Raw genomic sequence first — 57671 nt, 5'->3', positions numbered from 1 at the left:
CATTGTAGGCCTCCTAATTCAATTTTGCTCACACAGATTTTACAGGTATCCAGACTTGGGGAGGTGTGACTTGACCTCCGTACACTTCAAGTTCCGGAATCCTTCATGCTGACATGAAGTGGGAGGAAACCACTCAAAAAGGTGTGCTCTTCTGCCGCGCATTAAGCATCAATATCTGAAGGACTTGTTCCATATATGATATAATCTCTGTTATGTCCTACAGATACTGTATCAAAAGAGCAAGACGATTGGAAATACAACTCCATCGTCTAATTTTGGTGCAACTTTCTCCTAAGTCATTCGTCTAACTACTGATGATATCTAAAGGAGATGACTATGCGAATAACTTGCAGCCCCGGTTTCCCAGGAAGCATGATTGGATCGATTGATCTTCAACCATCGAAGTATTACACCGCCCCCTCCATAAACAGCAAGATCACAGATCATGTTGATCCTGAACTCGTTACCATTCCCTATGTAGAAGATCCCGAATTCGGATCACACTTTGACGCCATGAAGGTCATGAACGGAACTTATAAAGATGAAATGCATGTGAGCTATGATGTCGAATTTACTATTGATGTGGACAAAAAAGGCTACATTACGCAATTTGAGCATACGTTCCCACTGGAACGTTATCTGGATCTGGTCCGCACACAGTCCTATACAGTAATTAAGACGAACTGGCGTGGACAAGCTTTTCACGTGATGACATACAGTTATCTGGAGGAAGTCATTCATCCGAAGAATGTTCTTTTTAAATGTAATCACGCGGAGGATGTGTTTGTGGTAGCTGAGCTTGTCTCTAGTCACTCCGATGGAAATGTGGCAGAGCACGATATCAGGGATCTTCACTTCCGTGCATTAATCTCGTCCCGAGATGATCTGTACCCCTTAGATTATATGTGTGAGCCTGATTTTGACCTGAGTCTCGACTAAAAGAATAGATACATATGTAGGAAGATCACATGCCCGTCTCTAAGCAAAATCAACTGTAATGTCGATGAATATAGCATGATGCTGTACATGCATATGTTCTTCGTACGTTCAGAAATGAGAGGGGTAGGAAACATGGTTTATCCGAAAAGTAAAATGTATTCGCTGTTCGCTCTGCCCTTGGCAGGTCTGCTGTTTCTATTAGGGGGTGCCCAAGCAGCACATGCAGAACCGATCGACAGTTTGCTGCCTGAGCGAAGTCAGCAGGAGATTGTACAGAAATGGAATCAGTGGATGAATGACAATGAATCATCTCCCCTGTATACAGAAACACCTTCGACAAGTGCTCCCTACTCTACTGGTGTGGTAAGTGACGCCTATCTGGAGCAGGGTCTTAACGCAGCCAATTTTTATCGTTTTATCACAGGTCTACAGGGCGATCTTATCCTTGATCCGACACTGAACCGTCAAGCCCAGCATGGAGCTGTCGTGGTCTCCACCGGAGGATACCTGTCCCATTATCCCGAGCAGCCGGGAGATATGCCGAAGGATTTCTTCGATACAGGTTCAAAGTCTGCCAGCAGCTCCAATCTGTACGTTACCAGCAGTTCCAAAAATAATGTCCTGACGAAAAGCATTCAAGCTTATATGAATGATTCCGATGCCTCCAATATAGATCGACTGGGCCATCGGCGCTGGATTTTGAGTCCACAACTGCAACGAATCGGTTTTGGACTTGCCACTCGTAGTGAAGCAGGCAAGACATATGATCAATACTATAGTGCCATGCAGGTATTTGATAAAAGCAGAGCTGGGGGAACTTCGTTCAACTACAGCCTGTTCCCGAATCAGGGCGCTTTTCCAATCGAAGCATTTGGCAGTACACAGGCCTGGTCTGTTCAACTGAATACAGATGTATTCACGAAACCATCGCTAGCTGAGGTAGAGGTCGAGATGGTTCGTACTTCGGATCAACGGAAGTGGACCTTCAACGCCAAGAATCAGAACAGCGGATTCCCCACCGGATATTACAATGTGGACCCTGCGGATAAAAAATGGTTTAATCAAGCCTATTTCAATGTAGAGACAGGTGGATATGGATATGGCTACGCCATCATCTTCCGTCCTGACGATGTGCAATTGTTAAAGAACGGTGATACGTTCAACATTCGAATTACAGGTCTGCAAAAGAAGAACGGTACACCAGCGGACATATCATACTCCACACGTTTCTTCCATGTTGACGGTGTTCAGGATGCAACGCTTACCCGGATAACACCAGGACAACAGAGCCTGAACGTCAGAGCAGGAGAACAGATTGATCTGCCTTCAATTACTGCTGTGAATGATAACGGAACATCCTATGTTCCACAATCGAACGTTTCCTTTACCACGACGTCAGATCGCATTGCCATCAAGGATGGCAAAATACTTGGACTTCAGGCTGGAAAAGCTGAGATCCGCATACGTTTTGAGGGGAAAGAAGCTGTGGTCTCTGTTATGGTAACAGGAATTCCCCAATTAAGTGATATCCGCACACACTGGGCGAAAGGTGCCATTCAATGGGCCGTGCAACAAGAGATGGTTAGTGGCTACGAGGATGGAACATTCAAACCTAATCATCAGGTGAGTGAAGCCGAATTTCTCTCCATGTTGTTCAAGCTGTATGCGAACTCCCATGTCATTCAGAGCATCGATGCTGCGGAGGGACAATCAGTTAAAGGAAACATCTGGAGTGATCGTTACTATACCTATGCTTCCGCGTTGAATCTGAATCTGGATGCCAGCAGGCAGAATCCGAAGCTTCGCAATCACGCCTTGAACCGTACAGAAGTAGCTGTGATCGTGGCGGGGCTTGGCGGTAAGAACTATACCCAGGATGAAGATGCCATCCGGTATCTGCTGAACATGGGATACTCTTCCGGGAAAACGGCAGCTACGGTACAAGGTTATGCGGGACAAGAATCCTTGACCCGGGCTGAGGCCGTTGTTTTCCTACAGAACCTGAAGGATAAAGGCTTCGAACTATGGAGCAGACCGAAAAATGCTACCGAAGCTAGCGAGAATGAAAAGAACGGCGGACTTCCGGATCAGACCATGAAAGCCGTGTATTCTGCTGATCACACGCTGGTCCTTCAAGGTACGTTCCCGGCGTATGCTAACCAGACGATGCCCATTAAAATCCATGGACCTTCGCCTGCTGTAGAACACATTCAGACCCAGCAGGTTACAACAGATGCCTATGGCAATTTCAAACTAACGGTCAGTAGCCTTGATGTGAAAGAACTCAACCTCTATGTTGACGTGCGCGAAGATTATTCCTACTGGATCAGTGTAGAAGCGGGGCGTACTGCGATAAGTGATTATACCGAGTAACATGTAAAAACCAGCTTAGGAATTCTACATTGAATTCCTAAGCTGGTTTGTTTGTTATGAGGACTGATTCTGGTATGAGTCATGACATACGTTCAATATTAAGTGTTCAAAGTATTGGTGGATATAACTTTTTATGTGTAGACTTTAAATTGGATGATTGAATTGCTCTGCCTTTTCTGTCATCTTCCTCTCCAACCTCGCTCTTAGTCCGCTCATCCACTCCGGTTCATGTGACCACTGCTCTGCAACAGATCGAAGCATACGCAGATATCCGTACAAGTTGGCAAAACGACGACAAGCGGGGAACATATCCTCCAGATCATAACGTTCTCCTGCCTTGGACCAGTACCCGTTCAGAAACAGTTGCTTCTTCACTTCCCATTGCTCAGGCTCGATCTCCTCACGTAAGCTCTCCAGACTCTGCTCCACATCCATCGCGTACCAGTGATACATCGAGTCATCAAAATCAATGGCATAACAAGACATGCTTCCTTCGTCATAGAAGACATTGTCCGGTTCAAAATCGTAGTGGATGAGTCCGAAATTCTGCTGGGTCATCGGCCAAGTCGCAAAATATGTTCGGAGAAACTCCACCTCGTTCAGAGCTGCTGTCTCTGTTGGAAACTCCTTCAGGTTCTCCTGCATCCAATTCAATACATCCGTATAGGTCCAGCGTCGCTTCTCCTCCTGCTCAGGTGTGAAATTTTGCGATAGCTGGTGCAGCTCACCCAATGCCTGACCATAGCTGTACAGGATGGTATCAGTCAACTGTATGCCTCCTAACTGTGATCCGGGTACTCGCTTGAATACAGAAGCATAGTACGTTCCCCAAGGCGTGTGAGCTTCTACGAGTTCTGTTCCTGAAAGAGAAGGCATAGCCTCCATAGCTCCATAATGATTCGTTCGAAGATATCGGAGGAACTCCAGTTCCGCTATAAGATTGATTTGATTCTTTTCCTCTACCGGGGCAAAACGAAGCAATCGAACTTCCCCCTGATCTCTGAACGGATACACGGCATTGGAGGATATGCGATAATACTGAAACATGTCCAGCGACTCGGGATCATAACTCCAATTCTTCAGGATCATCTCGGCAAGGTCGTTATTTTGAAATAAATATTTTAATGTTAACATGGGCATTTCTCCTTTTTGATCGTTCATGTGCATTGCGTGTAGCCTTCGAATACCTATTTTTGCGCGCAAAAAGCCGCAGGCTATGCCTGCGGCTTCAAAAAAATTCTGAGTGTATGGGAAATTTGCACAAGCAAATAAACCTCGCATACGCCAGAAAAAAATGAGCAGTTATATCCCTATTATATCGGCAGATCTCAGATCGACTGGGAAACTGGATGTGTTCCACCCTGCATCTGATGGTCTGCCGGAATTATTTAGTTCGTTCTTACCTTCATTGTAGTAATAGAACATACCAGCTTAGACCGTCGTTTCATGACGCTCACTCCCTTCAAAAACAGCTGTTTCCATAATAACCCATAAACCGAATGTAAGCAATTACAAAATAACGATATTCCCAGCATCTTTTACTGGACAACCGCCATCCGTTCGACCGTCTCGGTGTTGTCCTTATACCACACCATAACGATGTCTTCTTCTTGAAGATCAGATACTTGAATGGATGAATTCGCATTTGGGCTGGAATTACCCGAACGCGGCGTTCCCATGCCTTCAGTGATAGCAACCTCATCAGTTATATTCAATTTCATTTCCATTCCGGTATCCTTCCATTCTATGCTTGGAGATGAGGTATCCTGCACCTCAAGCAACGCCAGAGTGACTGTGTTTCCAGTCACGGAGATGACCCTACCTGTAATATCAGCATTTATCATCCCCTGCATCATGTCCGGACTGCCTGTACGGTCATTCATGCCCACGGCGCCTCTTCCACCTCTCGATGTTCCTCCGTTCATCCCCTGGCCACCGCCATTCGGCATGCCGCCACCGTTCATGCCTTGTGCAGAACCGGTGTTGGTAATATTTTGGTCGGTTATAACATCGCAAGCCGTCAGCATCACCGAGTATCCCAGCAGCAGGAGCAGCGTAACCGATGTGAAATATCTATTTTTGCGCATATGATCACCTTTTTCTCAGGGAATATCTCTCCAAGATGCCTTTACGATGGAATATCAAATCATACGTATCTTTGAATCCCATATAGGACAGCACAACCAACAGTGGATATACAGGGTAGATGTATCTGGACTTCATCTCCCACAGAATATAAAATCCGATGAATCCGAGAATGACCAGAATCAATGAGACTTCATCATACCGTTTATGGCGAATTCCACCGACCAACCGGATGAAAATAAAACAGTACATCAAGAAATTCATCACATATACGATCCAGAGCAAACCTGTCCGATAAGCCGAATCCCCCTGAAACAGTTGTGTTATCGCATTGGTATAGCTGTAGGAGCCTGCGATTCCGCCTCCCCTTCCTCTTCCTGCACCCAAGGAACTTTCATTGCCAATTCCGTATCGGTCCATCTGGTACGTCCCTTCGGTCCAGGTCCATATAATCTTTTTGTAATACATCTGCACCAAGTCACTTGCACTTGCTTCGGACAGTTTATTGCCAATCTCTTGTTTGAACAATTCTGCGCTCTCGGCCTTATTGTAGTTGGCCTGCCTCTGATAGATCTGATAACTCTCCATATTGTCCCAGAAGCCAAAACGCTCCAGATTAATCCCCATGTTCAGCCACATATAGACAGGTGCCGCATTCTCTCCAACGGGTTCGCTCACTACACTGGAGGATTGAAGAACCCCATTCTGAGTCCAGGTTGGTACATTAAACAACATAGCCACCACACCGATGGAAACGATAACTTTCTTCGCTCCGATGCTACGTGTATTCAGCAGGATATAGATGATGGCAGCAATCAGCACGATCACGCCGATGCTTCGGAAGTAGTTGCCCATGGCAAGAAATATGGCGGCAATGATGATGGTTTTCCAAGACTTTTCACGTACAAAACGAATGAAGAAGTATAGGCATGATGTCAGAAATGCTGTGGCAATTACATCGTTATAGATCAGGTTGTTCAGGAACAGGGAAGGCAGGTACGTCGCTGCAAAGATCAACACACCGTAATCACGTTCCGTGGATCTGTCATTCACTTGTTTGTAGATAAGATAAATCATGAATGTCGTTAACGTTGAAAACAAAATATTACATAGTTTGATGACCAGATAATTGTCCGGGAACAGGTACAGCAATGTCTTCAGGTACAACACGATCGAGTAATTGAACGGGAACATGTGCAGATAACCACCCGTTTCAAACGTGGAGTAGTCTTGGTCATACAACATGTTCATGGCGAGTGAGAGAACGGTCTGTGAATCATCGGTGGGCACTCTCGGAAATACGAAAATGATGATGATCTGAATCGCCAGTGAACATAGCAGTACGATCGGGATAATAACCCTCGGACTGTATTGGTTCAGTTTCAAACACAGAGCATACAGACCGATACCTGAACCGAGAAGCAAAAGAATAACCGGGAGAAAAATACTCCACTGCTGCATGCTCAGAATGGGATTGTCCCCATACAAAGCGTAGTTGTACTGTGCCCGAACCAACAAGGACGAAACAATAAACACGGCAACAAACACGAGCAGAATGAAATAAAACGATTTTTGCAGCATCTTAGACATGCCAAAACTCCTTTTCGAATACAGGATTCCGTGAGTATTATAAAGGCTCTGGCTGAAAAATCGCTGAATTCGAACAAACAATTCAATTCATAAATCTAACGAATTATTCCTCTAATGTCGATAATATACATCGAATACATAATATAAATATTTTTAACTAAAAGGAGATCAGAAGATGGTTATTCAAAAAAGGTACATCCGCTCGTTACTCTCTCTTCCTCTGGCAGGCCTGTTATTTATGCTGCTCGGGACCCAGCAGATCACTGCAGCCCCTGTCGACAGTCTGCTGCCTGAGCGAAGTGAGCAGGAAATCAGTCAGAAATGGACGCAATGGATGAGTGGTAAGGACCAGACAGCCACATTCACACAGAACCCCTCGACCAAGGTTCCCTATGTTGCTGGTGTAGTAAGTGATTCCACATTGAAACAGGCTCTAGGTGCAGCGAACTTTTATCGTTATCTCTCCGGGTTAGAGGGCGATCTTGTCCTGGACGCTGCACTCAATCGACAAGCCCAACATGGAGCGGTTGTTGTTTCTACCGGAGAATTGACCCACTTCCCGGCTCGTCCGGCAGATATGCCGAAGGACTTCTTTGATCTGGGAGCCAAGTCGACTTCCAGCTCCAACCTGTACGCTTCCTATGGTGCTCAAGGAAACCTTGCAGTCAAAAGTGTTGAAGCATATATGGATGATTCGGATGCCAGCAACATTGCTGCACTCGGCCATCGCCGCTGGATTTTGAGTCCGCAACTGAAGAAAGTCGGCTTCGGGATTGCATTCCGGGACAACAAAAACTATGCAAGCCATTTCAGCACCATGCAGGTTATGGATACAAGCCGTTCAGGAAAACTCAATTACAATTACAACTTGTATCCGAACAAAGGGGCATTCCCGATTGAGGCATTCCATGTGTCGCAAGCCTGGTCTGCACAGCTGAACCCGGACGTCTTCGCAAAGCCTTCCAATTCCGAGGTACAAGTGGAGATCGTCCGTTCATCGGATCAGAAAACTTGGGTATTGGGATCTAAAACCCCGGTTAGCAGTGATCCTGCAAAGGCCTTTTTCAATGTAAATACCGATGGTTATGGATATAACTACGCTGTCATTTTCCGCCCGGATAACTTGAAATCCCTGAAGGCAGGCGATACGTTCAACGTTCGCATTACCGGTTTGAAAAGGAAAGACGGGGCCAAAGCAGAAATTTCATACCAGACTCGTTTCTTCTCAGTTAGCAATCCTTCACAAGAGCCTGTGACTGATCCACAGAATCCTGGGACAGAACCACAAGACCCTGGAACAGAGCCACAAGAACCGGATACGGGGAACGAAGAGTATCTCGATAATCATCTGATGCAGTTCGAATATACAGCGGCTCGTACGCTGAAAGTACGGGGAACACTCGCGGCTTATGCGAATAAAACGTTCTCTTTCCAAATCCACGGTCCTTCTCCAGAAGAAAAACATATTCGTACGGAAACGGTGAAGCTGGATGCTAACGGTCGATTCAGTCTGACGGTTCCTAATCTGGGCGTGTCTGATCTGACCATCTATTTGCAAGTGGACCCAAGCTTCATGTACTTCATTCCTACAGCAAGTAATTCAAACGTCATCTATTCCTTTGAATAGAAGTGAAGGAAGAGAATAGGAACAGAACGAAGTACAGTGTAGTAACGACCAAAGTAAAACCTAAAATCTAAAAACACAAACAGTCGAATGCATAGGCATCCGACTGTTTTTTGGTTCAGCGCAGATTAAATTCAGGAATTAAGTATACTGTTCCTTGAATTCATTCATGTATAGAACCTCAATACAACCTGACCAATTCAGAATCGAACCGATAAAATCCTGTATGTCTAATCCCTTCATTTCATACGTTTCTGCTGTATTTACTGTACCCGCCGCATCTTCAATCAGGGTTACTTTAAACCCCTCGTGTTCAGCATTAATCGCTGTAAACAGACAACAATACTCCATGTTGAATCCAACAATGAATACATGTTCGATCTGATGATCCAGCAGCCACTTTTTCAGTTCCGTATTACTGAACGCACTCGGTTTACTTTTCTCCAGAATAGGATGTTCCCCAGTATCAACTACAATTTCCAAATTGGCACTTTTCTCATAATAGAGAGAGGATTCTTCATTGTCCTGGTCCACATGTTTGGTAAACACAATAGGCCAGTTCATCTTTTCAAAAATGGTAATAACAGACTGAATCTTTGCAATTGGAACAGATACATCCCTCAGACTTGTAAGCCCATGCTGCACATCAAGTACAATTAACCCTTTATTCACCCGCTATCTCCTTCCATAGACAGGCTTTTCAGCCTCCAGTGCTACCTTTTTTGCGTTTTTTTTCTAGCGCGATCTCCACATTTTCTTTCACCCGATACTCCACAATTCGGCGGATGAGATCCTCGGGTAATGGCTGATCCAGCGGAAACTGGACAGATCCCTTAGCCCCTTTGTACTTGGAGAGTTCCTCCTTAAACGCCAAAATTCCACTCGGAGCAGGGTAAAATCCAATATGATGCTGGTATGCGGCGAAATGAACCAAATTCCCATGCTGCGCATACGTCGGCATCTTGTAACTGATCTTCTCTTCGGCGTGTGGAGCCGACTCCCGAATAATCTGTCTTAACGCCTGCAATCTCACCTGTACATCGGGCGCAAACTCCGAGATATACTCATCTACCAACATAGAATAATGGTTACTCTCAGCCATCTGGGGCTCCTTCCACCACGGGGACTGCTACTGATTCGTGGTACGGGTATATTTGCTTATATTGTACTCTAAATGGACAAGCAGAACAGCTACTTCTCTGTGAATTAAAATGTTGAATTTGATTTTTTAGATGTATAGGCTATATAATACGTTTAAACAATTAAACATTATAACGGAGTGAGCCATGAACGATTCAATGGGTAACCAAAAAGTCATTGATATTTTCGAGAATCTAAGTCCTTATCTTCAAGGTTTGGGAGATCCCGTTCGCCAGCGAATCATATCGCTGCTCATTGATCAAGAGAGCATGAACGTATCACAGATTGCAGAGCATGTACCCATGTCACGCCCTACGGTCTCTCATCATTTGAAAATTTTGCGTCAATCCGGGCTGCTATCGGTTCAGAAAAAAGGTACGGAAATGTATTACAAGCTGGAGTTCAACGATGCGATCGAATTGCTCAAACAGCTCGTTCATCTCGTGGAAGTGGAATGTCAGAGCTAGCGCGTACCGCGCTGGTGAACTGCATTCCTTTTCTTCACTCTATTATGTTTAAAAGTTTAAACATATAAGTACATAAACACATCAACGGAGGTTTATCGAATGATTAGAAAAAGAGTTCTTATCGCTGGAGGCTATGGTGCTGTAGGTGCACAACTTGCCCGCATTTTGCATGACAGGCATCCTGATCTGGAATTGGTATTGGGAGGCCGCTCTCCGGGTAAAGCAGCACCTTTTCCCTCCAACCGTGTCCACACGGTTGTCGTTGATACCCATGCAGACGATCCACTGATTCACGCAGGAGAGAATATATCGTTAATCATTAATGCAGTGAACGATCTGGATGATCGGCTACTGGTATCGGCAGTGCGGAGAAAAATTCCACTCATCGATGTTACACGCTGGACTGAGGTGTTCAATCAAGCGATCCGTACAGTAGAGCAGGAGGAACTTCATGCCCCTGTAGTGCTGTCCTCTGGATGGATGGCAGGAACAGCTTCTTTATTTGCCATGATACTTTCTAACTCGCTGCAACATGTTGAAGTAAACATACATGCGTTGTACTCGCTGCGAGATAAGGCTGGGCCTGACTCAGCCGCCTTTATGGATCGAATGAGTATTCCTTTTCAGGTGACCGAATCCAACACCAACCGGCTTGTCTATCCCATGACAGATCCAATTAAAGTACTTTTCCCGAACGGGTACACAACCCCATGTTACAGATTGGATACACCCGATCACGTCACTTTGCCTCATACCAGCCATATCGATTCCGCCAGCTTCCGTATTTCATTTGATAGTAAAGTATCTACCTATGCACTCGCCGGATTGGTCAAAACCGGTGTATGGAAGATGATCAGTGGAGAACGTTTCCAGCCATTCCGGCGGAAATTGCTCTATAATCCAGGAACCGGGAGCGCGCATCATCTGGTCATTCAACTGAAAGGATTGGATGCAAAAGGAAACGAGGTTAAACGAACGATGACAGTCTCTGACCCACTCGGTCAAACTCATATGACCGCACTCGGCGCTGCGGTACAGGCCGAAAAGATACTGATGATGCCAGCGGATGAGCCTATGGTTCCAGGCGTCTATTATCCTGAGCATCTGTTCGATGATCGAATGGACATGGATGCGGTTACTCATTTTTTCAAACAATACGGCGTTCAAGTAACCCACTCCTGATCCAGACATAACAAAAAATCCGCGAAGCCGCTCACTGCAAACAGTGGGACCTTCGCGGATTTTACGAATAATAATGGAGAATTGTATCGTATCAAGTACAAGCTTGAGTCTGGAATTACAACGTCATGGCTCGACCATTGCGCATTAGATAATCTTCTTTTGTTTTGTAATCCGGCATGATACTGCCGATCCGTCGCCAGAAGGAGCGATCATGATTCATGTGGTGAATATGGCAAAGTTCATGAATGATGACATAATCGATCACTTCCAGTGGCGCCATCGCCAGGCGATAATTGAACGTGAGTTTTTTGTCCCAGCTGCAACTGCCCCATTTGGTGGGAGAATCTACGATTTCTACTGACTTCGGCTTCACCTTCAACTCCTGCTGATAGCGTCCAATGCGCTCCCCAATCATGCGTTTACACTCGGAAAAATAAAACTTCTTCAGATTCGCTCGCAGCTCTTCTTCTGTAAGCCCCTCTACAGGAATCAATTCATGCAATGCGTGCTCTTTGCCAAAAAGCAGAAACTTCCCCTTGCCCTCATCCTCGTATTCCTTGGCTTGTGGACCGTCAAGCGCCCGCTGCATCAGAGCGGATTTCTTCAAAATCACATCCCCATGCTGCTCCACAAGTTGCCGGAGCATGTCTTCACTGGTACCATTGGGTGCTTTGATCGTGACCATGTAAGGCAAATCCATCGTGATGGAAACTTTTTTCCGTTTGCCGTATTCAACATGACAGTTAATACTGTGATTATTTAATTCTATAGTTAACATAACGCGCTCCGCTTCTGAAGTTATTCATTCAAATCAAATTTTATACCATCTCCAACGATAATGCATACTGTTCGGCGATATATATGTTTGCATTGTATTTTTATACATTATTATGTATTATTATTTAATTATGAAATCGGAGGTTTGATATGACTCATACAACGGATACAGAACACAAAACCATTGAAGAACTATCGCTTAACCACTGGCAGCCCTTGTCTACCTTACTATATGACGGCTGGGTACTGCGTTTTGCCAAAGGATATACCAAACGTGCCAACTCCGTTCAACCGATCCACAACTCCACTCTGGATGTGCATGAAAAGATTGAAGAATGTGAGCGCATCTATGCTTCCAATCAGTTAAATACCATATTTAAAATCACGCCGTTTATTCAGCCGGATCATCTCGACAAACTTTTGCAAGACAAAGGGTATGCTGTTGTGGATCTCACCCACCTCCAGACTCGGAGTCTGGAACATATCAAAGAGCCTGAGCACCATGCTGTACAGATTGACGAGCAGTTAACCGGAGAGTGGCTGGATCACTTTTGCAGGTTAAATCAGGTGAATGATCTGCAACGGGAAACGACAGAACTAATGTTACATAACATCCGCACGCAGGTAGGTTTCATCTCGCTGTTGTTCGACGGGCAAGTCGTCGCATGTGGGTTCGGTGTAATCGAGCGCGGCTATATCGGATTATATGACATCATTACAGACGCTAACTTCCGGAATCGGGGACTTGCTGAACAGATGATCCTGCATCTCCTGCATTGGGCAAAAGAGAATGGCGCTACGTCTAGTTATCTGCAAGTCGTTGCGAATAATGTACCTGCGTTAAAGCTCTACGCGAAGCTGGGTTATTCAGAGATTTACAGCTATTGGTACAGAGTCAAAGAATGGATCGAGTCCTGAGTCCTGATCAAGCTGAAATTAAAAACTGCCCTCCTTCTTATGAAGGAAAGGCAGTTTTTAATTTGCTCCGTGGTTCTTAATAACTCTTCACACCGTTCAGCAGTTACTCTGTGCGCTTTCTACAATGGTAGCTTCACCAGCACCTCATATTTCACGCCGGCTTGTATATTCTTGATGATATCGCCTTCAATTCGTTGACCGTCAACATACACTTCAATCGCTTGGACAGCTGCATCCTTCTTCATGTTCACGTTCAGCTCAGCCCCGCGGAACAACCGCGTAACCGACGCCTCGCTCCAATCTTCAGGCAGTTGTGGACGCACTTGAAGTCCTTGTGCATGACCTTGCAGTCCGAACAGGCCATCGATCAGGCAACGATACACCCAAGGCACCGTGCCGGTGTTGAACAGATGACTGGAACGCCCGGCTGTACGTGGGAATTGATGATAGGCTCCGCGATAATAATTCGGGATAAATACAGGTAGCTGACCCCGCTGGAGAATATCCTCGGCATCGGGCCCCGGAATCATTTTACGCAACAGACGATACGCCTTCTCCTTCTCGCCCACCAGGTACAACGCATAAATATAGAAAGCCGCCGCGTGATTGTACACTGCACCATTCTCTGCACTTCCCGGATGTTTCTGCGTAACACGGCCTACATCCTCCCGCATCGCGGTGAAAGACGGCGCGAGCTTCTCGACACCATATGGCGTCTCCAATTGCTCCTCTACGGCACGGATTAACTTTTCCTGTTTCTCCTGATCCGCAGCACCGCTCATAAGTGCCCAGCTCTGAGGATTGATATAGATGCGTCCTTCCACGTCTTTGCTTACGCCAAACACGACGTTATCATCTGTAATTCCGCGGGCATACCAGTCTCCATCCCACAGATACTCATTGGCTACCGCATTGGTCTGATTGGCTTCCTGACGGAATTCCGCTGCAACCTCGGCATGCCCCGCCTGTTCACCAATATCTGCCCACACATTGAACGCATATGCCGTCGCAATGGTCAGCCAGCCGGATACGCCTTTGCCTTTGTATCCCACCATGTTCATCGGATCACACCAGTCACCCTGATTGATATAGTTCAACCCGCGCGCATCACGCTCATGGATCAACCAGCGCATTGCAAGATTCATATGCTCCAGTACGGAAACCTTTTGTTCACTGTCTGTAAAAGCAACCTGCTCCTCCAAAATGCTATAGTCATTCGTCTCATCCAGATAGGTCTTCATACAGACCGGAAGCCAGATACAGTGATCGGTATGAGGAACCTGGTTGATATATTTCAGTTCTGCATCCGGGTGCAAAATAATGCCATCTGGCATGGCGCCGCTTATATGCTGCTGAGACAGAGCGGTCAAGAACGCAGCCCGTGCAATCTGCGGCTGAATGTAGCTCATGCCCATGTTGTCCTGCAAATAATTCCGCGTCTGCGGATCAGTTGTCAGACGATTCGTTTTGCCATGATAGTACATCTGTCGAGGCAGCCAGTGATTCACGACATTATCTAGCCAGCTGTCCGGTGTCTCAATCTGGATGTTCCCTTGCCCTTCTGCAATATATTCAACATATTCCTGCTCGGCTGCGGTGAACCCATCCTGTCCTGCCTCATTCTGCTTCACAAAATAATGCTGACGAATGCTCTCAATCTCTGTCTCATCATGAGCCGGGCCAAAGATAAATCGATACGCCTGCTCAGCTCCCGCTTCCAGCTCTACTCTGTATTGCAATACGGCCACAGGTGTCTCATAGCGTGCATCTCCACCAGCGATTGTCTCCGACTGAAGGGCAGAAGGATTATGAAGTCCGCCTTCGCCTTCAAAAGTCTCATGATTCACTTCCCACGCGGTCGGCTGGTGATCTGCAAGCAGATAGGTTTTGTCGCTGTAGTTTTTGATTTTGCTATAATCCTGATATTTCTGATACGGCGTAACCGCCGAGCAGACAATGCCCTGCAAATCTTCCACATATGAACCGGATTGGTTCATCCAGGACATATAGCCAACCGTATAATACGGGTAGATACTCAGCTTGCGTTTTCTCGAAGACAGATTGGTTACCTTTACACGCCACAGCTCCATAACGTCTTCCTTCGGCAGACGCAGGGACATTTCGATGCAAATGTCGTCCTGAATCACTTTCCAATGAATATCGTGTTTGCCTACAGCGAACGTATAGCTATCCGCTTGCTTGCGAACCGGTTCATACGGGGCGGAGAAAATTTCGCCGCTTACTTCATCTTTAATGTAGACAAACCGTCCGGGATGGTGGGCATAATATGGCTGCTCCGGCTGCATAAACGTCTTCGCTTCCAGGTTGGGCGCATACGAGTATTTAGCAGGTTCAGGCTGCATGAATTGGGCCACCGCGTACCCCCGGCAATTCACATGAATCATCATCTTTTCATTCCAAAGGAATCCAGATGCCTTCGGTATACTTGTTGGGCTGGTTAATTCAACATATTGATTATCTTCCGTTGCTTTAATCATCACTGAACCTCACTTTCAGATTATAGAGTCAAAAGACAGAAAACGTTTTAGGTAACTTGTATACAACTTTGTCCATTATAACACGGGAACGCTTACAAAGAACTGAAAACTAAAAAAGAGCTGAGAAACTCAGCTCCGATTACGTTCCAATTGTTTCTCGATGCCCAACCTATCGATCTGTATCCAATACTCTGCAATTCGTTCGTTTTCCACTCGGTATACCGCACTCGCAATTTCAATCACCGGGAGGTTGGTTGGACTGTATCCGTCCACTTCGCCAACATGGGTACCGGATTGTCTCCAGCGCACATAGACTTTATCGCCTTGCGTCAGCAACTCCTGAATTTCGAGTGAAAACTCCCCGTAAGCTTCGATCATTTCTCGCACATGATCCGCATAATCGGAAGGTGTTCGGGTCACCGTGACCTCTTCTTCAGATATCACTTGATGAGCCAGTACCTGTTCCGCCATCACGCTGCTTGCATAATCCGGATTTCGGCCTGATCGGACCTCTTCAAAAAAGGTTCTGACAATCTGTTCTGCTGTCATACGCCACCCCAGCCTCCCCAAATTATTCTTTTATATATATAAATATGTAGTAACTCTTCTATTTTACCATTGAACTCAAGCTACGGAATTACAACTGTTCTATTGTTCTACAGGACTTAAACCCTATCCTCTCACCTTGACAATGAGTCAATATGACCATAAACTAGCAAAGGATATCAGGAAATTAATAGGAGGTTTGGCCGTTAAGAGGTTCGAGTATGGGATTTAACCATATCTGATAATCTTTCGGTGTGTAGAAACGTAGCATTAGAGCAACTCAGAAAAACAAGAAAGCGGTGTATCATGAAACGTCTATTTTTCATTATGTTTGCGTTCACCCTGTTACTGGCTGGATGCCAGAGTAATGAACAGGAAAGCAGTCCGTCCGAGAATAACCCTACAGAAGTAGTAGAAGGTTCTACCATTTTAAGTTTGAAGCAGAAATACGGCTCTGAATCGCAGCAAGCGATCATGCCGATGTACAATGTAGCTCAGGATGAAGAATTTACGTTCAAGTTTAAAGCAGATTTAGGAAAATCTAATTGGTCCCTGGGAGATACCATATCCGTACATACCGATATTAAAGCACTCAAAGCAAGCGAAGTACCTTTATTATCAGATATTCATGACAATAGTATTTCTATTAGACCTCTTGGATGGGGCGTTTTAAGTTCAGATTCCATGATGAACAGGGGTCAAAGTTCTTGGGGTGGTGCCCCCATTTATTACATTCGTCTGAATTATGATCCTGACGCAGAGAACATGACGTTGCTCGATCAACCCATCATTATTCCTTTTACGGTGAAATCGGAGTTACCTGTACCCAACCTAAGATACGAGATTGATAAAGACAGACGGTTAAAGTTAGTCTGGGACAAGGTTGAGGGTGCAACCGAATATAAAATTTATGAACGTTCTGACCTAACCAATTTCGATACAAATGCACCTTTAACCGGCGCGGAGGATGCATTCAGCAATAGTCTGCCTTTAGATATTGCGGTAACGACAGAGACGTCTTTCAATGATTTTATGAAAGACGGAAAAGGCGGGCTCGGCACTTATAAGGAACTGATAACTTCTCATCAGAACCATGGTTTACGAGGAGAATATTACGTTACTGCAATCGGTGGAGGCAAAGAATCCAATTTTAGCAGAGGTGTCCCTACAGCTCCGCTTGCTTCCCAGTTACCAACAGCTTTGAAAGAACAATTGTATATGGAGAAATTAAAGAATATAGATGTACTTCCTCAGAAAACGACAGTTGAGTACAATGACGGCTCTCTAGCCCGTGAAACCATTGTCTATGATACCGCTAACGTAGAGATTTCAGAGTTCAATGAAACGAATATTCCTTTTCACGTTAAAGGAACAGCTCTGAAGAGTTATGTACGCGTAGAGAATGTGACTCAAGCAGATTTGGACAAACTTGCTCAGCAAACCGTAGCCGAGTCCAGTAACGGACTGGTGGAACCGAAGAATGACACACCTTACGTTCCTGCACCTGACGTGCCAACGATCATCAACAATCATGATGCACCTGAGTCTGCAACGGAAACAGAAGAAGCACCGGCTTCGGAAACTCCAACTACAGAGTCTACAACCGATACGGGAACGTCAGAAGATGCAACTGATCCTCTATCTACTGAGGCTTCCGATGATACTTCTGATAATTCTTCAGATATGGCTTCTGAAGAAGCTTCCAATGAAGCACCTGCTCCAGCTCCCGAAGCTGAAGAAGACAACCTGGTAGACGAACAGAAGTCCAATACACAGCAAAATGTAGAACAAGGTAATCAGGAAACCGTGCCACAGCCTGCTACAGGCGATGCAATGATCAATGCAGATTCCGCATTGGAAGAAGTTTTAGCCAAGAACATGATTGCGGCACAAGATAAAATTTCGTTAAAAGCTTTCCCCGAAGCTCAAAATTTCACGACACTCTCGGATGTTGTCCTGAAAGTGATGTACCAGAATCCATTGATTCTTGGTGTGGAAGGTTTTGAATATAACTATGGTACGCTTACCCTTTCCATTCATTACAATGAATCGGCTAGTGGTATTCAGAAGAAACAGGATGAGATTATTGCCAAAGCGAACGAAGTCGTGGCTTCTATCATTAAAGATGGTATGAACGAAGACGAGAAACGAAAAGCCATCTACGATTATCTGAACGATAACGCGAAGTATGATGATGCAGCGCTGGAAAATGCCGAGCAGAACAACTTCAAAAATGTCGATCCGCAGTTCAATGACTCGTTTACCACATACGGTATTCTGGTCAAAGGTGTTGGCGTATGTGCCAGCTATGCCTCCGTCTACAAATTGCTCTCCGATCTCTCGGGACTGGAAAGCATCGTCGTAACGGGAGCTTCCAGCGGTGTTCCACATGCATGGAACAAGGTCAAAATCGGGAACGAATGGTTCCATGTAGATGCCACCAACAACCTGACGAACTCCGGCATTCCATACTTCCTGTACAATGCCAACGATGAGACTGCTGCAAGTCAGAAAACGATAGCGGATAAGGATTACTGGCTTGATTCCGAGCTCGCGATGTTCAATGGCGAGAGTGATGCCAATGATTATTATGTGCAGAATGATCTCGAAGTCGCATCCATGAATGAGTACAAAACTAAAGCTGAGACTGAACTCAAAAAAGGAGAGAACCGCGTCATTCTCCGTTTCGCCTCACCTGTTGACTCCGACGAGCTGATGACAGCTGCCGGCGAAGCCCTTGCTGCAGTGGATGAAGCCCTTCTAAATACGGCGCAATTGGCCACACTCGGCAGTTATGCCATTTTGGAACCGAAACCGGATCAGAAGTAAATCCATAATCACAAAAAAATACTATAAAAATAAAGAACTCCATTCACCTTTATCGGGAATGGAGTTCTTTGTTTAACTGGCCTATAATCGCCGGTCATGTATGATCCATAGGCCTTGTATATTCAACGTTTACGGACTAACTGTACCGCCGTTAGCATTCAGTGTCTCGCCGCTCACATAGCTGGATTCCTGGCTCGCCAGGAACACAAAGGCTGGAGCCATCTCAGCAGGTTGTCCTGCACGGCCAAGCGGTGTATTGGAGCCAAACTCAGCCAGCTTCTCAACTGGTTGTCCACCCACGACCTGAAGCGGTGTCCAAACTGGACCTGGAGCAACAACGTTGACACGAATTCCTTTGCTACCCACCTGTTGAGCCAATGCTTTGCTGAACGTATTGATCGACGCCTTCGTAGTAGCATAATCCAAGAGGATTGGGGAAGGACTATACGCTTGAATGGAAGACGTGTTGATAATGGAGCTGCCCGGCTTCATGTGTTTCACAGCTGCTTTGCAGAGCCAGAACATGGAATAGACATTCGTTTTGAACGTCGCATCGAATTGCTCAGTGGTCAGATCCGCAATCTGCTCCACAAACTGCTGCTTACCCGCCACGTTAGCAAGGATATCAATCCCGCCAAGCTCTTTTACCGCAGATTCAATGAGTTCCTCGCAGTATTTCTCATCCTTCAGGTCACCTGGCATCTTGATCGCTTTCCGCCCAGCTTCCTCAATCAGCTTAACGACTTCCTGCGCATCTGCTTCCTCTTCGGGCAGATATGCCAGAACAACATCTGCACCTTCACGGGCAAAAGCAATCGCTGCCGCCCGACCAATTCCGCTGTCGGCTCCGGTCACAACCGCTTTGCGTCCTGTTAGACGTCCGCTGCCTTTATAACTTTTCTCACCCGCATCGGGAACAGGAGTCATCTCACGCTGGAGTCCCGGCTCATCCTGTTGCTGTTTCCACTCTGGTGTAGCCTTCGGATATTGGGTCGTTGGATCTTGCATGGTGTGCTGGTCTTGATTCGCCATGTTCAATTTCCTCCTCGGGGATTTACACGATACCCATCGTATAAACATATTTTTATTTGTTGTGAATTTAATTTGCGTAAAAGTTGCACTCTTTTCTTTGTAACCGAGATGGGTGGAATTTAAACTGAACCTGCTGCATTTCCTTGGCAACTATTCCGGGATTGAATCTCCCCTAACCGGAGATTGTATAATAGAACATGAGGTGATCTCGTTGAATGCAAACAAAGAACCCTATTCCATCGGTGAAGCAGCCAAACTGATCGGCTCCACGGTGAAAACGATCCGTTATTACGATGAGATTGAACTGTTACAACCCTCCAGTCATACGGAAGGCGGGCATCGACTCTATACAACACAAGACCTATGGCAACTCGAACTCATTACAACGCTTCGTTATCTGAATTTCAGCATACCGGATATTCGAAAGCTCATGTCTGGTGAACTGGCAGTAGCACAGGCGCTGGATCTGCAGATTGAAGCCTTGGAAACCCAGATCGGCACGATGAATTCCATGCTCTCCATTTTGCAACAAGCGAAGCAGCATGAAGAAGAAACTTCACTGCACTCGGATGAGTCTCTCACCTATATCTCCAGTCTGGTTGAATCCCTAACGGCCCATGCGAGCAGTCGAAAACAATTCGTTGCTGCCAAGGTGGACGAATCTCATCTACTGGACAGCATTCCGCAGGATTGGAGAGTTTCGTTCCTGCACTTTTTCGATAAATACATGATGAAAGATACGAAACTGACGGCCCAGCAGACACTGGCCTGGAAGGAAATTCAGGAACTGATCAATGATCCGGCCTATTGGGCCGATCTGGCTCGATTGGAGGTTCCCTTCTTCATTATGGCGAATCAGCCACAAGTCGAAGCAGACGTCTGGGTAAAGAAAATGGAAGCAATTCGCATTCGCACTGCCGAAGCGCTGGACAAACGTTGGGCCATCGATAGCCCTGCTGTGCAAAGCATGGTGTGGGACTTTGTGTTGATGTATGCAAGTGTCGAGCATGCGGAAGCACCTGAAGTATTTTTTCGCAAACAGGCTCAATACATGCTGGACTCCGTGACGGATCGCATTCTGCGTTTTAACAAACTGTGCAAGGTGATGAATCCTGAATGGAGCCAGATTGTAGATGGCATTAACCTGTTGCAGGAGGGCATGCAGTTACGATTACAACAAATGGAAGAAGACTGAACCTCAGTCTCCTTCCATTTTTATGTTTAGCCTTTTTTTAACGAATAGGATTCGTGCTCTCCCACTTCCTTGTCCATATGGAGCGGTTGCCCTTTCAAGTAGTGGTTGAAGAAATCAATCGTCGTATCGTTGATCAACTGTTGTGTCCCCCGCGCATCTACACCCTGCATCCATTCAAGCAGTGGAGAGATCAGGTAGAGATCGGAGAAACTCAGATGTTTGGTGTTGTTCAGCTCCATCCAGTAGTTCCCTCCTGCGGTTACCGGTTCATAGCGACAGTACACTTCCTCATAGTACTTCTCGGCTTCCGGACGAGTTGTGCCCATCGCAACAATCTCTTCGTCACTCATGACACTTGTGCCTGCAACGGTTGAGTCTGCACTCATCATCAGGAATGGCTTGCCTACACCTTCGGCAGGAATACGCTTCTCGCCAAACAATACGCCGTCCATATTCATGCCTGCTTTCACACGCGGATCATCCATTAACATCTGTACTGTCGTTGCTCCGCCAAATGAATGCCCAAACATGCCGATGTTGTCCAGATCCATATGTCCGGTAAAGCGTCCACTTGGGTCTCCCTCAGCCAACTTCTCCACCTCATCCAGTACGAACTGTGCATCCTTCACCCATGTCTCATTCAACTTGTCCATGTAACTGAACTGCAGCTGCTCAAAGCCTTTTTTCCCTTCGGATTCAAACTGCGCCACACGTCCATCCGGGAATACAGACACCAGACTGCTATACGTGTGATTGATGCCTACGACAATGTAACCTTGACTGACCAGCTGCTCGACCTGGAACGTATTCTGATTTTCATACCCATGCAGACCATGGGAGAAAAGAACAACCGGATACTCGGCTTCGGCATCAGATAATTGTGCTTCCTGAATCGCATGTGTTCTAACCTGACTCAGACTGGAAAATAAAAGCTTTGGTAGCTTCAGCACTTCATTGAAGGCTGTCCCGTAGATCTCCGGCTTATTAACATAAGGGGCTGCTTGGCCCTCTGCGTCTGGATTCGTTGGATACCAGATCTGTACCATCAGCTCGCGTTTTTCCCTGGTACTCGTCATTAATTCCTCCCGGCTGCTATCTGTCCAGTCGTAGGATACCGTTCCGATTCCATAGGGACCTGCTGGCTTGGCAAACGAAAACACCGGGAACAGCAGCGGCAAGCCAATGCTTACAACAGCGTATACCAAAACTAGCAGAGACGTTGTAATGATTCGAACACGTCCGAATTTCCCCGCCACAGTCGATGGGGTAGTGGATACCTCTGAACGTTTACTATCTAGGAAGGTTGCACCTGACTGTTGCTGGCGTCTTGCTTTTGTAAATAACACTGCCAGTGGAACCAACGTGAGCAGATACGCTGGAATCATCGGCCAACGTAGTCCTTCCACCACACTATGGATGATTAACAACACACCCGATATGGCGAACCCACCCCATGCCATTATCCGAAACTTATGATTCTGTCTCCCAATCCCAATTCCCCCCACGAATATAAGCAGGTTGAAAATAAGATAAAGCCATTCAATTGTCCTCATATGCTTAAAGCCTCCCTTTCTGCCGCGAAAAGAATTGGAATGATACTATTTGCGGCAGCTCTTCTACCTCCAATCTTAAAACCTCCAGTTACAGGAGATTCAAGGATGAATTTTACGAAAAAAAATGCACTCCCTGAATGACGCTGAATCACCCGCAGGTTCTCCAATCGTTTCAAGGAATGCACGTATAATATTAGAATATAAATTGACTTTGGAATACGAGACTAGCGATCTTCGCCGCCATCTATCCGTTGTCTTTTCCCGATACCAAATGCGAAATATCCAGCCACCACGATGGCCATAAACGTAGCTCCAACAATCAGGGGCAAGCGCGTATCCGGGTTAAACGCCATACCGATAATGACGAGAATCAGATACACAATAATGATGTAATTGCTGATCGGGAACCATTTGGACTTGAAATTATGATCGCCATCTCGTTGCCCCAACGCTTTCTGAATCGGAACTGACTGAACGCCAGCGCGAACCATGGAACCATGCCCGGAAGAACACTTGCGCTATAGATGTACAGGAACAGCTTGGAGTCTGACATCAGATAGTTCAGCACAACCCCAATCAGCAGTAAAGAGATCGTAATGACGATACTGTTGCGAGGGACCCCGCCTTTGGACAGCTTTTTGAAAAAGGCAGGTGCCTGTCCATTCTCCGCCAGTGTGTATAACATCCGTCCCGCACTGTAGATCCCGCTGTTGCATCCCGACATGGCCGCCGTGAGCACCACATAGTTGATGATTCCCGCTGCAGCAACAATGCCGACTTTGGCAAAAGTAAGTACAAACGGGCTGCCCGTTTCTCCTACTTCATTCCAAGGGTACAAGGTTACGATAACGAATATGGCACCAACGTAGAAAATAAGAATACGCCACACATGTTTTTGATGGCTTTACGCAAGGTGTATTTCGGATTCTCCGCTTCGCCTGCTGTAATACAGACCATTTCCACCCCTTGATAGGCAGCCGTTACAATACACAGCGCGAAGAGGATACCTTTGAGACCTCCGGGAAAGAAGCCACCATGGCTGAACAGATTCGACAGACCAATCGCCTGCCCCCCATTCCCCCAACCGAAGAAGATGAGCCCGGTTCCGATCACGATCATGGCCACAATGGCAGTCACCTTAATCATCGCAAACCAGAATTCAAATTCCCATAGAACTTCACGGCTACCAGATTTGCTGCTGCAATGATCAGCACCCCAACGAGGGCGGGCAACCACTGTGGAATATCCGGGAACCAATACCCGACATAGATTCCGATCGCCGTAACCTCCGCCATACCGACCGTAACCCACAGGAACCAATAGCTCCAGGCCGTCAGGAATCCGGCAAGCGGACTAATATATTTGTGAGCAAATGTAGCAAACGAACCCGTGACTGGCTCCTGAATCAACATTTCCCCCATAATGCGCATGACAAAAAAGATAACGATACCGGCCAGTAAATAAGCCAGCAGCACGGATGGACCTGCCCATTTGATCGTTTCGCCGATCCCATGAACAAACCAACGCCGATTGTACCTCCGAGTGCAATCAGCTCTACATGGCGGGGTTTTAGCCCTCTAGATAGTTGCTTTGATTCCAAACGATTCTCCCCTTTTCTTGTGTACAGCTTCCTGATGTAATTTTCTAATTTAAACGTTCACATTAACGCAATGCAGAATTGCTTCACCAAATTGTACGAGATGTGCCCCAGTAATATAACAAGGAATGTAAGGAAGCGGATTCACTACACATATAGGTATAGGATAACCGCTTAATGAATATGGCAGACAGCTCATTCAACAATTCACAGCAGCGTTGTGTACGCAACGTGACAGAGACTTTCTTATACATGACTCCACAGGGAGGTTGCAGGAACCCCCAAAGGACAACTCACGTATTGTATATTTGGGTCGCAATACCGTAAGTGACTTGTTCGCTATTGACCTGCCTGTATAAAATTGAATAATGGGAGGCTCTACATGCCTGACTTTTTACTCGTCTTATTTTTGTTTAATCTATCTTTATTTCTGCTTCATGAAATGGATGCCATCAGGCGATCCGAATGGAAATTGTTTATGGTGTTAAAAGATATGGAAGATGATAAAGCCTACAGGTATTTCACTTGGATTCATTTACCTATGTACACGATCATTCTTTCTCTACTTTTTAGCTCGTATCAGACCATTACATTTTGGGTGATAGATATTTTTTTCATCATACATACCGTGTTGCACTTCTTTTTCGAGAAGCATCCTCGAAATGAATTTAAGAATGGCTTCTCCAGATCGTTGATCTACCCTATGGGAATGATCGCTTTAATTCATTTGATACTCCTGATGATCTGATCTGATCCACTATTTACAACTGTATTTTATTGGTATATAGTATAGCCGTTAGTAATGTTAGCGCTAACATAAACTGAATAAGGAGGGGCTCCAATCCGTTTCGAAAAGGTTTTTGGTTTACATCGAGTTAAACTATAAAAACACTTCATTTTTGAGAGGATGGGCATTCTATGAAAAAACGCATTAGCACATTTTTTGCACTTATTCTAGGTATCTCCCTTTTGTTTAGCCTGACCGCTTCCGCTAATCCCGCCATCGTAAGCTATGGTGGCAGTTATTCCAATGCGCTCTCTGCCGGACAAGGATACGCCTACATTCTTCCTAATGCCAAAACGACGGGGACCAGCGTGAAAGTCACAACAAATGCAGCCAATACCCTTCAACTGCACTATTACTGGAGCTACAATAATACGACACTGGACCTCGGTACAGCCATCGTAAACAAAAACATTTACTTCGGCGGTTCAGCCTATTATAACCCTGGAACGTTGATCACTGTAGTAGAACGTGTTCCAGGTTCGACGACGGCATACCCTAACGTAGCCTACTCGATTTCTTTCAATTAGTTCAGACCTATATCACTGGTCAATCTAACCTACGACCGCTAATAGCGGTCTTTTTATATTCAACAACTAGACTCTCTTGTCTGTGGAAGTGACACACCTTGAATTAAAGGGTACTGAAGATTCAATAACTTATTATATTTTTTTTTTTAAATGGAGGTAGTAACGTGGATTACGCCAAATCAAAATATGTCATCGTAGACGAAGCAGCTTCAGCCTTTCCTGATGTAGAAAAAATCCACTTAATCGCTCCCAAGAAACTGGCCGATATTACATATGTAGCACAGTTGCATCATTTAAAGGTTTTGGATGCCAACTTTGTCCCTGTATCCAGTTTAAGCCCCTTCCACGAGCATCAAGGTATCGAAGAAATATGGCTACACCCCGAATCCAGCAGCTTCAAGGCATTGGAGGAACTGATGTTGCAGCGTGAAGGTAATCTGATCATGAAACCGGGATCTGCAAAATAATAATGAGCATGGAGGTATGCCTATGCAACAACATCATACGGAACGCTTAGAACTATTCGTTTCCAACACCCAGATTATGAAGAAGTCGTTCAAATGGCAACATGCGATGATGCACCGTCTGGCCGCTTTGCTCTATGCAACGGAGAATAAAGTTGTTGATGGGGAAGCCATTCGCCAGAGCCATGAGTTGATTAAGCAAAACACGAAACTCTTCTCTTCATTCAGAGGTAATTCTGCCATTAGCATTGCTGCCATGCTCTCTCTTACCGCGGATGAAGACACGAAGCTGGCAGACACCTTACATGTCTATGACTTGATGAAAGAGATCAAATTCCGCAACTCCGACTATCTGGTTATTGCTGCCTATCAGATTGCTACTCAGGCGTCACCTGACCAGTTTCAGCATATGGTGGAGCGGGCCAAATCATTTTACGACGGCATGAAAGCAGAGCATCGTTTCCTTACTGGGCAGGATGACTACATTTTTGCTGCCATGTTAGCCCTTTCCGATCTCGACGTGGATTCCGGTGTGGTACGCATGGAACAACTTTACCGCGAATTAAAACCGGAGTTCTCCTCCAGAAACAGCGTGCAGGCGTTAACACAGGTGTTGGTTCTTGGAGATGACACCCCGGATGCAAGCGGTCGTGTGATTGCTTTAAATGAAGCTTTTCGCAAAAGGAATCTCCGAATGGACAAAACGTACACGTTATCCTCTCTCGGAATACTCTCCCTGTTGCCTTCTGACAGAGATTCATTAGTGGATCAAATCGTCGAAACACAGGACTGGTTACGAACTCAAAAGGGCTTCGGTGGCTGGTCGATCGACAAACAGGAATTGCTCCTGTTCTCCTCTGCGTTGATAGCCATTCAATATGTGGAGAATCTGCGAAACGGTGTTCTTACTTCGGCGATCTCAACCAGTATCACGAATATTATTATCGCCCAGCAGGCCGCCATGGCCGCAGCTGCCGCAGCATCGGCTGCAGCCGCTTCTTCATCATCTAACTAACAAGTGACCATGTTACCTTCATTATGAGTTGAAAAAGACCCTCCCGAGTTTAAGTTCACTCGGAAGGGTCTTAAAGCATTCAAGCCTACACCTAAAATAATGTTCATCATTCGCTATGATATAATCCCCGTATCCCGGAACTCTTCCACGAAACTATCCAGCCAATCCGAACCATAGTCCAGCGCACCCATATCACTCTCAATAAAGGCAACATCCAGACCCATTACCCAGAATCGGCGAGCGATAATAAAGAGATCGACCGCCTGCTCATCTTCCGAAGAGAACCTTCTGACTGAACGATATCCCGCCATCAGTGCTTTCCATAACGCTTCTTTTTGCTCACCGGACTGCCTCTTTCGAGCTTTCACTTGAGCTAAATCATAGGCACGCCAGCCATTAGCTGCCCATTCGAAGTCATAATGGATGAACTGATGCTCCTGTTGAAACGCATTGTTATTCCCCTGCATATCGCCATGACACAAGCCGAAGTCGAGAACTTGATTAGAGACGGCAACAATGCGCTCTTTTAATGTTCTCGCAAACGTTTGAAGAAATGCTGCTGCTTCATTGTTCTCACCAATATAGTCGATGATTCGCACCAGAGGTTCGTCTATAAGAAACTTCAGATCCAGCTCATATCGTGGCAGCTCCACGGTCACCTGATCCATAGCCTTATGCAATTCAGCCGCAGATTGACCAAAAGCGTAACAGGACTCTTCATTCTCCAGGTTATTTTCCGTACCCTCAATGTACCTAAACATCACAGCCATCCGCTTGCCTTCCGCAACGTCCAGCACAGTATAACCCGTATGATCTTTCTTCTCGATATATTCCCCAATGTCGGTGTGTTCCGCAGAAGCTAGAACGTTCTTCAGTTGAGACAATAACGACAGCTCGTACTGAACATCTGCCTCCGTAATTTCAGTACGGTAGATTCGCAGAATATACAAACCTTTCGATGTGCGTACGCGATATGTATCATTCAATCCTCTGAGCCAAAACAAACATTCTTCCCACGTTCCAATGTCATACTGATCAGTCAATGCAGACTCCAGGTACCTGGGGTTAAGCACTGAACGCAAAGCAGTCGGTTGAGTGGACATACATATGCTCCTTTAGATTAATATACGATTTCTTTTTACAAGATTGATGACACCTATTCACCGCCCAATCTATAACATAGTATATTTTTAATCTATTTTCCAGAATATATATTTTAATCTCACAAAATAAGGTTATAATCCTATAACTCTTCTCTATTCATCCGATTAAACAGGGGTATTTGTATGGACTTGATTTCCAGATCTGAGCGTCCTCTTTGACTCTGAATCGGCATCAGCGCTCGACAATGCAATACATTCACGAAAGGCAAAATGTTTGCATCCCCTGCACTTCTGATTATCCAGATGCTTTAATGCAAAATGGATAGCTTCACCCGTGTGTTCAAACATATGATCCGTACCGATTTTTTCAACCAATCCCGTTCTCTTCAGCATCTCAAGAGGTTGCGTCTGAATGCCTGAAAATAAAACCCTTCCCCCAGATCTCTCCATGTGTTTGACCACATGGGCCAGATTGGACTCACCTGTCGTATCCATAAAGGGCACCTTGCCCATGCGCAACAGCAAAATACCTGGCCGCCGATGAATCGAATCCATGACCGACTCCTCAAACCTATCCGCTGCACCAAAGAATAACGGGCCTTCAATCGTATACAGACTTATTTGCGGACAATCATGTCCTTTCCGAACCATATGCGCCATGACTTTCTCATGTTTATGATTGGGATCGGGCAGCACTTTGGCAACCTTCATCATCTCACTCATCCGCTTAACAAATAAAAGGACCGCCAGAATCAGCCCAACCTCTACAGCTGTCGTTAAACTCGTGAATACGGTGAGTAGGAAGGTGGTCATCAGAACAAGCGAGTCGCTCGTTTTGGTTTTCATAACATACATGAACGACCTCCGTTCACTCATATTCCAGGCAACCATCATCAGGACGGGAGCCATACTGGCAAGTGGAATATGGGAAGCATACGGTGCGAACAGAACAAGTACCAGTAGAACCACGATGCCATGAATAATCCCCGACAATGGTGATACAGCCCCGGATTTAATATTCGTAGCCGTACGTGCAATCGCTCCTGTTGCAGGAATGCCACCGAATAGCGGGGCTACCACATTAGCGATTCCCTGCCCAATTAACTCTCGATTACTGTTATGTCGACTTCCAGTCATGCCATCAGCAACAACAGCAGACAGTAACGATTCAATTCCGCCCAACATAGCGATAACAAAAGCCGGTTGCAGTAAGCTCACGATTCGCTCCCAAGTGATCGCTGGCACCTGAAACTGAGGCAAGGAGTTAGGTATAGCGCCAAAGGACGATCCGATCGTAGCCACCTGCCCTTCAAAAAACAAAGCTGCAACAACTGTCGATAGAACCAAACCTACCAGTGACGCAGGCACCTTAGGCGCAAACCTCGGCACAAGCAGAATAACAGCCAGACAACTGCCTGCTGTCAGCAAACTATATATATTAACGGTTGAGATATGCATTCCGATTTCTTTCATATTGGACCAAAAATCTTCATGTTTCTCAATGCCGCTGAGTCCCAGGAAATTAGCGATCTGACCACTGAAAATAATGACGGCGATACCCGCCGTAAAACCAATAGTCACAGGTCGCGGGATAAACTTGATTAACGCCCCAAGTTTAAACAGCCCCATACATACAAGCATCAATCCGGCCATGATTCCGGCAATCAATAAATTCTCATATCCATACTGCATCACAATGGCAAAGAGGATCGGAATGAATGCCCCCGTCGGCCCGCCAATCTGGAACTTCGACCCACCCAGCAAGGAAATTAAAATCCCAGCGATCACCGTTGTGTACAAGCCATACTCCGGTTTGACGCCGGATGCGATAGCAAACGCCATCCCGAGTGGAATCGCAATGATACCTACAATTAGCCCCGATAACAGATCCTTACGAAAAGCAGAACCGTTATATCCTGCATATCTCCCCGACCATTTCATCTGACTTAACCTTCTTTTCTTTATATATTTGAATATTTGAATATAATAAGAAGACTACGCCCCTGCGAGCACTCTGTCAATCGTAATGCTCACACCTGAGACGTTGATTACATGCAAAAAACAAGAAGTTACCTGAACTTATTTCCGGTTCCTCTTGTTTAGCATGTTTATGTTTCTTTTCGGATATCTTCCAACATGGAAATGGCATCGACCAGATGATTGTCAAAGATCTGTTTGGCAACCTCCAGCAAGTCTTTAATCAAAGGGTCCCGCAGAGAGTATATGACCGTAGTCCCTTCTTTCAATCCCTGCACAACATTTTTGCTGCGTAATACAGCTAATTGTTGCGAAACGGCGGAGCCTTCTGACCCCAGGATACTTTGCAACTCATTGACGTTCTTCGCCCCTTCACTCAGCAACTCCAGAATCTGAATCCGCATGGGGTGAGCCAAGGCTTTGAAAAAATCCGCTTTAAACTGTTGTATGCTCTGATTCATACGTTATACCCCTTCATTCAAACTTTTGAATATATAAAGATCATAACATAGATGTGATCAAATATTTCATTTTATGTACAGGAATCAGCCTTGACCTTGAAGTATACTTCAACCTTTATACTGTACATATCGGAATTCATCTAAGAAAGGGCGAACCTCAAATGAGCATACAAATATATAATAAAAGACGCTCTGTAACGAGCTACCTATTCGAAAAATACATCGGAACATTAGATACCAAGAAGAATTTATCAACACGAGAACATACACAGAAACATCTGGAGCACATGGGCGTTGAGAATATTAAGCCCTATCAGTTAGGTAAAGTTAAATTAACTTCGCCTACGAAGGAGCGTTCCTATGAGGACATGCAAGTATTTACTTTGAATGACCAGGGTTCCCCCGAACAACGGGTGATTTTCTATATCCATGGAGGTGCCCATACGCATCAACCGTTATCCTTCCATTGGAAGTTCATGGATCATATAGCTCAGGCACTGAATGCCAAAGTGATCGCTCCCATCTATCCCAAATTGCCTCACTTCAACTATCAGCATACGTATCCCAAACTTCTAAATCTGTATCGAGATATCATCGCATCCATCAAAAGTCCGTTGCAGCTAACCATTATGGGAGATTCAGCTGGCGGGAACATTTCGCTGAGTCTTGCACATTACCTGAAGATGCATTCTCTTCCTCAGCCCAAAGACATTATTCTATTATCGCCGTGTGTCGATATGGTTCTGGATAACCCGGTGATATTCGACTATGAGACCAGAGATCCCATGCTGGCTGTGGAAGGGTATGATGTGATTCGGCGGATCTGGGCAGCCGATAAACAGCTCGATGACCCGCTGATTAGTCCAATCTACGGGGATTTCGAAGGGCTTGGCAAGATTAGCATCTTCATCGGAACCCATGAAGGGTTATTTCCTGACAACATGGAGCTGGATAAAAAGCTGACGGACCAAGGTATTGAGCATAACACCTTTGTTTATCCCAAAATGAATCACGTCTTCGTACTGTATCCGATTCCTGAAGCCAAGGATGCTAAGCGCAAAATCATTGACATTATCTCAAATGAGCCCATGTCGTAACGAAATCGACACTGTCATAGCAATGGCCCACGTCTCGGCTAAATCGCCGCAGACCTGGGCTTATTTTAAATATACCAATGGTAGGCACTCTGACAGTCCTACACTAATTTCAAATCACCAATCTTGCTGATCACCGTATCATATGGATCTAATTCCACGGTTTGTTTTCCATGCTCCGTATCAATCGTCGTGGATTGAACCTGATCGCTATTATTGATCACAACCAATATGTTGCTCTCTGGATAATAGGCACACTCGGTATACAAGTTATCCGGAACATACTTCGTGTCACCGACTTCATTACCAGCAAAACGAATGAGATTATGCAGCAATCTTGTATTTTCCCAATTGAATTCGAACGAAGACAGATAGATTCCTTGGCCTTTTCCGAAGGCATGCGTGGACAACGTGATGTTGCCATCTGTCTCGTGCAATACCTTGGCTGTTCCATCCGTAAGATATAGACTACCTTTACCTTTTGGCGATATATTAGCCTCTGCTGGCACCAGGCCGTGTTCATCGTGAACCTCATACGACCATTTTCCATGAACAACTCTTGCACCTGTATCCTCATCTACTCCAAGCACATGCGCCATTCTGAAAAAGTTGTCGTACCCGTGGGCCGCTGAAGGCTGGTTAATGCCCATGAAGGTACCACCTTCGTACACCCACTGGGTCAGGATGTCTACACATTGGTGGTCCTTCCAGTGCTCTCCACCACTCCAGGCAGATCCAGCGGAACCGGCATTAATGACAACATCCACATCCTTCAATGCGCCCTGACGAATATCTTCAAAATCAATGAACTTAACCTCGATCGGTAAACCGGATAACGCCTCATTCACATGAATCAGATCATGCATATGTGTTTCATGAAAATGACCGGACAAGGTCCACGATCTTAACTTGCCCCAACTATGCAGAACGGCCACCTTCGTCTTGATCTGATAAGGCTTTCCAGCCTGATGCAGCTCTTTCATTCCCCTGAATTCATGAGCGATCTTCTCGATGTAATCCACAAAGTCCGGGTAAGGCTCAACCAGATGCAAGTATCCACCCAGTCCAATCCGGTCAATCGACTCACGCAGCAGCGCACGCCGGATATTAATCCAATATTTCTTCGCATCCAGTGTAGGATCCCCGCCCTCTTTGAAGGTAGGAAGCCCGCCTAAACCAACAGGGAACAAGTATGGATGTAATCGAATCTCATGGGTATCCACCTTAACGCCCGAGCACATTCTTGCCTCATAACCGGAAAAAACACATTTGATCATGCCGTCGAATCCAAATTCCTGAAAGCGATCATTGTAAGGCTCCATGCCTACCCAGCTGTCATCATAGAAGACATACGCCAGCTTGTCATGTTTGTGCACAATATCAATCAACTGTTTACCGAATTCAATCACAAAATCATTGATAAATGCCATCCAGTCCAGTTTGCGCTGATCCGCAGGCATATGAGTGACCTGATATTTACCGCCATTCACAAAGTCTTCGGCAGAGAGCGAGTATCCATATTTCTGAGCAAACAGATCCAGCGCTCTCGAACTTACCGTGAAATCGTATGAACCCCAATCCGAGAACAGATGGCGATTCCGCTCATCACTGCCCCAGATCCAGGCGAAATTATAGAATAAGGAGGTGAAACGTACAACCGTTGTTTCCGGATGCTCTTGGCACCACTTTTCCATCCAATCCAGCAGATAGGTTTGTGTGTCCGTATAGATCGGGTCAATCTGCATCAGATGCTCTTTGTCCCAGTTATTGGTCGTATGATTGTACATGGAAATCTCTTCCCATATCCGATAGACCATGAAACTCACCGTGTATTTATGCCAAGGAGCAACCCCAGTAATGACAACATTGCCAGATTCCCTTTCATAATTCCACTGTCCTCTAGGAACTTCTTCCCCAGTCGTTCGGTCGTACACCTGCCAATATTTAAACGCTTCTTTCGAATCGTTCACCCTAAATTGATCAGCGAAGAAGTCCTCCATCAGATAGATGGATACATAATCTTGCACAGCGACCTTGGGATTCGTAATGAGAAAACATTGCTGCAGCTTATCTAGATTACGGGATGCCCACTCATTATGATCCCGAATAATGCAAATGGTTGAATAGATACCATATCCGGCATTGATAATTTCATCCGATAATTTTGTACCGTCACTGTCTCGAATCACATCGGCTCCCCAGCGATCGGCAAGTTCCAGCGTCAGTGCCTCATATCCGGATTCTCCCGGTAGTGTAAAGGAGCCTTTGGTTGGTTTGGACATTTTGGTTCCCTCCCTATCTCAACATATCGGACAGAAAAGCGAGTGCCAGGCCCTGACCCCAGCCCTGAATCCAGTCTTTTGGAATATTGCGATAGCCATCCCGATCCTTCATCACCGCTGTACCGCCAGATACACCAAGCACGCGTCCATCTTCGCTAATGTTGCTCAGGATGCCTTCCAATGCCTTTTGCACATATTTGGTATGCAGTGGATTGCCATTATTGATCATGGCTGCTGCAATGCCAGCGGAAGCCGATACCTCTTCATACGAATCTTCGTCATCCAGAACCGTACGCCACAAGCCATTCTCGGTTTGCACCAGCTTGAGAGCCGCCAATTGATCACGAAGGGCACACTCTACATCCATACACTGCGGATACAAATACCAGTCGTTCAGTTGCGGTTTCACTTGAGACATCGTATAGGCTCCCCAAGCGTTCGCTCTTCCCCAGTAAAAGCCGGACATGTGGTCCTTATTGATATTGTTATAGCCGTGATACCACAGACTGCTGCTCGGATCTTGCAGGTATTTGATATGCCAGTAATACTGATTCAGCGCATCCTGAATCATGGCTTCGTCTTTTAATTTACTACCTACGCGGAGCAGGAAAAATGCCGCCATAAACAGGGTATCCGCCCAAGCCTGTTCCGGAAAATCATTGGAAACGGATACCGTATGCTGAAGCACATTGTCTCCAAAGCGAAGCGCATGATTCTGGAGATAATCGACCTTGCTGAGGACAATATCCCAATATTTCTGATCCCCGGTTTCTTCATATAAAGTGATGAGCACATGGCCCATGGCACATGTATTTACCGTCCAACTCGGCAGCCCCAGCTCGATATATTCGTCTGCCCATTTCACCAGCCTGTCCAGAATCTCTTGGTTGCCTGTCGTTTGATAGGCTCTGGATACACCATAATAAGCCACTCCGCCGGGCCAATCCCATGTCAGATCCATATCCAGTGTTTTCTTGGTAACGTTCTCGATTACGTGTAGAATCTGTTCCCTGTCATATTTCACTTGAAGCATTGTTATTCCCCTCTCCCTGCGCACACGCCCCCAAGTGCGCCCTGAGAGGTGTCCGTCCATTTTTGTAAACGCTTTACTTATTCCATTGTACGCAGTAAAATAGTCTCAATCTAAGCATATTCGCAACAAAACTGTGCAATTTCAATCATTTATACATAGGAGTCCTCGAAAATGCCCAAACCGAAGAAACCTGTCATTGAATATCGTCACTACAGCCTGCCCATTGATTTTCCTGTCCTGTTACTCAGTGGAGACCGCTGGAGAATATCCGATATCAAGAGTGAGCATCTTCATTTCCATAACCACATGGAGATTGGTATCTGTTATTCAGATGGAGGCATCATGGAGATTAAGGGAGAATCTGTGCCTTTTCGGGCAGGCGACGTCACGTTCATTCCCCGCTATCTTCCGCACACCACGTACAGTTCACCTAATAACGCCAGCCTATGGGCCTATATCTTTTTTTCACCGGAAGAGCTCTTCCGTCATTCGCTCAAAACACCCCAAAGTCACATTGAACCGAATTTATGGGCTATTCAGGGGAGCAATTGTATTTTGAATAAGGAACAGTATCCCAAAATTCACATGCTCGCAACATCAGTGGTAGAAGAGATAAAGCAGCAGTCCCCCTATTATCGGGAGAGCGCGTACGGCTTGTTGATGTCTCTATATATCGAACTGCTTCGAATTCATGCGAGCAATGAGAGCTGGTCAGCGCAGGATCAGGAACGGGAACGTGACCTCCAAGGTGACTTGGTCATCTCACCAGTGCTGGAGTTTATCACCAAAAACTATATGATGCCTGTGACCGTCGATTACCTCGCTGATCTGTGTCATCTGAGTACAACGCATTTTCGCCGCAAGTTCCATGAAATTATGGGAACCACACCGCTCGATTTTCTGAACAGCACCCGGATTGAAGAGGCATGCAAGCGATTGAAAAGCACGGAGGCCTCCATTCTGTCCATCTCTGAGCAGGTCGGCTTCCGATCCATCTCCAGCTTTAACCGCTGCTTCTCCAAACTGATGGGAGAATCGCCTAAAGTCTGGCGCAAAGAGGCTCATTCCGAAGCACAGTCTGCAAAAGCGTCCATATTGGAATTTACGGGATGGATGTAAGACTACGAGGCAGAAAAGTAGGATCCCCCTCTAAATCGATGGCACACCAGTTCCCCAATCAAAAAACGCAACCCCGAAAGGTTGCGTTGATGTTCATTCCTTAACCATTCTCTCCTGTGTTCGCGCCGGTTAATGCCGTTTCGAATATTTTAATCACAGGCACAGATAGTCCTAAATTCCCTCGAAGGGTACTGCTTTCATATTCGGTACGGAATAAGCCCCTGCGCTGTAATTCCGGTATCACTAATTCAACAATATCGTTAAAACCCTCTGGGAAGTGGGGTGGCATAATATTAAAACCATCTGCACCTTCATTTAGAAACCATTCTTCCAATTGATCCGCAATTTGTTCAGGGGTACCTACAATTTCCCGGTGACCGCGTGCTCCTGCGATTCGCTCATAGATTTCACGTATCGATTGCAGATTCTCACGTTTGGCAATTTCACGAATGATGTTGTAGCGGATTCGCGGATTGGTCTCATCTTCAATGGAGCTCACTTCCGGAAGCGGTTCATCGACATCATACCCTGACAAATCAATATTGGTGAAAGCCGACAAATATGCTAATCCTACTTCAGGCAAAATATAGCTGTTTAATTGCTGCTGTTTCAATAAAGCTTCTGCCTCTGTTTTAGCCACCGTAATAAACACACCAGGCATGATTTTCAAGTCCTCAGGTTTACGCCCATATTTAGCCAACCGTCCCTTGACGTCTCGATAAAATATTTGCGCTTCTTCAAGTGTTTGCCAAGCTGTAAAAATAACTTCCGCAGTCTTGGCTGCTAACTCTTTCCCAGATTCAGAAGATCCGGCCTGAACAATCACAGGATGCCCCTGTGGTGTTGTTGGGGAATCAAGCGAACCCTGCACCTTAAACCAGGCTCCCTCATGGTTAACGGGATGAACCTTCTCTATATCTAAATACCGTCCTTTTTCCTTATCAATGACAAGTGCCTCATCTTCTATGGACAACCAGAGTTGTTTGACAATGTCCACAAATTCCTCTGCGCGTTCATAGCGGAGCGCATGCTGCAAATGTTTATCCTTACCGAACAGGAGAGCCTCACCCTCGTTGGCTGATGTGACTACATTCCAGGCGGCACGTCCTTTGGACAGATGATCAATAGCTGCAAATTTACGCGCTACATGGTATGGATCGTTATAGGTCGTCGTCAACGTGGCCGTTAACCCAATATTTTTTGTCACTGCCGCGAGTGCCGAAATAATAATAACGGGGTCCAGCTTCAATGATGATTGCGCATTTCCTGATAGCCTTTGACCCAATACGTCAGCAAAAAATATCATATCGAATTTACCACGCTCAGCTGTCTGTGCGATTTCAGCTAAATAATCCAAATCAAATGCACGACCCGCACCTGAAGAAGGATGACGCCAGCTTGCTACATGATGTCCGGGCAGATTAATGAAAGCTCCTAATTTCATTTGTTTTCTTATCATACGAACCACTCCCTATATTCATATTTTTATCAAGTACTTAATATAAGAAATTATTTAGCGAATGGATTATATTCGTTCGTATATAAATCTTCCGGCTTCAGTTGACCTTCTTTTAGCTCGCCATTAGCGACAAGCCAATCAATCCAAATTCCATATTCCGATGGAGTGATTACGCCGCCCTTTTCAGAAATGCCCGTACTCTTCCAATATTTAAGGTTTTCTGTCGTTTCCTTTCGTTCACGCTTATTAACAATATCCTCAAACCGCGTGATGACTTCTTCCCTAGGTGTGGTTTGGGCCCAATCAATGGCCTTGGCGACCCCGTCTACAAATTGCTTCACCGTATTCGGATTCTCCCGGATATACGCTTCACTGAAGAAATAATCGCCCGCAGTAAACTCCGTTCCAAACACATCAATATCTCTAAAAATTTCAGTGATTCCGCCTGTCGCCAAAGCCCGGTCCCGGCCGATTCCACTTAACAACACCACATCGATCTGTTTATTCCGCAGAACCTGTTCCGCACTTGAACTTGGAACCGTCACCAGAGTGACCTGTTCAATTTCTTTCTCAGTCAAATTTCCTTGCCGTAAATAGTCTTTGAGGACAAACTCCAGATGGGCACCGAGAATATTCACCCCTACCTTCTTCCCGATAAAATCTTTAGCCGACTTTATTGGTGTCCCCTCAAGGATATATGCTCCGATGTACGTATGTTCATCACTGCCGTATGAACCGATGACGGACTTTATTTTTACGTTTTGGGAGTAGGATTTGATAATAGCTCCATTAAATGCTGAACCAAAATCAATTTGTTTCGTTGCCGTTAATTGAATACTTTCCGGTCCCCCAACGCTGTCTCCTATGGATTCCAACTTCAAATTCCCTAAGTAACCCAAATCTGCAGCCAGCTCTGGAAAAGAGACACTCCCAGGGGAAGACTGATACTGCAGTATTTGATCTTCTCCACTTTTTGCGGAGGTCTTGGGATCTGAGCAGCCTGATAAAACACCACTAACCAAGCCTACGAATACAAGGATTCCTAATGTTCTTTTCATCTTGTTTCTCCTCCTCCACACGACTTCTTTCTATAACTCATTAATTCCATTGATTTAGTGAGAATTAATGTTAAAAAAAATCATTCCGGAATCCTCATTCTATCCATTCACTTGCTGCTTCCATTTAGAGAATTTACGTTCGAGCATGCTCAAGCCTTGATTGATCAATAAGCCCAGCAATGCAATGGTTAATATGCCGGCGTACATTTGAGGGATTTGGAAGTTATATTGAGAATACGTAATGAGATAACCTAAGCCTTCTTTTGCCCCTACCATTTCTGCAGCAATTAGTACTAATATCGCCCCAGTGCCTGCCATGCGAATACCAGTAAAAATGGTTGGTACGGATGCTGGTAGGATCACCTTAAGGAATAATTTAAACGACTTAATATTCATGGATCTTGCTGCCTTAATAAGCAAAGGATCCACGTTACCAACCGCTGCAATCGTATTTAAAAGAATAGGCCATGTGCAGGCAAACAGGACGATGGCAATCTTGGATGTTTCCCCGATTCCGAGCAACAGCATGAATACCGGAAGCAATGCTAATGCGGCAGTATTTCGAAATAGTTCCAACACGGGATTTAACAACTGTCTGGCTAATGGATACCAGCCAATGAGTAACCCTAACGGGATCGCAATCAATAATGCTAAGGCAAATCCACTGAATGAACGAATAATGCTTGCTAAGAAATGAGTGAAAAGTTCACCTGAGATGATCAAACTCCACAATGCCCTGATTACCTCGGAAAAGGCAGGGAAAAATGCTGGATCTACCAATCCCGTCCTTGGTGCGATTTCCCATAGTAAGACCAATGCAATTAGCACGATAGACTGTTTGAACAACTTCAGCATACTGGAAAAGGCAACAGGATTTCGTCTATTAAGCTGTATCGTTGAGTGAGCAGTCTTTACGGATTCGATAGGAATACACTCCTTTATCAATTAAATATATGCACCGCGGTATTCAGGTTCATGCAATAAACTCCATACTTCATGGCGAGCCTTCACAAAGTCAGGATGTGAGCGAATATCTGAATTTTCCAGTCGTGATTTAAGCGGAATATCAACAATTTGTCTAACCATACCGGGCCCTGGTGTCAATACAACTACTCGCTCTCCTAGATAAACGGCTTCATCAATGCCATGTGTGATAAAAATGATGGTCTTTTGGGTCTTCTGCCAAATACGCAAAAGTTCACTTTGCAGGGATTCACGTGTTTGAGCATCCAATGCGGCAAAAGGCTCATCCATTAATAAGACATCCGGGTTAAAGGCAAGGCTTCGGGCAATCGCTACACGCTGCTTCATCCCCCCGGACAGCTCATGCGGATAACGGTCACCGAACTGAGTAAGCCCGACTAATGCAAGAAAATGCTCCACCTGCTCTCTACGCTCCTGCTTCGGAATCCCCTTGGCTTCTAACCCAAATTCAATATTGCCACGCGCAGTCTTCCACGGAAATAAAGCATACTGCTGAAAAACAATGCCTCGATCAAGCCCTGGTCCAGTTATTTTTTGGCCATCTATTAAAATGCGACCGTGCGTTGGTGAGGATAGACCGCTAATCATATCAAGTAACGTTGATTTTCCGCAGCCGCTCGGGCCCACTATGGTTACAAATTCGCCTTCTCTTACGGAAAAGTCCAAGTCTTTTACCGCTGTAAATGCTTGTGTTGCCTCCTTTTGCTTAGGGTCACGGACACTGAACGTTTTGGTGACACTCTCAAATCTGATTTTTTCAGCAGCAATCATTGACTTCACCTCTTCGATTGTATTGGGAGAGTAATCAAAAAGGCTCAGGTGACAACGACAAGCGTTGCCCCCTGAGCCTCTGGATGAACCAGTCAGCTTACATCCAATTGCTAAAATTGAAATATTTCAAAACTTCATTAATCTGATGTGTTTACTATATTTTAGTCCCTCAGGATTGTCAACAACTACTTCAAAATAATGTAATTTCATTATGGGAACTCCATTCTCCAACGGTTAAAGGTAGGGAAAATAAGGGTTATCCCTTGGATACAATTGCGGGTTACTCAGCATCCAGTGCTGCCGTCTTTTAACATCTGACATACTTACGTTTGAAACCAAGCCGATTTTTATCTACGGCATTTTGAATGGTTTCGGAAGCATTCAAGAACTTGCTCTTGGGCTTGTCCTTTTGAACTTCGACGGGACCGATGGCGAGCGCCGTTTCAACGGCCTTGTCATGTAGCGGAACGTAGGACACACCCACGGTGTATACAAAACTGTTCATTGAATATTGAGTTCGTTCGGGAGATTGGTGGATCTTCGCTTGCACGTTTTCCAACATCCCGCTCAGCTTATCCTCGGAGAACTCGCTGTCCGGTCGATTGCCAAGCAGCCAACAATAACAGCTCCAACCTGCCGACATTTTCAGCTCTTCGCCACTGGCAATCCATTTGTCCGCCACTTGCTGAGCGATATCGGTCTCGGACAGTGTGACGGCAACGATGAAATCGGAGATCATGTAAAAATAAGCGTCCTCGATCCACCGATTAAAATCCTCTTCCGTCATCGCCTTGGGATCGGCAATCACGCCCGCAAAATACATCGCATCGTAATTTCCCGTGGCGTATAGCTGCTCAGCCAAGGCCTGATCCTTTTTGATTTTCCGGGCGATCGGCTTCATCGCTCCCGTAGCCACGCCGAATAGCGGTTCGTGCGCACCGTTCGACATGTATATTTTTTTCGTGCGTTCCTTGCCCAATGCTTCAAGCTCCTGCATCACTTCTTCCAGATTCATTTCGTCACACTCCTTGATTTATATTTAAATGGATTTGCCTGTTCACCACACGCGTTCCGACTTTTTACTGATCCAATCCTATTGATCCTCATGACTTTTAATTGGGTTGGCGTTAAAATGCTGGAAGCGATCCAAAAACAGACCGCCATCCAACTGAGAGATTGCGATCCGTTTTTTTAGCTGTTTTCCAAAACATCATTGAAGAGTTGTCCATCACCATCGACATCAATGATTTTTAGGCGACTTGTATTTTTGATAAAAATGGTCTTGTATTTCTCTTTACCGTCCTGATTTGCAAGAAGAAGAATGCGTTCGTTTTCGTTATCGGTTACCGTTCGAAAGGTATAATCCACCGAATCAATAGTCCACACAATCACGTCATATTCAAGAAGTGAAGACCACTCGCCTTGGTTCCGGCTTCCCTCCGCTGGTTCGAATTGCAGGCCGTCACAAGATCAAAAGCATTTTGTTCATCGAAGTCATCTCCTGTTGCGTTTGTGCTTTTTAGGGTAAGATCCCTGATCGTTGTCCTGCAATTGAACGTGGTTTAATCTAAAAGTGTCTCTGTAGTGAGCGTAAAGCCTTCGATTACGACGTCTTCGTCCACTTCAATCATGATACACCGTCTGCCTTGATGATTCACCTGCTTCACATACCTCAGATCTTGCGGGCTAACCGTAATCGTGGCAACCTTGGTTTCAATCTTGATGGACTTGGACGTAAACTTGGGCATAACACTGGTCGCTTTCATTTCATAATTCTTGTTATCCACGATGGTCTCGAAGGCACGTTCCACTTTCTCTGTCGTCAGATCCTCTACACCGCTTGCGGTCAGTACACGTTCCAGATCTTTATAATCCAGCTTCGGCGGTTCTTCCTCATGGGACTCTTCGTTAATTTCGATGACTCGGTTGATCTCCTCGTATACATGTGCAATTGTCGCTGAATCAAGCTGTTCACCGGCCACTTCCTTCACGATATCTTCGAAGATCGCCCGTTCTTCCAGTGCGGTTACGGATCTTTCTCCATTCAATACATTTTCAACAAAATGCGGATCCGGGAAATTGGATTTCCCTGTGCAATATAGTACACGATTCACATCGGAGTAGTTATCCGTCACGCTAGGGTACAGGAACCCTTGCTCTGGCGTGCTTAATTTGATAATCGGATCGACAATAACGTTGTATTTGAATTCTCTCTCCACGTAATCAAACAAGAGCGTTTTCCGCTGCTTCTCCGTGGAATTCACACTGCACAGGATGAACGGATGGGCGAACACTTCATTCTTCTCGCTCTCTTCCGTAGCTTCGTTTCTAGCCTTGGTCGGCAGATAGTACTGTCCACGCACGAACGTAGCCACCATATCCCGCTCGTACTTGGCATCCACCAACATTCGATCCACGAGCAGCAGCATCAGATCCTGCCATTCATCCGGATCACCTGTAACCAGAGCCTGGTGAAGCAGCACCTGGGCCGGGTCCTCCGCCGCTTCCTGGAACTTCAATTCAAACAACTTCTGATCCAGATCACCTGTCAGTAGCTTTTTGAAATTGCCCATGTAGAGTTCCTGCTTCTCTCTGTCCACCAGTTCGAACGGGTGACGCTCCCAGTGATAGACTTCATTCGTTTCCTTCGTAATGTACACGTTGAGAATATCGTAAATATTCAGTAGATCATGATCGAGTTTAAACTGCTTGCGTATATGCGCGACTTCTTTTTTATTCATATTGGTTTGGCAACTCCTTAGATATGTTTCTGGCTTTATAAGTATAAAGGATCGACAGAAAATTTGTTGACTATCTTGTTGCTTGACGATGACGGGATTTCAGTTACCCAATACTTGAAATTCACAACACAAAAAGGGAGGCACTCTCTACATATACGAGCACCTCCTGTATGTGTTACATCTCCTGATGTTCTTAACGAATAACGCGGTTCCTATCTAACACCTTACATATTTACGTTTGAACCCCGTCCGTCCTTTATCCACTGCCTGTTGGATATTCTCAGAGGCATTGAGCAGCTTGCTCTTCGGCTTGTCCTTGTTCACCTCGACAGGGCCAACGGCCTTGGCTGTCTCCACCGCCTGATCGTGCAAAGGTTGATACGATGTTGCAACGGTATACAGGAAGTTGTTCATCGAATATTTCGTTCGTTCCGGAGATTCGTGAATAGTATTTTTCACCTGTTCCAGCATATCCATCAGTTTATTCTCGGAAAACTCAGCATCCTTGCTGCTGCCCAGCAGCCAGCAATAACAGCTCCATCCCGCTGACATCTTCAGCTCATCACCACTTGCAATCCACGCATCAGCGACCTCTTGCGCAATATCTGTCTCGGACAATGTCACAGCAACGATGTAGTCGGAGATCATGTAAAAATAAGCGGCATCGATCCAACGATCGAAATCGGCTGGCGTCATCACTTTGGGATCGGCAATTACACCTGCAAAGTACATCGCATCATAATTCCCCGTCGTATATAGTTGCTCGGCCAAAGGTTGATCCTTTTTGATTCGTTTCGCGATTGGTTTCATCGCCCCGGTTGCCACGCCAAAGAGCGGCTCATGCGCACCGTTGGAGATATAGATTTTTTTCGTCCGTTCTTTACCCAGTGCTTCAAGCTCTTGCATCACTTCATCCCGATTCATTACACAACACTCCAAATCTTATAAAATTTTATCAAAAACGGATGGGAAAATCGCATATGATCCAACTCGAACCATCCTACCGTTTGCAAAATCATTCCGATAAGATTGTTACCTTTAGCATAGAGTATTATCACCGATCATAGCATCCATGCACTTGTTTCGCACAGATACCCGAAAGAACTAACTTCTTCGCAGGCAAGCATTTCTCCTTTTTTTGAATATCCAGACAACATTCTGAATAACAGCCATCCGAGTCTGATCGGGAGAGATGATTACCTCTGTACAGCAGAACAACATATGTCCATGTCCAAGCAACGTCAAACTATGGCAGGAAAGATCGCTCATCGTTTATGTTCAGTCTAGTGTTGTAATCAACAAGAGGAAGGATGCGAGATCATGAGCAGCAATCAAATGTTAGGCTTTGCCCCTGCTCTAGGCTGGAATTCATGGAATACCTTTACGTGGGATATTAACGAACAATTAATTCGGGATGTCGCTGATGTATTCATATCGGAAGGTTATCTGGCTGCTGGCTACGAGTATATCGTAATCGATGATTGCTGGAGCCTGAAGGAACGGGACGCGAGCGGCAATCTGGTGGTTGATCCGGAGAAATTCCCGAGCGGTATGAGAGCGCTTTCCGACTATATCCATAGTAAAGGACTCAAGTTCGGCATGTATTCATGCGTGGGTACGCATACTTGTGCCGGGTATCCAGGCAGTTTTGAGCATGAATTCCAGGATGCAGCCCTTTTTGCCGAATGGGGCGTTGATTATTTGAAGTATGATTACTGCTTCAAGCCACGTCATATTTCAGGCGAACTACTCTACAAACGGATGAGCCTGGCCCTCAAAAACTGCGGACGCGATATCCTGTTCTCGGCCTGCAACTGGGGAGCCGACGACGTATATGACTGGATTCGGGAATCGGGTGCTCATATGTACCGCTCTACCGAAGATATCCGTGACAATTGGGATTCGGTGAAATCGCTCGCCCTTTCGCAGCTTGGCAAACAAAGCTACACTGGCTCTTTCTGCCATAACGACATGGATATGCTGATCGTTGGTATGTATGGCGGGAGCAACAACGACTTTATTGGCAGTATCGGCGGATGCAGCGACATCGAATATAAAACCCACTTCTCACTCTGGTCCATGATGGGTTCCCCATTAATGATCGGATGCGACGTGCGCAAGGCTAACCAGATCACAAAAGATATTCTGCTCAATCCTGACCTGCTTGCCATCAACCAGGATGTAGAAGCGCGTGGAGCTTACCGTATTAAACCGGAGCCGCAATGGTTCCACACAGATGATGTATTTATGCTCGTAAAACTACTGACGGACGGCGATCTGGCTATTGGTTTCTTCAATCTCAGCGACAGCCAGCGGGAATTGTCTTTGCAGTTCTGGGATATGGGTCTGCCATACGCTGCCGGTTACGCTCTCTCGCTGTATGACTGCTGGGAACATAAGGAACTAGGCGTGTTCCGTGAACGCTTCGCTCCCGTTGTCGCAGCACATGATTGTCTCGTTGTGCGAGCCAAACTGGTGAAATAGATGAGTCAACATCGCCTGTGCACCACCTGCCAGGTTCCGCTCTCTTCGGACGATGTGGGCATCTACCTCAAATTGATCTCACGCTCTGCCCAGCAGTATCTGTGCATCGATTGTCTCGGAGTGAAGTTGAACTGTGGACGCGAGCCTATTGAGAAGCTGATCCGTTATTTCCGAGAGTCAGGGAACTGCGCCCTGTTCCGTTAACTTAACGTTATGCCTTTGTGTGGTGCAGCATCATGTAAGCTGTTGGCGTGTATGATGTTGCTTTCTTGAATGCTTTGGAAAAATATAACGGATCATTATAGCCCACGGAATAAGCTACCGATTGAATCGGCAGGCCCGACGCCTTCAGCAGTTCACAGGCACGCTGGATTCTGCAGGATGTAATATACTCCAAAACAGATTTGCCGGTTGATCCCTTAAACAGACGAAACAGATAGCTACGCTCCAGATTGACTGCCTTTACAATCTCTGTGACGGTCAATGTCGGCTTCCAGTAGTTCTGCTCGATGTACTTTCTCACCAGCCAGACATAATCCTTGGTGTCCACCTGCGACTCCTTCGGATAATATTCCATATAATAGGAAAGTAGCAGACGCAAACGGGCATCTGCCCGCAGCAATTCATAGGATGATGCACCCGCGTTCCAGGCAAGGTGAAAAAACGGTTGCAGCGTCTCCGGTGAGATCGTGACCACGGGTTGTGCCTCCGAAAGCTGCGTCAGCCCCAACAACCGCCCAGCGTCCTCACCGTTAAACTCCACCCAGACGTACTCCCATGGATCCTGCGGGTCTGGATAATAGTAGATCTCCTTTTGTGGAAATATGATAAAGCTTTCCCCTGTAACCAGCCGAAAAACGCGGCCGCCCGTCTCCAGCGTCCCTTGACCGCGGATAATGTAGTGCAGCGCATAAACGTCACGTACTCCTGGCCCCCATTGGTGAGGGTTGGCTGGCTTGTGACCGCCGCTGATAAAATACAAATTACTGGCTCTACTGCTCTCATGCCAAATCGGATTCACCTTGATTCCCCCATTTCTATAGCTGTCCAGTTCTGGTGTTCGGTTTATCTTATAATATCGTTGATCAGATATTCGGTAACGCTTACACGCTAAATCCAGAGAGGAGCATGTTGTGATGCTTAGAATGGTTACGGTAGAACATGGACAAGTGCAAGGACTGCCCGCGGCGGACCCGCGGATTACCAGCTTCAAGGGAATTCCTTTTGCCGCACCTCCTGTAGGTGAGAATCGCTGGCGAGCTCCGCAACCGCAGTCAAACTGGGAAGGTGTACTGCAAGCTTTTGATTTTGCCCCCATCTCCATGCAAGCTCCAACAGTCATCGATGATAACAATATCTATACCCGCGAATGGGCTGTCGATCCCGATCTGCCCATGGACGAGGATTGTCTGTATCTAAATGTCTGGACACCCGCCAAGCGTACGGATGAGAAGCTGCCTGTCTTTGTCTGGTATTTTGGTGGGGGCCTACAGGTCGGCCATACGGCCGAAATGGAATTTGATGGTGAGCGAATCGCTCGTAGAGGTATTGTCGTCGTGACAATTAATTATCGCTTGAATGCCTTCGGCTTCCTGTGTCATCCCGAGATTAGTGCCGAGTCTCCCCATGCACCTGCCAACTTTGGTCATCTCGATCAGCAAGCAGGTACCCAGTGGGTCAAACGCAACATTGCCGCTTTTGGCGGTGATCCAGACCAGATCACGATCGGCGGACAGTCGGCAGGCGGAGGAAGTGTACTCAGCCAGATGACCTCTCCGCAAAATAAAGGCTTGTTCCAGCGAGCCGTCATTATGAGCGGTATGGCTACCGAGTTGTACCCGGAGGTCCACGTGCCTTCTGTCCGTTCCACACTAAGGGATGCAGAGCAGGCAGGGGTTGAATTTTTTCAATTCCTGGGCGTATCTTCCTTGGCTGAGGCGAGACAATTGGATGCTGGATATCTCCGTGACAAAGCACTGGAATACAAAGGCTTCTGGGGGACAATCATCGACGAACAATTCTGTGCAGGCGATCCGTTTACCCGATTTATTCAGCAGGAGCGCGAGTCAATTCCTGTAATGCTGGGGCATACGTCTTCTGAATTTTGGACCCGTCCCGCCGCAACCAATCTGGAAGGACTGAAGCAGATGGCTACGGAGCTTTTCGGCGAGGATGCTTCTGACTTTTTGCAGCTATGCGAGGCCAATACTGGCCAAATCGAGCATGCTCTGCAACAAGCATCAGTCCGCATGATCCAACATGCCATTCTGCTCGCCATCCGGGCAAATAGCGCTCATCCGTCTAAGAGACCTCTCTACTATTATAACTTCGACGCCGAGATTCCGGGCTGGGACCAGCCGGGCACCTTCCACTCGGTCGATCTGTGGTTCTTCTTCGAAACACTCGCCAAATGCTGGCGCCCCTTCGAAGGCAAGCATTATGATCTGGCCCGACAGATGTGCAATTATGTGTCCAATTTTATTGCTACAGGTGACCCGAACGGTTCAGACTCCAACGGAAAAACGATGCCTCATTGGATTCCGTGTACTACGGAACAGCCGTATCTCATGGAATTTGGCGATCAGTCTCAATTACAGCAGGCTGAGCCCGGACCGATGCTCTCGTTTCTAATTGAACAATATTTCAAGAGACAACCTGTTGTTTAAAACATGAAGCCCCTCTCACCATATCTGTAAGAGCCATGCTGACGCATGGCTCTATTTACAATGGAGATAGTTAAGCCTGTGTTTCATTCGTCTACTTAAGTGCCTTCCCCACATGAATGATATACGCCACTTCACCATCTGGAGGAACTTTTATAAATAATGATTATTGTTTATCGAACCTGCGGTTATCTATGTGAGTACCCTAGCAAAATTATACACCTCATATATATGAACAAGATACTTTGTATGTAATTGATTCTAGAGGGACTGGGTTCAAGGTTTATCCACGCTGCATAAAAATAAAAATGACTCGAAGGCACACTAACGGCCCTACGAGTCATTCCTTTTAATTCAAGATGGTATGATTACAATTTAGTTGTTCCAGTATTGCTTGGCAATCTTCTGCCCCTGATCGATCTTCGCCCATTGCTGAGCTTCACTTAATTCGTTACCACCATCGCAGGATGCAAAGCCGCATTGGTGAGACAACAGCAGCCGATCCTTATCGATAATTTTGGATGCTTCGTCCAGCAAACGGACAACGCGCGCTTCATCATCGAGTGTGCTCGTTTTGGATGACAGCAGACCCAGTACAATTTCCGTATCAGGTCTGTCCTTGAACACTTCCAGAGCTTCAATTGAACCTGCACGATCATCATCCCACTCCAGGAAGAAACGATCATACTTCAATTGCTTCAGGAACAGATTCGCAATTTTGGCATACGATCCACCGCCCATGTTGCGGGAATCATAATTGCCGCGGCAGTTATGTGTCCACATTTTCAAGCCCAGGCTATGACCGTAGTCAATTACTGTATTATTAATATCAATGAATTCGGTAGCGAGACCCTTTACTTCATCTTGATTAATATTTTCCCCTGTAAAAGGAGAGTTCGGGTTGTCGTCTGCAAACAGCTCCCACAAACAATCATCGAATTGCAGGATTTTGCCGCCCACCGCAGCGAATTCCTTCACAAAATCTTTATAGGCACTCACAAGACCCGCTTTGAGCTCCTGTATGTTCTGATATACAGCATCCATTCCGCCAATGTTATCCGACCAGGAAAGTTCACCGAAGATATGGGATGGGGACGGTACGCAAAGTTTCGTTTGCTGGTCCCCAGCTGTGTCTTGCAGTTGTTTGAACAGTTGAATAAAGTGATGATTCTTGCCGCTCAATTCGCCCGTGATGCGCAGTCCAATGTCTTTGCGTGTTTCATACTTTGAAGTTCCGTCCACATCTCTGAAAAAATAACCATGATCCGCGATGTAACGTTTCACGCCGCCAAATCCCCATACAAAGTCTAGATGCCACATCGATTTGGAAAATTCGCCATCGGTAACAACGGACAAGTTATGTTCGATTTCCTTTGCAACAACTTGTTTAATTGCCTCAGTCTCGCACTTCTCATATCCATCGTAGTTTTCATAGAATGGATATTGGATATCGTCATTATGTTCAATTTGCGTTTTATATTTCAGCAGCTCTTCTGGCCGCAATAAACTTCCTACGATCTGGAACTTATCAGTCATGTAAAAAACCCCCTCGTTGTATGCAATTATCATATCATGCCAAGAGCAGTTAGAAGGGATACTTAAAAACCATAACTGGTTATAGCTAAAAGCTATAACCATCAACAAAAACCTTTCTCATATATGTTGCTTAGCATAAAAAAAGTAGACTATCCCTTTTACAGAAGGTGTCGTCTACTTGCTCGTATATTCACTTGTTAAGCTAATTTCAGTAGAAAGTTACTGGAACACAGTATGCCTCTATCCATGAGAGTGATTGAACTTCACAACGTGCTTCGTCGTAATTCATAGAAATACTGCACGGCTGGGTGCTTTAACTTGATCTGCTCGGACATGTTCAGAATTCGCTTTTTGCCAACTCGTCTATCCATTAAAGCCAGAATATTAAACAAGATATCCTTGCTCTCCAGATTATCCTCTATAGAAGTAGATAAATACGTCGTAGCTGCAACCGTAAAATTCAATTTACTTAATGCGGCCTGTGCCAACAAAAGTTCTTTGGCATGTACAGAGAGTTTTCTGCTTCTTGCCATGACTTGAAGGCGATCCTCGGGAACGGGTCCTTTGGCCTCTTTTCGGATAGCTTCAATCTCTTCATGGTTGACAGGAATGATGATCTCAGGATCATTCTTGATCTCCTGCTCTGTCTGATACCATCGTATTGAGGTTGTGGCATCACTCATATTGAGTACATTCTTTTTATCTACAGTAATATAACAATTTCCAGACTTATCAGGTGAATACCGATAGCTGGTTGCACGGTACTCCACTCTCCCAATTAACGCCGGACTAAGGAAACTCTCCAGTTGTTGCTTCAATTTGCTCCAGGACATAGCTCCTCCTATTTTCAAAAGCCTACCGCACGAATTGCGGCGATCATTTTTCAGTTATCTTTTTTCAACCCATCTCCAATATGAACACTCATCTAAAATTATAACACAGCCAAACTGAGCAACTATCATGTTGATTTGGAAGCAGACCCTTTGCTCCCTTTGTTCGTTTAATTAGACGGTTGAATCCAGTCATTGGTTTTAAATTCCTTCATGTGATAAACTTGCAGAAAATTATCTTTCTATCAATCTGTCATTGTCTATCATTACGAAAATATGATGTTATTCAGAAGGAGAGGGATATTTTAGTGGCTAAGAAAAAGACAACCTTACCTGCCCATATGGAGCAACTTATTAAAAATAATGATATCTCTGCTGTAAAAGATGTCTTTGAGCAATGTGAATGGGATGCCTCCGGGGGCTACAGTAAAGGTACAGCTCTCAGCTTTCGGCAAATTTCGGATGAATTAGTCCGTTGGCTGGTGGAGCAAGGAGCCGACATTAATGCACATGACAAATATCAACGCACGCCTTTACATGCCCATGCCTCACACTGGTCAGGAAATGTACCCCTGTTCCTTGAATTAGGTGCGGATCTGGACGCTGTGGATTACCAAAATGAAACTCCGTTACATGCAGCGGTCAATGGGTACAGAACCAAAGTAGTTCAAGAGTTGGTAAACCATGGCGCAACTATTAACGTAGAAAATAAACAGGGAAATACGCCATTAGCTAAGGGGTTAGCCAATTGCAGGAATAGCGATATAGTCAACCTGGCAGAGATTACTGCAATTCTGCTGGATGCCGGAGCATCGGTCACCCCGGAAATGAAAGAGTCTGTGAAGCGGATCGGTAAGGATTTTGAATTCGTCCGTGAGAAGTTCAATAAGGACAATGTAGATGAAGTTTCAGAAGCGCTGAACAAACTGTACCAGTTATTTGATGTCGAGCCGGTAGCGAATCGGATCATGCACGATGGGACTGCCCCCATTCAGGTAAAGGCAACCACTTGGACCAAACAGCACCAAGAGCTGTGGGAATATCTCATCCCGGCCCAGGGACATGCGCAGACGGTGCAGGGAGAGGTCATTCGCATCACAGGACGTGTGTCCCATGAAGTATTGGATAATGGCGGTGGAAACTGGGATGCGGAGTATCGCAAGATGCTGGATGCACTGATTCGTCACCTGAGCACTGGTGCGCCACTCGCCCCGGCCCTGCTCCAAGAGGCAGCAGACTTGGTCAGCAAACTTCACAATGGATACGATTTTGATGCGCCTGCCAGATTATCCGAATTAGCAGTATTATGGGTGCTTGCCAATCCTCAGCCGGTGGCTATGGAGAAGCCGGAGTATACGCGTTAAACAGCAAAGCAAAAAAAAGAAGCGGAAGAGTTGCCGCTTCTTTTTTTGCTATTAATCTACCTGAATCATACTCCGTATCCATGATTACGTCTTAATCTACTCCACCTGTTCATTACTTTCAAACTCATCGAGTAATTCACGTACTTTAGAAGTGGTTTTGGCGTTCATCAAGCTGTTTCTCAGCTCACTAGCACCACGGAAGCCACGAACATAGATTTTGAAAAACCGGGCCAGCGGGCTGAACGAACGCAGTTCAAGCTCGGAATATTGATCATGGAGATCCAAATGCAGCCGCATTAGATGAAGGAACTCTTCTGTGTTATGCTCCCTTGGCTCCTTCTCAAAAGCAAATGGATTCTGGAAAATACCGCGTCCAATCATAATACCATCCACACCATATTGCTCAGCGAGTCTGAGTCCTGTCTCACGGTCAGGAATATCCCCATTAATCGTCAGCAGTGTATTAGGAGCTATCTCATCACGAAGCTTCTTAATCTCCGGAATCAGTTCCCAGTGAGCATCTACTTTGCTCATTTCTTCTCTTGTCCGCAGGTGAATGGACAGATTCACAATGTCCTGTTGCAAGATATGGGTCAACCAGTCGCGCCATTCGTCTACAGCTGTGAAACCAAGCCTTGTTTTTACACTGACGGGCAGTCCGCCGGCTTTCGCTGCTTGAATGATATCGGCTGCAATTTCGGGACGACAGATCAGTCCGCTTCCTTTTCCATTCTCCGCTACATTGGCTACCGGACAACCCATATTGATATCAATCCCTTTAAAGCCTTCTTTCGCCATACCAATGCTCATCTCGCGGAAAAACTCCGGTTTATCTCCCCAGATATGCGCCACAATCGGCTGTTCATCTGCTGTAAACGTCAAACGCCCGCGCACACTATGGTGCCCCTCCGGGTGACAATAACTCTCTGTGTTCGCAAACTCCGTAAAAAACACATCCGGTCTTCCCGCTTCACTTACGACATGCCGAAACACAACATCCGTCACATCTTCCATCGGTGCCAGTACAAAAAATGGGCGTGGCAAATCAAGCCAAAAGTTTTCCTTTGTCATCTCAAAAGCTCCTCTATACATACCAGGACAGTCTTTGTCCTCATTAATAGTAAAAAATCGTAACTCATGCATCTGCATGCTTACCATCTACACTAGCATTAGCAGTTTCGTTGCAATTTACATTTTGGTGCCCTTGCTTATTCACTTATACCATGCAAATGAACTTCGTTCAAACATCAGTATCTGTTATTACTTCCATTAGATCATCAGATTATTGAAAGTTCGTTGAATCCCGAATTGCCCTTTCCCGATTTTAACACGTCTTGATTTGATTTTCAGAACAGTTACTCTTGCCGAACTGGAAAAGCTCCTCTAAAATGAAGCTCGGCAGGCTTTTAACCTGCGAATTGAGATTTGGAGGAGCCTGAATTAAACATGGAAATTTCACTGGATATGATCAAGGATAAAGTCGAATGCTTGCAGGCTTATGACTTCCGCGAACTAGAACGAGCCATCGAAGAACGAATCGGAATGAACAAAGCATTGCTACTGCGGGTGAAGCAAGTTCAGCATCAAGTGACGTTTGACCCTTTTCGCAACAAAATGTTATATAGTGCAGTCATACATTTTGCCGTAGATTGATGGACTAGAGTAGGGAATATGCGATTTCGCAAAAAGGAAATGGGCAGGTTATCCAATAGATAACCTGCCCAGCCAAAGCAACATGTAGCTAACCAATGCTCGCTGTTTCAGTTAATAAGCGGGAATACATCATGAGTGCATTGTTCTCTGTGATGAATTCATCTCTAATCAGTTCATCCTTCTGATTGAAAACCTGCCGATGACTCACATTTCTCCTCACGTAACCTCCCCAATGCTGGCCAGCTGGACAGAAGTACACTTCTCGCTCAGTTCAAAAGTAAACTTCCATTTTGGATACAAGCGATACACATGATCCGTTCTAGATTTCTCCAATCCATAGTATACAAACGATCATAATTCGGGATAAAGTTAACTTGATTGGTCGGAGTAAGGGGATGGAGCACACCTCTAAGGTATAATTTGAAATTGTTTTTTACATAGTGAAGCTTTCATAGGAATAGACCGGGTATAATGAAGTCAAATGACAGTTCAGCATGATCTTATTATCATAATGAAGGAGGAGCATCCGTGGCATTTATTCCGTTAAACTGTCCCAATTGCAACGGAAGAATTGAATACAAGGAGGATGAAGTTTTAAAGTGTCCCTATTGTGAAACAGAGCTTTTATTGAAACAAAATCATGTCTACTATGTGGATCAGACCATTAATCATTACCACGGGACAGTTCCTGAGGCTACGCCGAAGCCGTCCGTCTCCGTCTCCATCCCCCTAAGGCTGGTATTGATCCTGCTGCTCGTCATATCAGGCGCCATCGGTACTTATTTTTATTACAGCGTCAGCTCCACTCATCCAAAAACAGAAGCCAATCTGCCTGTGCGGAAGATGCCTGAAAGCGAGGTTCTACTCTCCTTTTTGCGGGATATCTTCGATAAAGGATCTGCCTTGCCGACAGAGGAGGAATTGGCTCGCCTGCGCTATTTGACCGTAGAGTATTCGGATAATGACCAATGGCAGTTTACCTACAGCTTCTCCGATCCCTTCAGCGATGAACAGGCCGAGAAGATCACTTATATTACTCAGGACAAGAAACTGAATACCCAGAAGATCGATCAGCGAGATTTTGAAGCTTTTAAGGGACTGACGGCATTGGACCTGACGAATAACTATGAAATCTCCCAGACGGACCAAACCACTTTGGCCCATATGCCCGGATTAAAAAGTTATGGAGGCGCTTTTAACGAATCCTTCAGTACATTTTCGGGCTACTTCGGTGACAAGTCTAAAATTACGGAGCTTTCTACCCAGCTTCGCAGCAATCAGGAATTAGCCTTACTTCTGGAATTCCCCAATCTGAACTCTTTGTCCATTACCTATGTGGATGAGTCCGTAACAGATTTTTATCTATTGAACAAGCTGCCGCTCAAATCCCTGTCGCTCACCTATGTAAATGAACTGGGATGGTTGTCGTCCATGACCGGGCTGTCATCCTTGTCCATTCATTACAGTGAAGCCACAGACCTACAGCCGCTGTATGCCTTAACCCAGCTTCAGGAGCTTCAGCTTTCCTATTTAACCAACGTAAAGTCCATCGACTTTGTGCAAAATATGCCTGCTCTACAAACGCTAGATATCGAAAATGTAAACTTCTCCAGTCTGGAGCGCTTGACCGGCAAAAACTCTATTACTACGCTGCGCCTGGCTTCTCTAAGTCAGCTTGGCTCGGTAAAGGCCATAAACAGTCTGTCTTCTCTACGGGAATTAACGTTGTCCGGTTACTACGAGAAAGCAGAAGCGCTGACATTGCCTAATGCAGGGCGGGTGGAAATCCCAGGTTCCTTTCTCTTTGGGCTGAAGGCACCTGCTGTAACTAGCCTGACGCTCCGAGGCGGAAGCGGAGAGTTGAATATGGCTGCTCTGGCGAAATTCCCGAAACTGGAGCAACTGTCCCTTTGGGAAATCAGTGAAATAACCCGTCTTGGCGCCCTGGACGGCTTGCCACGCCTACAGACTCTGAAAATTTACGACTCGTCACTGTACAAGGAAAGCGATGCTTTATTTCGTTTGAAGCAGGTGAAATCTCTGGTGTGCTCCGAATGCAGGCTGGATTTTGAACAAAAGGGTGCCGCAACGAACAGCGTGCTTGAACATTTGACCTTAGAGCAGCCATATTTCAGCATAAACAACACCTCAGTTACTGAAGTTGACCAGATGATGCCTTACTTTGCCAAAATGTCCGCTCTACGTTCCTTCACTCTGCAAGACAGCAATTTGGCTTCTCTCGAATTTATGAGTAACTGGCAGGCTATAGAAGAGCTTCATCTCGAGAACAATGCCATTTCCAATATCGAGACCCTAAGCCGACTTCCTAATCTGCAAAAGGTATTTCTAGCCGGCAATTCCGTGCAAAACAAGTCCATAGTTGGTGCGGGCGTGCACGTATATTAATGGCCGCCTGGGATGATGGGGGAGTTTTACACTACTGTAATTAATGAAGTAAAGAGGAGCGAAGGCTCCTCTTTACTATTTTCGCTAATACATCTGTATGATCAGTTTGTATGACACAGATTGAAACAAAGACAAGAAGGGGTTCGAGAATCATGTATCAATTCTCGAACCCCTTATGTTTATGTTTAGTTTCTAACCAACATTGCAACCGACTCCACATGCACCGTATGCGGGAACATATCCACTGGCGTTACCTCCACCGTGCGATATCCGCCATCCTCCAGCACACGCAGATCACGTGCCAGCGTACTCGGATTACAGCTCACATACACCACTCGCTCCGGCTTCATCTCCAGGATCGTTTCCAGCAAACGTGGATCACAGCCCTTCCGCGGCGGATCGACAACGATCACGTCGGCTTCGATGCCTTGTTCTTTCCAGCGCGGAATAACGTCCTCGGATGCACCAACTTCGAACTTCACGTTACGCATTTCGTTCAAGAGCGCATTGCTGCGAGCATCTTCGATCGCTTCAGGTACGATCTCTACCCCATATACCTGATCAGCATGTTGCGCGAGGAAAAGAGAGATCGTCCCGATGCCGCAATAGGCATCAATGACAGTCTCTTTGCCGCTCAGTCCTGCGTACTCTACCGTCTTCCCATACAGTACTTCCGTCTGCACCGGATTCACCTGATAGAACGAACGCGCTGAGATCGCAAACTGCACATCACCAATATAATCGTAGATTACATCACGGCCCCATAGGACGCGGGTCTCATCGCCAAAGATAACGTTGGTCTGTTTTTTGTTCACGTTCTGGCAGATACTCGCCACATGGGGAATCGCTTCGCGGATACTGCCAATCCATTCGTCCTTGTATGGGATGTCTCGGCCATTGGTGACCAGTACAAGCATCATCTCGCCTGTACGGAATGCCTTCTTCACGACCACATGGCGCAGCAGACCGCGACCTGTCTCTTCGTTATATGCGCTGATTCCAAAATGACTACCGATCTCCTTAACCTTCGCAACCACTTCGTCATTGTGCTCATGCTGAATGAGACAGCTCTCCATATCAATGATCCGGTGACTTCCTTTAGCGTAAAATCCACCCACCAAACCGCCCTCGGTCACACCAATCGGTACCTGTGCCTTGTTGCGATAGCGCCATGGCTCGTCCATGCCCATCGTAGGAAGGACGCGAATGCCCTGCTCCGCATCCTCCACCATCACGTTCAACTTGCCAATCCGTTGCAAATTATCGACTACTAACTGGCGTTTCCACGCAAGCTGTCCGGCATAGCTCATATGCTGGATCTGGCAGCCACCGCACTGATCGTAGATCGGGCAAGGTGCGGACACACGATCCGGGCTTGCTTTCACAATCTCCAGTAACTTGGCGTAGCCATACTGCTTCTTGGTCTTCATCACGCGCACGCGCACGGTCTCACCTGGAAGCGCACCCTGCACGAAGAGCGTGTATCCATTCGCACGACCTACACCCTCACCGTCA

49 protein-coding genes and 1 pseudogene (2 of these 50 cut by a window edge) are annotated in these 57671 nt (G+C 45.9%); 20 read left to right on the top strand and 30 right to left on the bottom strand.

Annotated elements, in window-relative coordinates; all coding sequences use genetic code 11:
- A protein-coding gene (locus WFI24_RS28865; RefSeq protein ID WP_336765366.1) for a hypothetical protein crosses the window boundary here: on the bottom strand, positions 1–3 show its beginning. 447 nt of this gene lie to the left of the window's left edge; the window shows 3 of its 450 coding nt (coding positions 1–3); the start codon lies at positions 1–3; its stop codon lies off the left edge, out of view.
- Between the two features lie 333 nt (positions 4–336).
- On the opposite strand from WFI24_RS28865, the gene WFI24_RS28860 reads away from it, so the two are divergent.
- A complete protein-coding gene (locus WFI24_RS28860; protein WP_336765365.1) occupies positions 337–939 on the top strand; it encodes a hypothetical protein in 603 nt (200 codons plus the stop codon).
- A 132-nt stretch (positions 940–1071) separates the two neighbouring features.
- Positions 1072–3312: an S-layer homology domain-containing protein gene (locus tag WFI24_RS28855; protein ID WP_336765364.1), complete on the top strand. Its 2241-nt coding sequence runs from the start codon at positions 1072–1074 to the stop codon at positions 3310–3312.
- Between the two features lie 144 nt (positions 3313–3456).
- Here the strand turns inward: WFI24_RS28855 and WFI24_RS28850 are convergent, their stop codons facing one another.
- The 3 genes from WFI24_RS28850 to WFI24_RS28840 form a co-directional block, all read right to left on the bottom strand.
- On the bottom strand, positions 3457–4446 hold the full coding sequence (locus WFI24_RS28850) for a phosphotransferase enzyme family protein (RefSeq protein WP_336765363.1): 990 nt from the start codon (positions 4444–4446) through the stop codon (positions 3457–3459).
- 404 nt (positions 4447–4850) lie between these two features.
- The gene (locus WFI24_RS28845; protein WP_336765362.1) at positions 4851–5399 is read right to left on the bottom strand and encodes a hypothetical protein; all 549 of its coding nucleotides are present in this window, start codon (positions 5397–5399) and stop codon (positions 4851–4853) included.
- 4 nt (positions 5400–5403) lie between these two features.
- Positions 5404–6987, bottom strand: a complete 1584-nt coding sequence (locus tag WFI24_RS28840) for a glycosyltransferase family 39 protein (RefSeq protein WP_336765361.1) — start codon at positions 6985–6987, stop codon at positions 5404–5406.
- A gap of 175 nt (positions 6988–7162) precedes the next feature.
- Between WFI24_RS28840 and WFI24_RS28835 the strand changes: the two genes are divergently transcribed.
- Complete coding sequence (locus tag WFI24_RS28835; protein ID WP_336765360.1) at positions 7163–8614, top strand: CAP domain-containing protein; 1452 nt, start codon at positions 7163–7165, stop codon at positions 8612–8614.
- A 138-nt stretch (positions 8615–8752) separates the two neighbouring features.
- On the opposite strand, the gene WFI24_RS28830 is transcribed toward WFI24_RS28835, so the two are convergent.
- Both WFI24_RS28830 and WFI24_RS28825 read right to left on the bottom strand, forming a co-directional pair.
- The gene (locus WFI24_RS28830; protein WP_336765359.1) at positions 8753–9283 is read right to left on the bottom strand and encodes a cysteine hydrolase family protein; all 531 of its coding nucleotides are present in this window, start codon (positions 9281–9283) and stop codon (positions 8753–8755) included.
- Between the two features lie 28 nt (positions 9284–9311).
- Positions 9312–9713, bottom strand: coding sequence for an iron chaperone (locus tag WFI24_RS28825; protein WP_336765358.1), 402 nt, complete (start codon positions 9711–9713; stop codon positions 9312–9314).
- Positions 9714–9897: 184 nt separating this feature from the next.
- Here WFI24_RS28825 and WFI24_RS28820 point away from each other — a divergent pair, with 184 nt between their 5' ends.
- A complete protein-coding gene (locus WFI24_RS28820; RefSeq protein WP_145326281.1) occupies positions 9898–10218 on the top strand; it encodes an ArsR/SmtB family transcription factor in 321 nt (106 codons plus the stop codon).
- Positions 10219–10317: 99 nt separating this feature from the next.
- Positions 10318–11400, top strand: coding sequence for a saccharopine dehydrogenase (locus WFI24_RS28815; protein ID WP_336765357.1), 1083 nt, complete (start codon positions 10318–10320; stop codon positions 11398–11400).
- A gap of 115 nt (positions 11401–11515) precedes the next feature.
- Here the strand turns inward: WFI24_RS28815 and WFI24_RS28810 are convergent, their stop codons facing one another.
- Positions 11516–12178 carry a M48 family metallopeptidase gene (locus WFI24_RS28810; RefSeq protein WP_336765356.1) on the bottom strand — a complete coding sequence of 221 codons (663 nt, stop codon included), beginning with the start codon at positions 12176–12178 and terminating at the stop codon, positions 11516–11518.
- A 149-nt stretch (positions 12179–12327) separates the two neighbouring features.
- On the opposite strand from WFI24_RS28810, the gene WFI24_RS28805 reads away from it, so the two are divergent.
- Positions 12328–13095: a GNAT family N-acetyltransferase gene (locus WFI24_RS28805; RefSeq protein WP_336765355.1), complete on the top strand. Its 768-nt coding sequence runs from the start codon at positions 12328–12330 to the stop codon at positions 13093–13095.
- Positions 13096–13214: 119 nt separating this feature from the next.
- Here WFI24_RS28805 and WFI24_RS28800 read toward each other — a convergent pair whose 3' ends face one another.
- Both WFI24_RS28800 and WFI24_RS28795 read right to left on the bottom strand, forming a co-directional pair.
- On the bottom strand, positions 13215–15593 hold the full coding sequence (locus WFI24_RS28800) for a GH36-type glycosyl hydrolase domain-containing protein (RefSeq protein WP_336765354.1): 2379 nt from the start codon (positions 15591–15593) through the stop codon (positions 13215–13217).
- Positions 15594–15722: 129 nt separating this feature from the next.
- Entirely contained in the window at positions 15723–16142 is a 420-nt protein-coding gene (locus WFI24_RS28795) for an ester cyclase (protein WP_336765353.1), read from the bottom strand.
- 303 nt (positions 16143–16445) lie between these two features.
- Between WFI24_RS28795 and WFI24_RS28790 the strand changes: the two genes are divergently transcribed.
- Positions 16446–18968 carry a transglutaminase domain-containing protein gene (locus WFI24_RS28790; RefSeq protein WP_336765352.1) on the top strand — a complete coding sequence of 841 codons (2523 nt, stop codon included), beginning with the start codon at positions 16446–16448 and terminating at the stop codon, positions 18966–18968.
- Positions 18969–19097: 129 nt separating this feature from the next.
- Here WFI24_RS28790 and WFI24_RS28785 read toward each other — a convergent pair whose 3' ends face one another.
- Positions 19098–20000 carry an SDR family oxidoreductase gene (locus tag WFI24_RS28785; RefSeq protein ID WP_336765351.1) on the bottom strand — a complete coding sequence of 301 codons (903 nt, stop codon included), beginning with the start codon at positions 19998–20000 and terminating at the stop codon, positions 19098–19100.
- Between the two features lie 211 nt (positions 20001–20211).
- On the opposite strand from WFI24_RS28785, the gene WFI24_RS28780 reads away from it, so the two are divergent.
- A complete protein-coding gene (locus WFI24_RS28780; RefSeq protein WP_336765350.1) occupies positions 20212–21195 on the top strand; it encodes a MerR family transcriptional regulator in 984 nt (327 codons plus the stop codon).
- 26 nt (positions 21196–21221) lie between these two features.
- On the opposite strand, the gene WFI24_RS28775 is transcribed toward WFI24_RS28780, so the two are convergent.
- Together WFI24_RS28775 and WFI24_RS28770 are read right to left on the bottom strand one after the other, a co-directional pair.
- Entirely contained in the window at positions 21222–22748 is a 1527-nt protein-coding gene (locus WFI24_RS28775; protein ID WP_336765349.1) for an alpha/beta hydrolase family protein, read from the bottom strand.
- 224 nt (positions 22749–22972) lie between these two features.
- Positions 22973–24348, bottom strand: a pseudogene (locus tag WFI24_RS28770) (amino acid permease).
- 379 nt (positions 24349–24727) lie between these two features.
- Between WFI24_RS28770 and WFI24_RS28765 the strand changes: the two are divergent.
- The 4 genes from WFI24_RS28765 (at position 24728) to WFI24_RS28750 (ending at position 27138) form a co-directional block, all read left to right on the top strand.
- Positions 24728–25093, top strand: coding sequence for a DUF6713 family protein (locus WFI24_RS28765; protein WP_336765348.1), 366 nt, complete (start codon positions 24728–24730; stop codon positions 25091–25093).
- Positions 25094–25263: 170 nt separating this feature from the next.
- Entirely contained in the window at positions 25264–25659 is a 396-nt protein-coding gene (locus tag WFI24_RS28760) for a hypothetical protein (RefSeq protein WP_336765347.1), read from the top strand.
- Positions 25660–25823: 164 nt separating this feature from the next.
- Positions 25824–26126 carry a hypothetical protein gene (locus WFI24_RS28755; protein WP_336765346.1) on the top strand — a complete coding sequence of 101 codons (303 nt, stop codon included), beginning with the start codon at positions 25824–25826 and terminating at the stop codon, positions 26124–26126.
- A gap of 22 nt (positions 26127–26148) precedes the next feature.
- A complete protein-coding gene (locus WFI24_RS28750) occupies positions 26149–27138 on the top strand; it encodes a DUF4003 family protein (RefSeq protein WP_336765345.1) in 990 nt (329 codons plus the stop codon).
- A gap of 113 nt (positions 27139–27251) precedes the next feature.
- Here WFI24_RS28750 and WFI24_RS28745 read toward each other — a convergent pair whose 3' ends face one another.
- The 3 genes from WFI24_RS28745 to WFI24_RS28735 all read right to left on the bottom strand — a co-directional run bounded on the left by WFI24_RS28745 (position 27252) and on the right by WFI24_RS28735 (position 30679).
- Entirely contained in the window at positions 27252–28241 is a 990-nt protein-coding gene (locus WFI24_RS28745) for a phosphotransferase (protein WP_336765344.1), read from the bottom strand.
- Positions 28242–28406: 165 nt separating this feature from the next.
- The gene (locus WFI24_RS28740) at positions 28407–30182 is read right to left on the bottom strand and encodes a SulP family inorganic anion transporter (protein WP_336765343.1); all 1776 of its coding nucleotides are present in this window, start codon (positions 30180–30182) and stop codon (positions 28407–28409) included.
- A 167-nt stretch (positions 30183–30349) separates the two neighbouring features.
- Positions 30350–30679, bottom strand: a complete 330-nt coding sequence (locus WFI24_RS28735; protein ID WP_062836296.1) for an ArsR/SmtB family transcription factor — start codon at positions 30677–30679, stop codon at positions 30350–30352.
- Positions 30680–30840: 161 nt separating this feature from the next.
- On the opposite strand from WFI24_RS28735, the gene WFI24_RS28730 reads away from it, so the two are divergent.
- Complete coding sequence (locus WFI24_RS28730) at positions 30841–31776, top strand: alpha/beta hydrolase (RefSeq protein WP_336765342.1); 936 nt, start codon at positions 30841–30843, stop codon at positions 31774–31776.
- 98 nt (positions 31777–31874) lie between these two features.
- Here WFI24_RS28730 and gnpA read toward each other — a convergent pair whose 3' ends face one another.
- Positions 31875–34055 (bottom strand): 1,3-beta-galactosyl-N-acetylhexosamine phosphorylase, encoded by a 2181-nt coding sequence (gnpA, locus tag WFI24_RS28725; protein ID WP_336765341.1) that lies wholly within the window; start codon positions 34053–34055, stop codon positions 31875–31877.
- Positions 34056–34068: 13 nt separating this feature from the next.
- Positions 34069–35088, bottom strand: a complete 1020-nt coding sequence (locus WFI24_RS28720) for a glycoside hydrolase family 88/105 protein (RefSeq protein ID WP_145326245.1) — start codon at positions 35086–35088, stop codon at positions 34069–34071.
- A gap of 171 nt (positions 35089–35259) precedes the next feature.
- Between WFI24_RS28720 and WFI24_RS28715 the strand changes: the two genes are divergently transcribed.
- Positions 35260–36207, top strand: coding sequence for an AraC family transcriptional regulator (locus WFI24_RS28715; protein WP_336765340.1), 948 nt, complete (start codon positions 35260–35262; stop codon positions 36205–36207).
- Between the two features lie 100 nt (positions 36208–36307).
- Here WFI24_RS28715 and WFI24_RS28710 read toward each other — a convergent pair whose 3' ends face one another.
- The 7 genes from WFI24_RS28710 to WFI24_RS28680 all read right to left on the bottom strand — a co-directional run bounded on the left by WFI24_RS28710 (position 36308) and on the right by WFI24_RS28680 (position 44144).
- Positions 36308–37666 (bottom strand): LLM class flavin-dependent oxidoreductase, encoded by a 1359-nt coding sequence (locus tag WFI24_RS28710; protein WP_336765339.1) that lies wholly within the window; start codon positions 37664–37666, stop codon positions 36308–36310.
- 50 nt (positions 37667–37716) lie between these two features.
- Positions 37717–38724, bottom strand: a complete 1008-nt coding sequence (locus WFI24_RS28705) for an ABC transporter substrate-binding protein (protein ID WP_336765338.1) — start codon at positions 38722–38724, stop codon at positions 37717–37719.
- Between the two features lie 99 nt (positions 38725–38823).
- Entirely contained in the window at positions 38824–39579 is a 756-nt protein-coding gene (locus WFI24_RS28700) for an ABC transporter permease (RefSeq protein WP_336765379.1), read from the bottom strand.
- Positions 39580–39669: 90 nt separating this feature from the next.
- Positions 39670–40479, bottom strand: a complete 810-nt coding sequence (locus WFI24_RS28695) for an ABC transporter ATP-binding protein (protein ID WP_145326236.1) — start codon at positions 40477–40479, stop codon at positions 39670–39672.
- Positions 40480–40786: 307 nt separating this feature from the next.
- On the bottom strand, positions 40787–41494 hold the full coding sequence (locus WFI24_RS28690) for a DNA alkylation repair protein (protein WP_336765337.1): 708 nt from the start codon (positions 41492–41494) through the stop codon (positions 40787–40789).
- Positions 41495–42041: 547 nt separating this feature from the next.
- On the bottom strand, positions 42042–43220 hold the full coding sequence (locus tag WFI24_RS28685; protein ID WP_145326230.1) for a DUF4317 domain-containing protein: 1179 nt from the start codon (positions 43218–43220) through the stop codon (positions 42042–42044).
- Positions 43221–43436: 216 nt separating this feature from the next.
- Positions 43437–44144, bottom strand: coding sequence for a DNA alkylation repair protein (locus tag WFI24_RS28680; protein ID WP_336765336.1), 708 nt, complete (start codon positions 44142–44144; stop codon positions 43437–43439).
- A gap of 396 nt (positions 44145–44540) precedes the next feature.
- Here WFI24_RS28680 and WFI24_RS28675 point away from each other — a divergent pair, with 396 nt between their 5' ends.
- On the top strand, positions 44541–45704 hold the full coding sequence (locus WFI24_RS28675; protein WP_336765335.1) for a glycoside hydrolase family 27 protein: 1164 nt from the start codon (positions 44541–44543) through the stop codon (positions 45702–45704).
- Complete coding sequence (locus tag WFI24_RS28670; protein ID WP_145326223.1) at positions 45705–45908, top strand: hypothetical protein; 204 nt, start codon at positions 45705–45707, stop codon at positions 45906–45908.
- Between the two features lie 7 nt (positions 45909–45915).
- On the opposite strand, the gene WFI24_RS28665 is transcribed toward WFI24_RS28670, so the two are convergent.
- Positions 45916–46725: an AraC family transcriptional regulator gene (locus tag WFI24_RS28665; RefSeq protein WP_336765334.1), complete on the bottom strand. Its 810-nt coding sequence runs from the start codon at positions 46723–46725 to the stop codon at positions 45916–45918.
- Positions 46726–46840: 115 nt separating this feature from the next.
- Here WFI24_RS28665 and WFI24_RS28660 point away from each other — a divergent pair, with 115 nt between their 5' ends.
- Complete coding sequence (locus WFI24_RS28660) at positions 46841–48370, top strand: carboxylesterase/lipase family protein (protein WP_336765333.1); 1530 nt, start codon at positions 46841–46843, stop codon at positions 48368–48370.
- Between the two features lie 372 nt (positions 48371–48742).
- On the opposite strand, the gene WFI24_RS28655 is transcribed toward WFI24_RS28660, so the two are convergent.
- The gene (locus WFI24_RS28655; protein WP_336765332.1) at positions 48743–49903 is read right to left on the bottom strand and encodes a 5-methyltetrahydropteroyltriglutamate--homocysteine methyltransferase; all 1161 of its coding nucleotides are present in this window, start codon (positions 49901–49903) and stop codon (positions 48743–48745) included.
- A 263-nt stretch (positions 49904–50166) separates the two neighbouring features.
- Positions 50167–50736, bottom strand: coding sequence for an SF0329 family protein (locus WFI24_RS28650; protein ID WP_336765331.1), 570 nt, complete (start codon positions 50734–50736; stop codon positions 50167–50169).
- Positions 50737–51041: 305 nt separating this feature from the next.
- On the opposite strand from WFI24_RS28650, the gene WFI24_RS28645 reads away from it, so the two are divergent.
- Positions 51042–52097 carry an ankyrin repeat domain-containing protein gene (locus WFI24_RS28645; protein WP_336765330.1) on the top strand — a complete coding sequence of 352 codons (1056 nt, stop codon included), beginning with the start codon at positions 51042–51044 and terminating at the stop codon, positions 52095–52097.
- Between the two features lie 96 nt (positions 52098–52193).
- Here WFI24_RS28645 and WFI24_RS28640 read toward each other — a convergent pair whose 3' ends face one another.
- The gene (locus tag WFI24_RS28640) at positions 52194–53168 is read right to left on the bottom strand and encodes a tRNA dihydrouridine synthase (protein WP_336765329.1); all 975 of its coding nucleotides are present in this window, start codon (positions 53166–53168) and stop codon (positions 52194–52196) included.
- A gap of 375 nt (positions 53169–53543) precedes the next feature.
- Between WFI24_RS28640 and WFI24_RS28635 the strand changes: the two genes are divergently transcribed.
- Positions 53544–53750 (top strand): DUF2536 family protein, encoded by a 207-nt coding sequence (locus WFI24_RS28635; RefSeq protein ID WP_145326210.1) that lies wholly within the window; start codon positions 53544–53546, stop codon positions 53748–53750.
- 88 nt (positions 53751–53838) lie between these two features.
- On the opposite strand, the gene WFI24_RS28630 is transcribed toward WFI24_RS28635, so the two are convergent.
- A complete protein-coding gene (locus tag WFI24_RS28630) occupies positions 53839–53970 on the bottom strand; it encodes a hypothetical protein (RefSeq protein ID WP_336765328.1) in 132 nt (43 codons plus the stop codon).
- Positions 53971–54278: 308 nt separating this feature from the next.
- On the opposite strand from WFI24_RS28630, the gene WFI24_RS28625 reads away from it, so the two are divergent.
- Positions 54279–56156, top strand: a complete 1878-nt coding sequence (locus WFI24_RS28625; RefSeq protein WP_336765327.1) for a leucine-rich repeat domain-containing protein — start codon at positions 54279–54281, stop codon at positions 56154–56156.
- 185 nt (positions 56157–56341) lie between these two features.
- Here the strand turns inward: WFI24_RS28625 and rlmD are convergent, their stop codons facing one another.
- Positions 56342–57671, bottom strand: the 3' portion of a protein-coding gene (rlmD, locus tag WFI24_RS28620) for a 23S rRNA (uracil(1939)-C(5))-methyltransferase RlmD (RefSeq protein ID WP_336765326.1). It continues 263 nt past the right edge of the window; the window shows 1330 of its 1593 coding nt (coding positions 264–1593); its start codon lies off the right edge, out of view — the gene reads right to left on this strand; its stop codon occupies positions 56342–56344.

The organism is Paenibacillus sp. USHLN196 (genome assembly GCF_037144955.1).
GTDB classification, from domain to species: Bacteria; Bacillota; Bacilli; order Paenibacillales; family Paenibacillaceae; genus Paenibacillus; species Paenibacillus xylanexedens_C.
This window is presented reverse-complemented; position numbering and strand designations above follow the sequence as displayed.

Coding starts and splice junctions, on each gene's coding strand:
- WFI24_RS28860 (WP_336765365.1), top strand. CDS start 337: ATGCGAATAACTTGCAGCCCCGGTTTCCCAGGAAGCATGATTGGATCG.
- WFI24_RS28855 (WP_336765364.1), top strand. CDS start 1,072: ATGGTTTATCCGAAAAGTAAAATGTATTCGCTGTTCGCTCTGCCCTTG.
- WFI24_RS28850 (WP_336765363.1), bottom strand. CDS start 4,446: ATGTTAACATTAAAATATTTATTTCAAAATAACGACCTTGCCGAGATG.
- WFI24_RS28845 (WP_336765362.1), bottom strand. CDS start 5,399: ATGCGCAAAAATAGATATTTCACATCGGTTACGCTGCTCCTGCTGCTG.
- WFI24_RS28840 (WP_336765361.1), bottom strand. CDS start 6,987: ATGTCTAAGATGCTGCAAAAATCGTTTTATTTCATTCTGCTCGTGTTT.
- WFI24_RS28835 (WP_336765360.1), top strand. CDS start 7,163: ATGGTTATTCAAAAAAGGTACATCCGCTCGTTACTCTCTCTTCCTCTG.
- WFI24_RS28825 (WP_336765358.1), bottom strand. CDS start 9,713: ATGGCTGAGAGTAACCATTATTCTATGTTGGTAGATGAGTATATCTCG.
- WFI24_RS28820 (WP_145326281.1), top strand. CDS start 9,898: ATGAACGATTCAATGGGTAACCAAAAAGTCATTGATATTTTCGAGAAT.
- WFI24_RS28815 (WP_336765357.1), top strand. CDS start 10,318: ATGATTAGAAAAAGAGTTCTTATCGCTGGAGGCTATGGTGCTGTAGGT.
- WFI24_RS28810 (WP_336765356.1), bottom strand. CDS start 12,178: ATGTTAACTATAGAATTAAATAATCACAGTATTAACTGTCATGTTGAA.
- WFI24_RS28805 (WP_336765355.1), top strand. CDS start 12,328: ATGACTCATACAACGGATACAGAACACAAAACCATTGAAGAACTATCG.
- WFI24_RS28800 (WP_336765354.1), bottom strand. CDS start 15,593: ATGATTAAAGCAACGGAAGATAATCAATATGTTGAATTAACCAGCCCA.
- WFI24_RS28795 (WP_336765353.1), bottom strand. CDS start 16,142: ATGACAGCAGAACAGATTGTCAGAACCTTTTTTGAAGAGGTCCGATCA.
- WFI24_RS28790 (WP_336765352.1), top strand. CDS start 16,446: ATGAAACGTCTATTTTTCATTATGTTTGCGTTCACCCTGTTACTGGCT.
- WFI24_RS28785 (WP_336765351.1), bottom strand. CDS start 20,000: ATGGCGAATCAAGACCAGCACACCATGCAAGATCCAACGACCCAATAT.
- WFI24_RS28775 (WP_336765349.1), bottom strand. CDS start 22,748: ATGAGGACAATTGAATGGCTTTATCTTATTTTCAACCTGCTTATATTC.
- WFI24_RS28765 (WP_336765348.1), top strand. CDS start 24,728: ATGCCTGACTTTTTACTCGTCTTATTTTTGTTTAATCTATCTTTATTT.
- WFI24_RS28760 (WP_336765347.1), top strand. CDS start 25,264: ATGAAAAAACGCATTAGCACATTTTTTGCACTTATTCTAGGTATCTCC.
- WFI24_RS28750 (WP_336765345.1), top strand. CDS start 26,149: ATGCAACAACATCATACGGAACGCTTAGAACTATTCGTTTCCAACACC.
- WFI24_RS28745 (WP_336765344.1), bottom strand. CDS start 28,241: ATGTCCACTCAACCGACTGCTTTGCGTTCAGTGCTTAACCCCAGGTAC.
- WFI24_RS28740 (WP_336765343.1), bottom strand. CDS start 30,182: ATGAAATGGTCGGGGAGATATGCAGGATATAACGGTTCTGCTTTTCGT.
- WFI24_RS28735 (WP_062836296.1), bottom strand. CDS start 30,679: ATGAATCAGAGCATACAACAGTTTAAAGCGGATTTTTTCAAAGCCTTG.
- WFI24_RS28730 (WP_336765342.1), top strand. CDS start 30,841: ATGAGCATACAAATATATAATAAAAGACGCTCTGTAACGAGCTACCTA.
- gnpA (WP_336765341.1), bottom strand. CDS start 34,055: ATGTCCAAACCAACCAAAGGCTCCTTTACACTACCGGGAGAATCCGGA.
- WFI24_RS28720 (WP_145326245.1), bottom strand. CDS start 35,088: ATGCTTCAAGTGAAATATGACAGGGAACAGATTCTACACGTAATCGAG.
- WFI24_RS28715 (WP_336765340.1), top strand. CDS start 35,260: ATGCCCAAACCGAAGAAACCTGTCATTGAATATCGTCACTACAGCCTG.
- WFI24_RS28710 (WP_336765339.1), bottom strand. CDS start 37,666: ATGATAAGAAAACAAATGAAATTAGGAGCTTTCATTAATCTGCCCGGA.
- WFI24_RS28705 (WP_336765338.1), bottom strand. CDS start 38,724: ATGAAAAGAACATTAGGAATCCTTGTATTCGTAGGCTTGGTTAGTGGT.
- WFI24_RS28700 (WP_336765379.1), bottom strand. CDS start 39,579: ATGCTGAAGTTGTTCAAACAGTCTATCGTGCTAATTGCATTGGTCTTA.
- WFI24_RS28695 (WP_145326236.1), bottom strand. CDS start 40,479: ATGATTGCTGCTGAAAAAATCAGATTTGAGAGTGTCACCAAAACGTTC.
- WFI24_RS28690 (WP_336765337.1), bottom strand. CDS start 41,494: ATGAATCTGGAAGAAGTGATGCAGGAGCTTGAAGCATTGGGCAAGGAA.
- WFI24_RS28685 (WP_145326230.1), bottom strand. CDS start 43,220: ATGAATAAAAAAGAAGTCGCGCATATACGCAAGCAGTTTAAACTCGAT.
- WFI24_RS28680 (WP_336765336.1), bottom strand. CDS start 44,144: ATGAATCGGGATGAAGTGATGCAAGAGCTTGAAGCACTGGGTAAAGAA.
- WFI24_RS28675 (WP_336765335.1), top strand. CDS start 44,541: ATGAGCAGCAATCAAATGTTAGGCTTTGCCCCTGCTCTAGGCTGGAAT.
- WFI24_RS28670 (WP_145326223.1), top strand. CDS start 45,705: ATGAGTCAACATCGCCTGTGCACCACCTGCCAGGTTCCGCTCTCTTCG.
- WFI24_RS28660 (WP_336765333.1), top strand. CDS start 46,841: ATGCTTAGAATGGTTACGGTAGAACATGGACAAGTGCAAGGACTGCCC.
- WFI24_RS28655 (WP_336765332.1), bottom strand. CDS start 49,903: ATGACTGATAAGTTCCAGATCGTAGGAAGTTTATTGCGGCCAGAAGAG.
- WFI24_RS28650 (WP_336765331.1), bottom strand. CDS start 50,736: ATGTCCTGGAGCAAATTGAAGCAACAACTGGAGAGTTTCCTTAGTCCG.
- WFI24_RS28640 (WP_336765329.1), bottom strand. CDS start 53,168: ATGACAAAGGAAAACTTTTGGCTTGATTTGCCACGCCCATTTTTTGTA.
- WFI24_RS28635 (WP_145326210.1), top strand. CDS start 53,544: ATGGAAATTTCACTGGATATGATCAAGGATAAAGTCGAATGCTTGCAG.